The following is a 57,671-nucleotide window of genomic DNA, read 5'->3' as shown; positions in this document are numbered from 1 at the left end:
TCTTCCTGCCATCGTGCTGGGCACCATTCCGCTGGCGGTGATCGCCCGGATGACCCGCTCCTCGATGCTCGAAGTGCTGCGCGAAGACTACGTGCGTACCGCCCGCGCCAAAGGCCTGTCGCCTGCCCGCGTGGTGTTCGTCCACGGCCTGCGCAACGCGCTGATCCCTGTTCTGACCGTGTTCGGCCTGCAAGTGGGAACGCTGCTCGCCGGTGCGGTGCTGACCGAAACGATCTTCTCCTGGCCGGGTATCGGCAAATGGTTGATCGAAGCCATTGGCGCCCGTGACTACCCTGTCGTGCAGAACGGCATCCTGTTAATCGCCTGCCTGGTGATTCTGGTCAACTTCGTGGTGGACATCCTCTACGGCTTTGCCAACCCACGCATTCGTCACCAGCGCTGAGATCACTTTTTATGAGCACACCTACTCCCGTAGTAGCAGTCGATCAAAGCCTGCTCTACCCGTCCGTTTACAAAGAGTTCTGGCAGCATTTCTCGAAGAACAAAGGCGCCGTCGCGGGCCTGGCGTTCATGCTGCTGATCGTTTTCTGCGCCCTGTTCGCGCCGTGGGTCGCCCCTCACGATCCGAGCGAGCAATACCGTGACTTCCTGCTGACCCCACCGGTCTGGCTCGAAGGCGGTCAATGGCGGTTCCTGCTGGGCACCGATGAGTTGGGTCGCGACCTGCTGTCGCGTCTGATTCAGGGTTCGCGCCTGTCGCTGCTGATCGGCCTTTCGTCGGTGGTGATGTCGCTGATTCCAGGGATTCTCATGGGCCTGCTGGCCGGTTTCTTCCCGAGAATCCTCGGCCCGACCATCATGCGCCTGATGGACATCATGCTGGCCCTGCCGTCGCTGCTGCTGGCTGTGGCGATCGTCGCGATCCTCGGCCCTGGCCTGATCAACACCGTGATCGCCATCGCCATCGTTTCGCTGCCGTCCTACGTGCGTCTGACCCGTGCTGCTGTCATGGGTGAGCTGAACCGCGACTACGTGACCGCTGCCCGTCTGGCGGGTGCGACCCTGCCGCGCCTGATGTTCATCACCGTGCTGCCGAACTGCATGGCACCGCTGATCGTTCAGGCGACCTTGAGTTTTTCCTCGGCGATTCTCGACGCTGCGGCGTTGGGCTTCCTCGGTCTGGGTGTACAACCGCCAACGCCTGAGTGGGGCACCATGCTCGCTTCGGCCCGCGACTACATCGAACGCGCTTGGTGGGTGGTGAGTCTTCCGGGTCTGACCATTTTGCTCAGCGTGCTGGCAATCAACCTGATGGGCGACGGTCTGCGCGATGCGCTGGACCCGAAACTCAAGAACGCCGCCTGAGGACGTCCGAATGCCACTTTTAGAAATCAAAAACCTCAACGTTCGCTTCGGCGATGCGACTGCGACCCCGGTCGTCGACGGCCTGGACCTGGCCGTGGACAAGGGCGAAGTGCTGGCCATCGTCGGCGAATCCGGCTCGGGCAAATCCGTGACCATGATGGCGCTGATGGGCCTGATCGATCACCCCGGCATCGTCACCGCCGATTCCCTGATTTTCGACGGCAAGGACATGCTCAAGTTGAGCCCGCGCCAGCGTCGGCAGATCGTCGGCAAAGACCTGTCGATGGTCTTCCAGGACCCGATGACGGCCCTGAACCCCAGCTACACCGTGGGCTTCCAGATCGAGGAAGTGCTGCGCGCCCACCTCGGCATGTCGGGCCGCGCTGCGCGCCAACGTGCGCTGGAGCTGCTGCAGAAGGTTGAAATCCCGGGCGCCGCACAGCGTCTGGAGGCTTACCCGCACCAACTCTCGGGCGGTATGAGCCAGCGTGTGGCGATTGCCATGGCGATTGCCGGAGAACCGAAACTGCTGATCGCCGACGAACCGACCACTGCGCTCGACGTGACCATTCAGGCTCAGATCATGGACCTGTTGCTGGCCCTGCAAAAAGAGCAGGACATGGGCCTGGTGCTCATTACTCACGACCTCGCCGTCGTGGCCGAAACCGCCCAGCGTGTGTGCGTGATGTATGCGGGGCAAGCGGTGGAAGTCGGTCATGTGCCCGGTCTGTTCGACGTGCCTGCGCACCCGTACAGCGAAGCCCTGCTGGCCGCGATTCCCGAACACAGCATGGGCGCCGCGCGCCTCTCGACGCTGCCGGGTATCGTCCCTGGCCGTTACGACCGTCCGAGCGGCTGCCTGCTGTCGCCGCGCTGCCCGTACGTTCAAGAGACCTGCCGCCAACAGCGCCCTGCGCTGGACCCTAAAGCCAACAGCCTCGCCCGCTGCTTCTACCCGCTGAATCAGGAGGTGGCGTAATGAGCGAAATCGTATTGACCGCCCGTGACCTCACCCGTCACTACGATGTATCCCAGGGTTTCTTCAAACCTCACGCCACCGTGCGCGCCCTCAACGGAGTGTCGTTCGAACTGGAAGCCGGCAAGACGCTGGCGGTGGTCGGTGAATCCGGCTGCGGCAAGTCCACCCTCGCCCGCGCCCTGACGTTGATCGAAGAGCCTTCCTCGGGCTCGTTGAAAATCGCCGGGCAGGAAGTCAACGGCGCGACCAAGGAGCAACGCAAGCAACTGCGCAAGGACGTGCAGATGGTGTTTCAGAGCCCGTACGCCTCGCTGAACCCACGCCAGAAGATCGGTGATCAACTGGGCGAGCCGCTGCTGATCAACACCAAGCTGTCGGCGGCCGAACGCCGCGAGAAAGTGCAGGCGATGATGAAGCAGGTCGGTCTGCGCCCCGAGCATTACCAGCGCTACCCGCACATGTTCTCGGGCGGTCAACGTCAGCGTATCGCCCTGGCGCGCGCGATGATGCTGCAACCGAAAGTGCTGGTGGCAGACGAACCGACGTCGGCGCTGGACGTGTCGATTCAGGCACAGGTGCTGAACCTGTTCATGGATTTGCAGCAGGAATTCAACACCGGTTACGTCTTCATTTCCCACAACCTCGCGGTGGTGCGGCATGTGGCGGACACGGTGCTGGTGATGTACCTGGGGCGTCCTGCCGAAATGGGGCCGAAGGAGGAGATTTATAACCGCCCTCTGCACCCGTACACCCAGGCGCTGCTGTCGGCGACCCCGACGATTCACCCGGACCCGCTGAAGCCGAAGATCAAGATCGTCGGCGAACTGCCCAACCCGCTCAACCCGCCATCAGGCTGCGCCTTCCACAAGCGCTGCCCGTACGCGACCGAACGTTGCAGCGCCGAAATTCCGGAACTGCGCACCGTGGATAACCGTCAGGTGGCTTGCCACTATGCGGAACAGTTCGTGGCGTGATCGACGCCTGAACAGCAAAAGCCCCGCTTCGGCGGGGCTTTTTTATGGCTGCTTGGCACTCATCCGTGACACGTACACCGGGCCCACAGGAGATTCAGCTGAGCCCCCATTTTCTCGTCAGCGCCACTGTCCCTGTGGGAGCGAATTTATTCGCGAAAGATGCTTTGAACGCTAGAGATGTGTCGGATGTACTCGCCCCTCGTCGGATGCTGCCCAGAATGAATTCGCTCCCACAGGAGATTCAAGGCGCACGGAAAATCTCTGTACGCCATCCACCCTCTGAAAACCGCTACCCCCCTCAGTAAACGTCCCGGCGATAGCGCCCCTGTTCGATCAGCGCCTGAACCGCCTGCTCTCCCAACAACGCCTTCAACGTCTCATCAACGCCCGTCGCCATGCCTTCCAGACTGCCGCAAATGTAAATCGCGGCCCCCTCGGCCAGCCAGACACGCAGCTCGTCAGCAGCTTCCCGCAGGCGATCCTGCACATAGACTTTCTGCGCCTGATCACGGGAGAACGCCAGGTCCAGCCGCGCCAGCTCCCCGGACGCCAGCCAGCCGTTCAGCTCATCGCCACAATGGAAGTCGTGAGCCAGATGACGCTCGCCAAACAGCAGCCAGTTGCGTGGTTCGCCTTGGGCAATGCGGGCCTTGAGCAAACTGCGCAGCCCCGCCAGTCCTGTTCCGTTGCCGATCAGAATCATAGGGACCGACTCGGCCGGCAAGTGGAAACCACTGTTGCGACGTACCCGCAGACTGATCGCGTCTCCCACGGCCGCGTGCTCGGTGAGCCATCCAGAACCCAAGCCAAGGCTGCCGTCAGGATGAATCTCTTGACGAACGATCAGTTGCAGCGAGCCCTCTTCGGGAATCGACGCAATCGAGTATTCGCGCATGGCCAACGGCACCAGCGCGTCGACCAGCGCCTGCGCGTGCAGTCCGACCAGATGGCTGCGATTGGCAGGCAACTGGCGAGTGCTCAACGCCTGACCCAGCGTTTCATTCAAGCCATCGACCGTGACCGGAGTGTCCGCTGCAATGCCCAACCCGGCCAGGAATCGCTCGACCGCCAAGGGTGCGTTGCGTGGCAACACTTCGATCAGATCACCGGCCTGCCACTGCGTGTCGGAAGCTGAAATCAGACCGAGCAAAAACACCTTCGAACCAACGCTGCCAGGGTTCAGCCAATCCCGTTGCGCCAGCACCCAGTTTTCGTACTCCGGCGCTGTCCACGCGTTGGCCGGTGTCGAGCCAGTCAGCTCTCCCAACTGTTGCTGCCAATGTTTCAAGGCAGCACTGTCGCCGCTGTCCACTTCAACCGGGGCAAACAGCGTGTTGCCGCCACGTTCGGTCAACCAGTCGTGCAGGCGCTGAGCGAACCCGCAGAACTGTTGATATTGACGATCCCCCAACCCCAGGACTGCGTAATTGAGGTTTTCCAGGTCCAGCGGGCGACCCAACAACTTGCGCTCGAAACCCCGTGCGCTGTCAGGCGCCTCGCCGTCGCCAAACGTGCTGACCACGAACAAGGCGTTGCGGCTTTGATTCAGGTCCTGCTCCGTCACGTCTGCCAGCCGTTGCACGCGCACCGGCAAACCCGCCGACTGCAACTGCCCCGCCGTCTGCCACGCCAGTTGCTCGGCGAAACCGCTCTGGCTGGCGAAGCCAATCAGCCACGCCGGGCCTTGACTGCCATAAGCGCCAGGTGTCGAACCAGCGACCTCGCCCCGAGCATTGCGGATGTCACGCTTCTTGCGACGTCGGTCCAGATACAACAGCCAGCCGGTGATGAAAAACAGCGGCATCATCAGCGCAGCAAGAGTAATGACGAGACGCCCGGTCAGGCCCCAGTAACTGCCCGTGTGCAGCGCGTAGTTACTCACCAGCAGCTGCGCGCCGTAGCCCTTGTCGGTGTAGCGCGTGTTGGCTTTCAGTTGGCCGTTTACCGGGTCGAGGGTGATCTGGTTCAGAGCACGCGGGTGCGGCGCTGTTTTGAGAAGGTAGAAGACCGTTGCCATCTGACCTGGCGCCTGAGGCATGCGCAGGTTGTAAGTCTTCAGGTCCGGGCCAGCGGCTTTCTGGATCGTGGCCCAAATGGCGGCGTAGTCCGGCGCCGGAGCATCGACAGGTGTCGCGTCTTTCGGGCCCGGCCCAGGTCGCGGCCCTCCCCCGCCACGGCGCTGTTCGCCCGCCACGGGAGGGTCGCCGATGAGTGTGTTCAGGCCATTGCTGACCCAGTCGTAGGACCAGTTGAGGCCCGTGATCGCCAGCAGCAGGTAAACGATCAGGCACCAGGTGCCGAACACCGAGTGCAGGTCCCAGTTGAAGCTGCGCCCCTTCTTCGCCCAGTCCAGCGTCAGCCAGACGCGCCAGTTCAACGCTTGGCGAGGCCAACGCAGGTACAAACCGGACAGGCAGAAGAACAGCAGGATCAGCGTGCATGCGGCGGTGACTTGCTTGCCGTATTCACCGGCGGCCAGGAAGCGGTGCAGATTGAGGATGAAACCGAAGAAATCCTGACCGACCGCGTCTTCCTTGAACGCGCCGGTGAAAGGGTCGAAATTGTGCATCACACCCCGACGTTCGCCGGGTGCGGGTTTGAACCAGACCTGAGCGACCCGGTTGCCCTCGGTTTCGATACGAAACATCGAGACCGTGTCATGGCCCTGTGCTTCGACCTTGCTGACCATCTCGGCCAGCGACAGACGATGTTCGCCCGGCTGCACGAACAGCGTGTCGGGATTGAGCGCATCAATGATTTCCTCTTGAAAGGAATACAGCGCCCCGGTAATGCCCATCAGCGCCAACACCAGACCCGCCGTGATCCCGAAGAACCAATGCACTTGAAACAGGACCTTCTTCAACACCCTCGATCACCTCGATAACCCGCTGCAGCGCGCATTATGCGCACAAACGGAATGCATTCTCATGCGTGGCTGATTCTTTATTCGGTCACAACCCAGCACAGATCGCATCTAGCCTCGACTGCCGCCTTAGCCCCCATCTGTAGGAGTGAGCTTGCTCGCGATGGGAGTCTGCATGACACATAGGACATAACTGACACACCGCCATCGCGAGCAAGCTCACTCCTACAAGACTGTGGATTGCAAAGGGCGGTGTCGCACAAATACCCCACCCGCCAAAGGCAGGTGGGGCTTCAAGGTTCCGCTTCTTGATCAGAAGTGGAAGTTGGTGGTCAGCAGAGCGGTACGACCGGCTGCCTGGTTGGCGAAGTGCGTCGAGAAAGCTTTGTCGTAGTAGGTCTTGTCGGTCAGATTCTGCACGTTCAGTTGCAGGTCGACGTTCTTGGTCAGCTTGTAAGAAGCCATGGCGTCGTAGCGGGTGTAGGACGGTACGTAGACCGTATTGCCCGTATCACCCCAGACTTGGCCTACGTAGAACGCGCCGCCGCCAATCGTCAGCTTCGGCGTAACGTCATACGTGGTCCACAGACTGGCGCTGTGCTTGGCCGTGTTCGGCATTTCGTTGCCATCCTGCGAAGCGGCGCCCGCCGTCACAGCACCGTTACGGCCGACCAGACCGGAAGACACCAGTTCGCTGTCCAGATAGCTATAGCCTGCGAACACTTGCCATTGGTCGGTGAGCTTGCCGCTGGCGGACAGTTCCACACCGTCAACGCGGGATTTACCGGCGTTCTCGTACGTGTTGCTGCTCACCAATACCCGAGTGTTCTCCTTCTCGGTACGGAACACCGCCGCCGTCAGCGACAGACGCTCGTGAAGGAAGTCCCACTTGGTGCCCACTTCATAGTTCTTGGTGGTTTCCGGTTCCAGGTCGCTGGTCAGGACGCCGCCGCTGGCGACCAGCCCGTTGCCGTCGGTCCCTTCGTTGAGCATGCCGCCCGGCGGGGTCGCCGACGTCGCGAACGAGGTGTAGATGCTGCCGTTCTCGACGGGCTTGTAGACGATACCCGCCTGCCAGTTCCAGAAATTGCTGTTGTTCTTGCTGCGAGTGGTCGCGGCGGTGAGGCTGTCAGCCTTGGCCGAGGTATCGAAATTGTCGAAACGCGTGCCCAAGTTGACCTGCCATTGCGGGCTCAGCTCGATGGTATCGAAGGCATACAGCGAACGGGTGAAGCCGATGGTGTTGGTGCCTTTGTAGTTACGGGCAATGGTGCCACCGTAAGCGTCATCCGGATTCGGATTGCTCAGCGACGTACAAGTGCCACCGTAGACTTCACCCACCTGGCAACCGACGCCACCCGGAGAGGCTGCCGTCGGGTTGGTGTTCGCCGGGTTGGCAAAGGTATAACCGCTCACCTTGCTGACTTCGCGGGTCAGTTCGATACCGGTGGAGTAGCTGTTCTTGAACCCCAACAGCTGGAACTGGCCGAACAGGTCGGTCTGGTTGGTCGTGGTTTCAGTGGTGCTGACCCGGGCATTGGCACGGCGCCAGACGGTGCCACGGGTGTTGACGTTGTGCTGGCTGTCGTCCGGCTGAGTCAGTATGTAGTCCTGCCCCACGTTGCCATGACGGAAGGTGTTCTTCAGCGTCATGTCTTCATTGAAGTCATGCTCGAAGCTGATGGTCGAGATGTCGCTGCGTGTCTTGCGGAAGTCCCGATCTTTCAGACCATAGAAGTTGTTGCTGTTGCCCCCGTCGTTGGGCTTGTCGTGCACATGCGCAGCCGTTGGGGAGTTCGAGCCGTAGCCATACGGAATGCCCGAATCCGGCAGGTCGTTACCTTCAACGTGGTAGTAGCTCAGGTTCAGGCGGTTTTCGGTGCCCAGGCCGAAGGTCACCGACGGCGCCACGCCCCAACGGTCGTAATTGATCGCGTCGCGGCCGGCAACGTTTTGCTCGTGGCTCATCAGGTTCAGGCGAAACGCTGCGGTGTCGAGGAACTTGCGGTTCACGTCCAGGGTGTAACGGCGCGTCTGATCGGTACCGTAGGTGAATGCGCCATTGGTGAAGTCGTTGGCTTTTGGCAGCTTGCTGATCAGGTTGATGCTGCCGCCCGCCGAACCGCGACCGCCCATGGCCGAGTTCGGGCCCTTGCTCACTTCGATCGATTCGATGTCGAAGATTTCACGGCTCTGCGCACCGGTGTCACGCACGCCGTCGATGTAAGTGTCGCCTTGCGCGTCGAACCCCCGAATGAACGGACGATCGCCCTGGGGGTTGCCCCCCTCACCGGCACCAAAGGTGATGCCCGGCACGGTGCGCAGCGCGTCTTGCAGCGAGGTGGCCGCGGTGTCTTTAAGCACTTGCTGTGGAATGACGGTGACCGAACGCGGCGTGTCCTTCAGTGGCGCGGTGTATTTCTGCGAAGCGCTTTTTTCGGTCTTGTAGTCGGTGGAGTCTTGAGCCTCACCGGTAATGCTGGTCGCGCCCAGCGAAATGGCACCGCTGTTGGCTTTCTCTGACTCCTCGGCTGCATGGGCCATCTGCGAGGCCGACATGGCAGTCACGGCCATGCCGATAGCCGAGACGAGTAGTCGTGGTGAGCTGACAGACGGTTGTAATGAGAGGCGCGACATAAATGATTTCCTTCCCCAAGGAATGTTGAGGTCGCGGAATATAGTTGGGAATCATTTGTATTCGCATAAAACTTACAATCTTTACAATTTAGCTTTACGGATTTTCGTCGCTCATTCGTCTACAAGGGCCCGCAGGGTTTTACACGGCCAATAAGAATCACTACCATTCGTTACCTTTTTGCACCTGAGCGCTTTGGCCATGCTTCTACACATTCCCGCCCTGTTCACCCGCGAGGAAGTGCTGCGCATCCGCGAAGCCCTGGAGCAGACCGAATGGGCGGACGGCAAGATCACCGCCGGGCACCAGTCGGCCAAGGCCAAGCACAATCTGCAATTGCCTGAAGGTCATCCGCTGGGCAAGGAAATCGGCGCCGCGATGCTTGAGCGGCTGTGGCAGAACCCGCTGTTCATGTCCGCCGCCCTGCCCCATAAGGTGTTTCCCCCATTGGTGAACTGCTACACCGGCGGCGGCAGTTTTGATTTCCACATCGACAATTCCGTGCGTCAGGCCAAGGGCAGCATCGAGCGCGTGCGCACTGATCTGTCGTCGACGCTGTTCTTCAGCGACCCCGACGACTATGACGGCGGCGAACTGGTGATTCAGGACACGTTCGGCACCCGCTCGGTCAAACTGCCTGCGGGCGACATGCTGCTCTACCCCGCCACCAGCCTGCACAAAGTCAACGCCGTGACACGGGGCGCTCGCTACGCATCGTTTTTCTGGACGCAAAGCCTGGTGCGCGACGACGGTCATCGCACGCTGCTGTTCGAAATGGACACGGCGATTCAACAGCTCAGTCGTGACGTGCCCGATCACCCGTCATTGATTCAACTCACAGGCACTTACCACAACCTGCTGCGCCAATGGGTCGAGGTCTGATTCATGAGCTGGACACTGCGACGGGAAGACGTGCTGAACGGCCAACAACTGCGTGACATGCTTCAGGAGAATCCTGCGAGCGCGGCGCGGGCGATCCTGATTGCGGCGCAGGAGAACATGGTCGACGCTCAGGCGTTGCTGGGTCAGATTTTGCTGGACGGCACCGGCATCGAACAGGACGCGGCGCTGGCCCTGATCTGGTTTCAGATCGCCTCGCGCAACGGTCATGCGATGGCCACCAACATGGCTGGGCGTTGCCACGAGCACGGGTGGGGCTGCGAACCCGATGCCACCAAGGCTGCCGAGTATTACCGGCAAGCCGCAGAAGTCGAACTGGATTGGGGCTTTTATAACTACGGCAATCTGCTGGCGACCGGGCGCGGCGTCAACAAGGATCAGGCCCGCGCCCTGGCGTGTTATCGCAAGGCTGCGCACATGGGTCACGCCAAATCAATGAACCTGCTGGGCCGCTATCTCGAAGAAGGCGTGAGTTGTGAACAGGACGTGCAGGCCGCGCACGACTGGTATCGCCGCTCGGCAGAGGCTGGTGATTTTCGTGGGCAGTTCAGCCATGCCGCCGTGCTCGCCGATCATGGGCGAATCGAAGAAGCGGTCGTTTGGCTAAAAACAGCCCTTCAAATAGGCAACCTCAACTACTTGCGCGTGAGCCGCAAGACGCTGTTGCAAGCGAGGCACCCGCAGGTTCGCGCCTTGGCACTGGATTACCATCAACGTGCGGCAGAGATGGGCAATCAGGAAGACGCGGCGGAATATCGTGCACTTTTAAACGATTGAGGGGCGAAATATGTAACTCGGTTTGCCTGAATGAAATTTCAAAACACCTGCAATCACATCTTCCCCCCCTGATTTAATTGAGCGAACTCGACTCTCTCTTTCACAATCCTGAATTGTCCTACAGGCACAGACTATTTTTCCGCTTTGACCTCTTCAAAAGCACAACTTAATCTCCTTCTCGTGCAGACACATTAAACACTCTGCATCTGAAGCATTTATTAACTTCAGAAAAGTAACGCGACATCATTAAAGGACTAATGATATGTCTCAATTTGCAGAAAACCTTGCGACCGACGCAGCAATCGATCCTGCGAGACTGTTTGGCTCATCGGTAGCGACCCCGCAAGACGATGCCCGAGACACCGGGCTGATCCTGACCAAAGAGCAGGTCAAAAACCTCAAGAAATACGAGATTGCCGGCTTGGCACTCCCCACCGTTCTGAAAGACGTCATTGCCTATCTGGGTTACGAAAGGGGCGCGGGCCGTGGCCTGGAGGCTGCTGACTTTCAGCAGACGTTCAAACTCATCAACGGCCACGCCCGACTGTGGAATCCTCTGCGCACAGACCTGCTGACCGTTAACACCAAACTCGTGGTGTTCGCCGGCTCCATCCAGGTCTATGGCGCAAGCATGCAAGAGGTCTTCGACGACATAAAGACACTGGGTCTGATCGAAAAATACAACATCAAGACACTTGAAGACCTGCGCAAAGTCGAACTTCAGCTGGGCAAAAAATTCCCGGGCATTGAGGCCGAAGATCGCAATGACCTGGGTTATTACCTGGACCAGATTCTCAATAAAGTGAAGGAGCAGGAAACTGAAGCCCTTCGTATCAAACAGCGTCTTGACGCGTTTGGCAGACAATTGTCTGAACAAGTAGGCCCGGCCATCAAGTTCAAGCTGTCACTCATTGACAACAACAAGCTCGGTAGCGAAATCAAAGCACTGCAAGTAAAAATCGATAACCGCGCACTGGCCATCGAAGAGAAAAACAAGGAATACAAAGAACTGGTCAAGCAGGCGATTGGTGCCGTCGCGGGCAATCTGGTCATGATGATTTACTCCAGTGTTCAAGCCGAAAAGATCCGAAAAGAACGCAATAAGTTGACCGAAGAGCAGGAAAAGGACATCGCGCTGATGGCGCAAAAGAACCGGATCCTGGCGTCGCTTGGCCGGGTTCGGATGGACTTTCAGAACCTTGACCTCATCGTGATTGACGCTGACATCGCCACCAAGAACCTGATCAGTGTCTGGAACTCGCTGGGCACATTCATCGCCAGTTCCGCAGCTGAAGTCAAAGGCATCAACGATGCGCTGTCCATGCGCCGGTTCAAAAATCAATTCAACCTGGTGGTTAAACCGTGGGAAACCATCGAGGTGGACGCCAAAAAATTAGAACGCGTGTTTGCTGAAGCTGACCGCGAATTCAGAGAAGATTACGGAGTTTAAACCATGAGCACTATTTCCCGATTCCCGACCCGCGTCGATTACCCCGAATTGGACATCCACGCGCTGCAACAGGCGAAGACCCAAGCATCGAACGCCACCATCGAGGTGAAGCGGCTTTTCATTCAGACGCAGTACTTGCCCTCATTGCATGGACGAATCTCTGATCTGGATCGTTCGCTACGTAACGCACATTCCAAGCTTCGCGACATCGCCCAATCGATGGATATCCTGTTAGGCATCAACGTTGGCACACTCCGCGAACTTCATGAGGAGTTCCAGAGCGCCCCCGAGTCCGATAAGGAAGAAATCATCGAGGACATCGTTCATCGAGTTGAAACCATCCTGGGTATCGTCGGCAAGAAAGAGATGACGCTCAGCAATCTGATGACCGCCCTGGCAAGTCCCATTGACCGCGCCGCCACCCAGTCGTACATCAAGCAACTCGAAGACGATCAAGCGCGTTTGCCGTCGGAAGTGCTGGAAATCAAGGAACGCCAGACTGCGCTGGAAGAAAAGCGAAAAGCGCTGACAGACGCAATGGCGGTGATCGAAGCCAAGGGTTTCAGCGCACTGGCGAAAGACACAGCGTTGACCGCGCAGGAGCTGGTGAAACTGGGCATGACGCCACCTCAGTTGATCGCGGTGGAAGGCGCCATTGAACTGGTGCAACAGATCCTGGAAAAAGCCGAAGGCCTGATCAACTACCTTGGCATGGTCGAAGCCCGCAACACCCTGCGCAAGCAGATCGATGCGCTGATCGCCAGCACTCAGGAAAAGGCCCATGAACTGCGTCTGGTCACGTCCAAAAAACAGCTGATCGTCGCATGCCATGATTTCGACGATCACCGCGCGCAGTACATCGCCGAGTTCGAAAAAATCGTTGCAGCCAAGCGCTCTTTCCTGAGCACGCACAGCGCTGTCAATGCTGAGAATCAGGACACTATCGCTCAACTCATCGTAGACGCGCTGGCACTGGCGAAACATCTGAAAGTGATCCCCTGACATTCATCTTCAGCGCTGAACAGCGCCGGCCGGGAAGAGCGAAGCCTGTTCGTCCCGGCTTCTTACCTGAGGCCGCTGGACTCACACCAGCCCTGCCTCTCTCGCACTTCCTCTCATGACAGGATCAACATGATGAACCCTTCCAATGGACTGGATGACGCCCCCCTTCGCACTGAGAAACTTGATCAGGCGCAGCGCCTGCCTGGCACATTGATCGCTGCGGCGGCGGGCACGGATAAAGAAGCCGTTCGCGCGCCCGGCCTCATTCTGACGAAAGAACAATTGATCAATTTGAAGCGCTATGAAACCTATGGCCTCGCGCTGCCGACGACGCTTAAAGAGGTTGTCGGGTATCTCGGTTACGAAAAAGGTGCGGGCCCTAATCTCGAAGCCAAGGATTTTCAGGCAAGTTTCAGCCGCATTCATCGTCATGCATCACAATGGAATCCGCTTCGCACCGACCTCATGAACGTCGGCAGTGAGTTGTGGGTATTCGCCGATCAGATGCAGGTGTATGGAAAAGCTGCCCAGCAGCTTTACGACGAAATCAAGGCCAAGTCTTCCGAAGCATTGGCTCCGGAAGATCACGCGGATTTCCTGCACTACGTTCAAGAGGTGGCTACCCTCGTCCTGCGCCGCCAGGATGCGACAGTGGCGCTCAAACGTCGCCTCGATACTTTCTCCGATCAATTGTCGGCAGACGTGATGCGTGATTTGACGGGCAAGTTAAAAAGCATCGACACCCACTCTATGCCTCAGGACATTCGGGACCTGAACAACGCCATCAATCGGCGGGCCACGGACATCGAGGAGAAGCAGCGGGAATACCAGACTTTGGTCAAGAAATCGGTTGGCGCAAGTTTTGCGCTGGTTGGCCTGGGCATCTACTACGGCATCGATGCCGACAAGGTGCGCAAACAGATCGATGCGCTGCGCCTGCAACAAGAGAAAAGCATCGATCTGTTGTCGCAGAAAAACACTATCCACGCCTCATTGCAGCGGGTACGCAATGATTTGCAGGACCTTAATCTGGTCATTGTCGACGCCTACACTGCGACCACGAACATGGCGGTCGTGTGGGTGGCCCTGGACACCTATCTGAAACATTCGGTTCAAGAGGCAGGCAAGATCGATAGCACGCTGGCTCTTCGTCGTTTGCTGAACGCTTTCAAACAGGTCGCCAAGCCCTGGGAGCAAATCAAAACCCAGGCGGACCTGTTGCTCAAGGTGTTCAAAGACGCCGACCGTGAGTTCCGCAGAGATTACGGGCATCAATGACCATCTGTAACGCCAAGGAGGGCGCACTATGACAACGCATCTCATTGAATCCGAAGACGTCGCTTATCTTGGATTCAACATCGGCTATCTCGATAAGCTTCCTCAGTACATCGAAGCCTTCAAGATCAAACTCGACCTGGTGCCACAGGCCGAGTACGGCAAATACAAAGAGCCCGCGATGGATCAGACCGTTGCGACGGCGCGGCAGGGCGCTCCGCTCTGGCGCACCAGTGCGACGCAGATTCGCGCGATCCACCAAGACACCAAGAAGACACTGAGCGAGGTGATTTCCCTGTTGGACAGCAACCCGTTCGACAGCCGGATCAGGCAAATCACGCAGGACCTGTCACGTCACGAAGAGGCATTCAGACGACAACAGGCAGAATGCGAGCGCATCATCGTTTGCGCCAAACAGACCATCCCCCGGTTCATGGACTTCATGAACATGAGGACGTACGAATACGCGAAACGAAAAGGGCTGCTGATCAAAGGAGCCTCCAGAACACTTCCCGAGACACTCAACAGCGCGCTAAGAGATGAGAGCCGTCTGGCCTCGGCAAGAAGCAGCCTTGAATGGCATCGACGCGCCTACAACACGACGATTCTCTCGGCAGGCAATATGGGCGCTTATTGCTCACGCCTGTCTGGCCTTCTGAACGCCACGGTTCGGGAAGTCCGGGGTTTGAAGGCAAATCAGTCACCTCGGCGTATGAAGGTGTCCTGTCAATCAGCTGCCAGTTCTGCCCGTGAGGCGCAACGTCTGGTGGACTACACGTTCGCCCATATCCTGCGATTCAGTTTTTGAAATGCAAAAAAAACGGCATCTCAATGGATGCCGTTTTCTTATGAGCGCTGACGCTTAGATGTAGAACGATTTCAGCGGCGGGAAGCCGTTGAATTCAACAGCGCTGTAGCTAGTGGTGTACGCACCCGTGGACAGCCAGTACAAGCGGTCGCCGATGGCCAGGTTCAGTGGCAAGCCGTACTTGTAGTTCTCGTACATGATGTCGGCGCTGTCGCACGTTGGACCGGCGATCACGACTTCTTCGACTTCGCCTTTCTTCTCGGTCCAGATCGGGAACTTGATGGCTTCGTCCATGGTTTCGATCAGGCCGGAGAACTTGCCCACGTCGGTGTAGACCCAACGCTCGACGGCGGTGCGCGACTTGCGTGCAACCAGTACGACTTCGCTGACCAGGATACCGGCGTTGGCGATCAACGAACGGCCCGGTTCCAGAATGATTTCCGGCAGGTCATCACCGAAATCTTCCTTCAGGAAGCGAATGATTTCTTCAGCGTAGGTTTCCAGGCTGTTGGTGCGGGTAATGTAGTTGGCCGGGAAGCCGCCACCCATGTTGATCAGCTTGAGTTCGATGCCGTCTTCTTCTTTCAGGCGCTCGAAGATCACCTTCACTTTGGCAATCGCGGCGTCCCACACGGAGATGTCGCGCTGTTGCGAACCCACGTGGAAGGAGATGCCGTAAGGCACCAGACCCAGGTCACGGGCCAGGATCAGCAGGTCCATGGCCATGTCGGTCTGGCAGCCGAATTTGCGCGACAGAGGCCAGTCAGCGGTGGTCGAGCCTTCGGTCAGAATGCGCACATAGACTTTCGAACCCGGAGCGGCCTTGGCGATGTTGCGCAGGTCGGCTTCGGAGTCGGTCGCGTACAGGCGCACGCCCTTCTCGTAGAAGTAGCGAATGTCCTTGGATTTCTTGATGGTGTTGCCGTAGCTGATGCGATCCGGGCCAACGCCGCGGTCCATCACTTTATCCAGCTCGTAGATCGAGGCGATGTCGAAGCTCGAACCTTTCTCTTTGAGCAGGTCGATGATTTCGACGGCCGGGTTGGCCTTGACCGCGTAGTAAACCTTGGCGAATTCGAAACCGGCACGCAGGTCATCGTAGGCCTGACTGATCATGGCGGTATCGATGAGCACGAACGGGGTTTCTTGCTTGTCGGCGAACGCCTTCATTTTGGCGAAGGTGCTTTTCTCGAAATAGTCTTCGACCTGGATCGACATGCGGGGGACTCCTGTTGGCAAACGGTAAAAAACAATGGGTGCAAATGAACGTCCTCCGTATCCCCACTTTGGTTCGCCTACTTCCCAAGGCCGTTGACCGAAAGCAAAAAGGCCATCCGGTCATGCATCCCCGGTTGGCCTTGCTGTCTCGTCGTCAGTACTTGAGCCGGATGGATCGTTTCCAGCATGGACGTTCGGCGCGAACTTTAGGACCTGAAGGGCTGGAGATCAACAAAAAATGTCGCGTTTCTGCCCGTTTTTGCCAGACGGGCCAGTACGCTCGTTCAATCACCCTGTAGTAACCGACCGATGTGACAGGCTGATGTTCCCGCTGATCGAATAGGCAGACGAACGCACTGCAGCGGCACGACTTGCCAGCGGCTGTGATTTCGATGGCGCTGCCTTGGGAAGCCGTGCGGCGAGAGAGATGGGTCTCAGGCGAGAGAAGCGTTATCGGTGCCATCCCATCGCGAATGAATTCGCTCCCACAGGTCGATTGCATTTCGACCGTCAGAGGGTGGCAAGTGGTGCTGCTATAAAGGCTGAACGCGCGCTGACTGTGGGAGCGAATTCATTCGCGAAGCTGTGGGATCAGGCGCTGGGGGTTGCGCCTGATCCCGTTACCTTAAACCGACGCCGCCTGCTCCGCCGCTTCTGCTGGCGAAACGATATTGGTCTTCTTACCCCGCGACTGCCCCGAACTCAGGTACGCCGCGATCGACTCTTGCGTCACTTCGCCCAGGAACACGTTCTCGGCGTCCAGCACCGGCAGCCACGCGCGGTTGAACTCGTACATGCGCGACAGCAGGATGCGCAGGTGTTCGTCGTAGGCGGCGGTGGCGTTGAACGGGCGCAGGTATTGCTCGCAGGTGCCGGTCTGGCGGTGCAGGTCGCGGCGACGTACGTAGCCCATGGCCTTGTTCGCGGCGTCGGTGACGACCACGTAGCGGCGGTCATTTTCGTCCATCGCTTCCAACGCATCGGCCACCGGCGTTTCCGGGCTGACGCTCGGCGCGTTGTCGGCGGCGTCTTCGGCTTTCACCAACAACAGGCGCTTGAGGGTGCTGTCCTGCCCGACGAAGTTGCTGACGAAATCGTCTGCAGGGTGCGCCAGCAGCGTGTCCGGGTGATCGATCTGCAGCAGTTTTCCCGCACGGAAAATCGCGATCTTGTCACCCAGCTTGATGGCTTCGTCGATGTCATGGCTAACCATGATCACGGTCTTGTTCAGCGCACGCTGCATCTCGAAGAACTCGTTCTGGATCATCTCGCGGTTGATCGGGTCCACCGCACCGAACGGCTCGTCCATCAGCAGCAACGGCGCATCGGCCGCCAGTGCGCGAATCACGCCGATCCGCTGTTGCTGGCCACCCGACAATTCGCGCGGATAGCGATGCAAATACTGCTTCGGCTCCAGCTTTATCATGCTCATCAGCTCGCGGGCGCGGTCGTGGCATTTCTGCTTGTCCCAGCCCAGCAGCTTCGGCACGACCACAATATTTTCTTCGATGGTCATGTTGGGGAACAGGCCGATCTGTTGAATCACGTAGCCGATGTTGCGGCGCAGGGTCACTTCGTCGAGCTGAGTGGTGTCTTCGCCATTGATCAACACCTTGCCGGAGGTCGGCATGATCAGGCGGTTGATCATTTTCAGCGTCGTACTTTTGCCGCAACCCGACGGGCCGAGGAACACGCAGATTTCGCCTTCATTGACCGTCAGGCTCACGGAATCGACGGCCTTCACTTCCTTGCCGTTGCTCTGGAACGTCTTGGTGAGGTCTTGCAGTTCGATCATGGTCTTGGCAGTCATTTGAGCAATCCTTTTGGAGTCAGCGAGCGTTGCAGCCATTGCAGAAGCAGGTCAGCGAAGATGGCCAGAATGCTGACCAGAACGGCGCCGACGATGAGCATCGACATGTCGCTGCGGCTGATGGAAGCGAGGATGAGGACGCCGAGGCCACCGGCACCGATGGTGGCGGCGATGGTCATGACGCCGATGTTCATGACCACGGCGGTGCGTACACCGGCGAGGATCACCGGCACGGCGATGGGCAGTTCGACCATGCGCAGACGCTGGCCGAAGGTCATGCCGATGCCGCGGGCGGCTTCGCGAATGCCGGGTTCGACGCCGGTCAGCGCCAGGTAGGTATTGCGCATGATCGGCAGCAGCGAATAAAGGAACACCGCCGTGATCGCAGGCAATGGCCCAAGGCCCTGGCCGAACTTGGAGTAGAACGGCAGCAACAACCCGAACAGGGCGATCGACGGCACGGTCAGCAGCACCGTCGCGCTGGCTTGCAGGGGGCCGGCCAGCGCCGGGAAGCGCGTCATGACCACGCCCAACGGCACGCCCACCAGAATCGCCAGGGTCACTGCGATGCCGACGAGGGTGATGTGTTGCAGGGTCAGGTGAAACACCTGATTCCAGTCCAGATGAGAAAAAGCGCTGAAGAAGCTCATAGTTTCTTCTCCTGTTGCTCTACCGGCGTCTGTTTGATCGGCACGCTGTCAGCGGAAGGATTGATCGGATGGCTGCGCAGGAAATCGGCCGCCACGACGGTAGGACTTTCGTGATTGACGTCGATGCGCGCGTTCAGGTCGATCATGGTCTGGTTATCCAGCAGCGCAGCCAGCGGCTTGAGCTGTTCGGCCAGTTGCGGGTGCTTGTCCAGGTACTCTTTGCGAATCACCGGCGCGGCGGTGTAGTCCGGGAAATAGTGCTTGTCATCGTCCAGCACCTTGAGCTTGAAAGCATTCAAGCGACCATCGGTGGTGTAGACCAGACCGGCGAACACTTGCCCGTTCTTCAACGCGGTGTACACCAGACCGGCGTCCATCTGGCGCGTGTTCTCGCGGCCCAAGTTCATATCGTAGTGCTTGACCAGCCCCACCAGACCGTCGGAACGGTTAGCAAATTCGGTGTCGAGCGCGACGATATGACCCTGTTTGGCTTCGTCTTTAAGCACAGCCGTCAGGCCTGAAACATTGGTGATCTGCGGGTATTGCTGCGCGACCTTGTCCGGCAGCGCCAGCGCATAGGTGTTGTTGAACTTGGACGGCGACAGCCACACCAGGCCCTTCTTCGCGTCCAGTTCCTTGACCCGTTGATAGGTCTGCTCACTGTTGAGCTTTTCGTCGATGTGGTTGTACGAAACCAGCGACACCCCGGTGTATTCCCAGAGCATGTCGAGCTGACCGGATTCCTGCGCACTGCGCGCCAGGTTGCTACCCAGGCCGCCGGTGATCTGAACCTGATAGCCTTTGTCGCGCAGGTATTGCGCGGTCAGTTCGGCGAGGATCGTCTGTTCGGTGAAGACTCGCGCGCCGATGCGCAACACCGGCATCTCGGCCGCCTGGGCGAACCCGGACAGCAGCAGGACCGCGCCCACTATTAATGTGCATAACTTCTTCATGCGAATTCCTTTCTCTGCGCGGCCCGTTATCGAGCCAGGCCACGTTCCAGCCAAAGACGACTCGCCAGGGTCACGGCGCCATCGAGCAACAGGGCCAGCAGCGCGGTACACGCGGCGCCCAGCACGAGTTGCGGCTGATTGTTCAGGGCGATGCCGGGGAAGATCAGGCTGCCAAGGCTGTTGGCGCCGATCAGGAACGCCAGTGGCGCGGTCCCGACGTTGATCGCCAGCGCGACCCGCACGCCGCCGATGATGATCGGCACGGCATTGGGCAGCTCGACGCGCCACAACACCTGACGCGGTGTCATGCCGATGCCGGTGGCGGCTTCTTTAAGCGAACCCTGAACGTTTTTAAGGCCTTCGTAGGTGTTGCGCACGATGGGCAACAGTGAGGCGAGGAACAGCGCGAAGATCGCAGGTCCGCTGCCAATACCCAGGACGCCCAGGGCGATGGCCAGCACTGCAAGAGGGGGAACGGTGTTACCGATGTTGAAGATCTGCATGAAACGTTCGGCGCGGCCAACCATGTTCGGTCGGCTAAGCACAATGCCGGTCGGGATTCCGACCACCAGTGCCGCCAGCATGGACGCCAGCACCAACATGACGTGGGCTTGCAGGTAGAACAGCAGATCATCCTGATACTGCTTGAGTGTATCGATGCCGATCCAGTGGATCAGCAGGGCCAGGAGTACGACAGCGGTCGCACCTCCCATCAGCCCCTTGCCATAGCGATTAGCCACGGGCGGACTCCTTATTTCAGTCGGCGAACGCCTCGCGTGAACGGCCATTTCTGACCATCTGCGAACGTTCGCGAAGAGCAGCGGGTGGGTCGCCGGAAAGGGTTGAACCTCGGCGAAAACACGAGCCATGAGCGCAGCTTCGTCAAGCTAACTTGCTGATTTTGCGTCCCTTGGCGGTTTGCATTGCCAGGGAGTGGACGTCTCCGGAACCGCAAAGGTTCCCAGGCGAGATGCTATTTGGCCACCCTTGATTGACTGAACGGTTCGGATATTGCTTTCGTTTGGGCTATAATCGCCGCCCTTTTTTGAATCACCTCTCGGGCGATTTCCCATGACCAGACAGGCCGCCGAAGTCGCGAAACGCCGCACTTTCGCCATTATTTCTCACCCCGACGCCGGTAAGACCACCATCACTGAAAAGCTTTTGCTGATGGGCAAGGCGATTGCCGTCGCCGGTACGGTGAAATCCCGCAAATCCGACCGCCATGCCACGTCCGACTGGATGGAGATGGAAAAGCAGCGGGGTATTTCCATTACCACGTCGGTCATGCAGTTCCCGTATCGCGAACACATGATCAACCTGCTCGACACCCCGGGCCACGAAGACTTCTCGGAAGACACCTATCGCACCCTGACCGCAGTGGACTCGGCGCTGATGGTGCTCGACGGCGGTAAGGGTGTAGAGCCGCGGACCATCGCCCTGATGGACGTCTGCCGTCTGCGCGACACGCCAATCGTCAGCTTCATCAACAAGCTCGACCGCGACATCCGCGACCCTATCGAACTGCTGGACGAAATCGAAGCGGTCCTGAAGATCAAGGCCGCGCCGATCACCTGGCCGATTGGCTGCTACCGTGACTTCAAGGGTGTTTATCACCTGGCCGACGACTACATCATTGTCTACACCCCCGGTCATGGTCATGAGCGCACCGAAACCAAGATCATCGAGAAGCTGGACTCCGACGAAGCCCGCGCCCACTTGGGCGACGAGTACGAGCGCTTCATCGAGCAACTGGAACTGGTGCAGGGCGCCTGCCACAGCTTCGATCAACAGGAATTCCTCGACGGCCAGTTGACCCCGGTGTTCTTCGGGACCGCACTGGGCAACTTCGGTGTCGATCACGTGCTCGACGCCGTCGTGGACTGGGCGCCGAAGCCGTTGGCACGGGTGGCCAATGAGCGCACCGTCGAGCCGGTGGAAGAGAAGTTCTCGGGCTTCGTGTTCAAGATTCAGGCGAACATGGACCCTAAACACCGCGACCGCATCGCGTTCATGCGCATCTGCTCGGGCAAGTACGACAAGGGCATGAAAATGCGCCATGTGCGGACTGGCAAGGACGTGCGCATCGGCGACGCGCTGACGTTCTTCTCCAGCGAGCGTGAACAGTTGGAAGAAGCCTACGCGGGCGACATCATCGGTCTGCACAACCACGGCACGATCCAGATCGGCGACACCTTCACTGAAGGCGAAGGCCTGGGCTTTACCGGTATTCCGCACTTCGCACCGGAACTGTTCCGCCGCGTTCGTCTACGTGATCCGCTGAAATCCAAGCAACTGCGTCAGGGTCTGCAGCAACTGGCCGAAGAAGGCGCCACCCAGGTGTTCTTCCCGCAGCGCAGCAACGACATCATTCTCGGCGCGGTCGGTGTACTGCAGTTCGACGTGGTCGCGAGCCGCTTGAAGGAAGAATACAAGGTGGAATGCTCCTACGAGCCGATCACCGTGTGGTCAGCTCGCTGGATCGATTCGAGCGACAAGAAGAAGCTCGAAGAATTCGAGAACAAGGCCGTGGAAAACCTGGCACTGGACGGCGGCGGTCACCTGACCTACCTCGCGCCAACGCGGGTCAACCTGAGCCTGATGGAAGAGCGCTGGCCAGACGTGAAATTCCGTGCGACCCGTGAGCATCACTAAGCAACTGAGCTGAAGGCCTGATGGTTTTCACACTGTGGGAGCGAATTCATTCGCAAGACTCACGCTCAGACGATAATTTTCTGTCGTCTGTACCGGCGTCTCGCGGATGAATCCGCTCCCACAGTGGTTTGTGGTGCTGACTGGCTCTGCTCAAAGCACAAAACCTTAAGACCGCGCTGATCCTGCCCTACTTCACAACCTTCCCTACACCTCGCCCTCTCGGGTCCGACGCAGTTTCGACTTTCGTGCCGTCGATCTTGATCGCCTGAATGTTGCCCATCGACCAGCCCTGATCTTTCAGCGTGTAGCCCATCGCCTTCAACTCATCTGCAACCTGCTCGTTCAGCGGCGCAAATTTCTCGGTGTAGATCGTGTCCTTCGGCAGCAATTGATGGTGAACCCGCTGCGCGGCGACGGCGTCTTTAAGGGGCATGTGGAAGTCATACAGGTTATTCAGCACCTGAAACACGGTGGTGAAAATCCGTGAGCCGCCCGGTGTGCCCAACACCAGTGTCACGGCGCCGTCCCGCGTGACCAGGCTCGGGCTCATGGACGACAACATTCGCTTGCCCGGTTCGATGGCATTGGCGTCACCACCGACTACGCCGAACGCATTCGCCACACCCGGTTTGGAACTGAAATCGTCCATCTCATCGTTCATCAAAAAGCCCGCGCCCTTGACCACCACGCCGCTGCCGTAATCCCAATTCAGCGTGTAGGTATTGCTGACGGCGTTGCCCTTGGCATCGACGATGGAAAAGTGGGTGGTCTGGTGAGACTCGAGCCCGGCCTTTACGTTCTCGGTGGGTGAAATGGCGGTCGGGTTGATCTCGCGAGCGCGATCGGCCAGGTACACGTGATCAATCAGCTCGTTGACCGGCGCCTTTGAAAAGTCCGGATCGCCCAGATAATTCGCACGATCGGCGAACACACGTTTTTCAATTTCAGCGAGCAAGTGAATGTAACGCGCCGAGTTCAATGGCACGCCCTTGAAGTCATCGGCCAACTGCTCTTTTATGCCGATCAACTGCGCCAGCGCCACGCCGCCGGAACTCGGCAGCGGCGCGGTGTAAAGGGTGTTGCCATTGAAATTGACATGCAGCGGCTTGCGCCACACGGCTTTGTAATCGGCCAGGTCCTGTTTGGTGATCAGGCCATTGTCAGCTTGCATTTGTGCAACGAGCAGGTCGGCGGTCTGGCCTTTGTAGAACTCATCCGCCCCCTTGTCGGCAATACGTTCCAGGGTCTTGGCGAGTTCGGGCTGGCGGAAAATTTCGCCTTTTTTCATGCTGCCGAAATAGTCGCCGAAGTTGGTCTTGCCGTTGAGCTGCTTGATCGCCTCGGCGCCGTACATGTTCTGTTTCTCGGCGACGGTGAAGCCGTTCTTCGCGTAGCCGATGGCGGGGGTCAGCAGTTCAGACCACGGCAACTTGCCGAATTTCTGGTGTGCCTCCCACAACCCCATGACCGTGCCCGGCACGCCGGAAGCACGGGCGCCGATCAGGCTCATGCCGGGAATCACGTTGCCCTTGTCGTCAAGGTACATGTCGCGGCTGGCGGCCTTGGGCGCGGTTTCGCGGTAGTCGATGAAGTACGGTTTGCCATTCATGAAGAGGGTCATGAAGCCCCCGCCACCGATGTTGCCCGCTTCCGGGTAGGTGACGGCCAGGGTGAAGGCTGTCGCGACGGCGGCATCGACCGCGTTACCGCCTTTTTTCAGGATTTGCGCGGCGACTTCAGCGCCGTACTGGTCGGGGGAAGCAACAGCACCGCCCTCCAGCGTGATGGCGGCATACACAGGGGAACTGACGGCGAAGATCACCGACAAGGCGAGGGTCTTGAGGGTCACGACTCGCATAAGGGGTCCTTTATGAGCGGCTACTACAGTTTGTACGCTGATAAAGCATAGAAGCAGGCTAATCACACAATATCAAGAGAACTTTCTTACAAACATCATTGATACTTCTCAAGGACGGCAACCACTTAACGCACGCTAATCGATAATAAATACTACAGGCTAAAGTAATATAATTTTCAGACCTGAAAAAGTTGAAAATAAAAATCACTCTCAAGTAGACTTTGCTCGCAACATCATTCGTCCTAATTAGCTTTTACGGTGAGTTTATGAAATCCAAACTAGGTTTGACCGCAGTACTCCTCAGTCTCTCTGCGCTTACACATGCCAACAATGCATCGAATGAGACTGTAGATCCTAGCAAAGCACTAACTACCCAACCGCTTAGCGATAAATCTATACCAACGACTATTGCCGCAATGGGTCCGAACTGGGAAGCTTGCATGAACGGTCGTATAGGACGTTTTTCGCCACGCTGTAACTAAAGAAAAGATAGGGAGCGGTTTATCACACCGCTCTCTTTCGGCTTCATTCATAAAAAGAAAGAATACATGACACTTCACGCGCAACAATTCGCACTGACAGATGACCATGGCAATCCCATTGGTATAGTCGCGCCCTCCACCTTTTACTCGATGACTGATGAAGCAATGCTATTTAATGGTCCGAACGGAATTTCACGCGTTGTTGGGACTTCCCTCCAGGCTCTCACGGATGCTCTGGAAAAATCGGGTTCTTTAATAAAAGGTTCTATCGAAGAAATAACGCAGGTGAGCGCACTTCTAGAAAATCCCGAGACGAGTCGGACGGCCAGTTTTTTTCTCTGCAAGGCAAAGAACTGCGGCGACGTAGTAAAGGACTTTAAATCACTCAAACATGCGAATGTCCTAATTGTCGGATGCGGTGGGATAGGCAGCAGTGCCGCACTATTACTCGCGGGAAGCGGAGTAAGAAAATTTACGCTAGCGGACCCTGACGTTATTGAAAAAAGCAATCTCAACCGACAGCTATTTTGGAGGAGGATTGACATTGGAAAGCTGAAGACCGAAGCATTGAAAGGGGCAATAGAGGATCGGTTCGACAACGTAGAAGCATCCACGATCAATACCGAGCTCAATTTAGAGAGCATTGTTATCATGGCCAAGCAAGGCAACTATTCTGCCATCATCATTAGCGCCGACAACCCGGAAACTTTAGTTCCCAAATCTGAAGAAATAGCAAACCTCTCAGGAACGCCAGTGATGAGCGGCGGTTATCTTCACGGTGCTTGTATCGCAAATTGTTTTTCTGGGAAAGGGGATTTGCCTCCATACATCGCTGGCTTTCACGACTCAATACAATGGAAGCGCCTGCCTGAAAGTATCATGCCAAGTTTCGGACCAACAAATTTCAACATTGCCGCTCTGTTAGCATCAGGAGCGATTATGTTTATAGCATCTTCAACGTTTGAGACCAAAGGCTCTGGAATTGTAGAGTGGAATGCGTGCCAGTTCCCTTTACGGTTCCATACAGACAATCACGATCACTGTTACCAGACCTAAAATGACTTGTATTTTTTGTGATATAGCCCTGCGCCGTTCGCCTGCCCACATCATTTGGGAAGATCAACGGCACTTAGCATTTCTCTCCATTTTCCCAAATACTCTAGGTTTTTCCGTCGTCATCCCCAAACTGCACTGCACAAGCTACGCTTTTGTGCAGAATGACAAAGTAATTTGCGACCTCATCATAGCTTCGAAGAGGACAGCATTGCTGCTAGACAGATCACTAGCTGGAGTTGCACGAACCGGCTTGATTCTTGAGGGATACGGCGTGGATCACTTGCATACTAAACTCTTTCCCATGCATGGGACCGGTAGCGACAGCGCATTTAAGCCTATCAGTTCAAATATCGATAAATTTTTCAATCGCTACGAAGGATATATCTCCTCCCATGATGCAGGCCGCGCTGACGATAGCGCGTTGGCAAAATTAGCTGCGCGAATACGTTCATTCGATACCTAACACATCACAAATGCAGAGCGGTTCTTTTTCAAGAAAAACCGCTCTGGGAGTTGTTACATTGTTTAGTTGATCATGTCGCCCTTGATCCACTCGATCACCGACGTGGTTTTCGGCACCCAGCCCAGCAGCTCACGCGCGTGTTTGCCACGGACCCGGCTGTTGGAACCCAGACCGTAATTGGCCATTTCATAACCCCACTCGGCCTCGGCGTCTTTCAGCGGCCAGTCCTGCGCTTTGCCCAGCCCCATGGCGTCGGCAATGGCGTTGCTCATGTCGAGGAAGGACGCTTCGCCACTTTCGACAAAGTAGAAAGTCCCGGCCGGGTTCTTCTCCAGCGCCAGTGCGTACAGCTCAACCACGTCGTTGATGTGCACGTTGGACCAAATGTTGCCGCCGGTGCCGACGTGACGTACGACGCCGCTCTTGCGTGCTTGTTTAACCAATCGTGGCAGCTGCACGCTGTCGCGCTTCACACCCAGGCTGTGGCCGTAGATCAGCGTGTTGCAGAGGACCGCCGAACGCACGCCGTCTTTCGCAGCGGCGAGCACCAGGTCGTCGATGGCCACGCGGGCGGCCTTGTCCGGTGTCGCGGCAGGCAACTGGTCTTCGTAGTAAATCTTGTCGGTGCCTTTGCCGCCCGATGCGTCGCCGACGATGCTCGATCCGCTGGTATGCAAGAAAGGTTTGTTCGAACCTTTCAGGCCTTCGATCAACGCTTCGACGGCACCGCGATGATCGCTGCTGGCCGCGTTGATGACGCCGTCCGCCTGGCGGGCTTGCTCGGTGAGCAGGGCGTTATCGTCAAGTGTGCCAATGACCGGGACGATGCCCAGCGCCTTGAGTTCTTCTGCCTGTTCCGCGCTGCGCACCAGACCGGTGACCTGATGGCCCTTACGAGCCAGGCCCGTTGCAATGGAGCCACCGATAAAACCTGCGGCGCCGGTAATGAATATGTTCATGAGGTGACTCCCTTTCGTGGTAAGCGATAGCGGTCAGTATCGGCCTTGGATTCGTTACGAAAAAGGCAGGGCATACCAAATGCCTTTTGACCTGTGCGCACGAATCATCGCGATAAGCACGGCGCGTTTGATTTCGAATCGATCAGTTGGCGGCAGGTTGACGTGGCTAAGGTAAAGAGACGCATGGCTGCGAATACCGTTGCACGGAGCATTGTTCATGAAAGTGATTTCGACCCTGATGGCGATCCTGGTGATCACCCTCGCCGCGCTTTTCCTCAGGAACCTGGAAGGTCAGCCCTTCCTCGGGGCAGCACCTGATCCCGTTCAGGCTGACGTTGCCTTTCAAAAAGCCTTGAAGACGATCAAGGCATTCCCCGCCACACAAAGCGTGCAGGAAGTCAGCGTCGATCCCCACGCCATCACCCTGAATCAGAAAACCCTCAACCTCACGTTGATCGACCACCCGATCACCGCCACCAAAGTCCGCACTGAAGAGGTGACGAACCCCGATGGCTCACAAAGTATCCTGTGGTTCGGCAATCTCGAGCCTCACGCCAGCGTTCAGCCCGACATCCCGCAATGGCAGGACCCTCAAAATTCCATCACTCTGGTGAAGTCTGGAGAAACGATCACGGGGATGATCAGGCAAGGCTCGCAGCTGTTTGAAATCCGTCCGGTCGGAGCGGATCGCCATGTGGTGGTCGTCCTGGACGGCACGAAAATGCCTCCTGAACGGGAAGAGCCGTTGCTTGCGAAACCTCCCTCGGGCAAGAAGACGACCGCGTCTTCGAGGTCGCTCGTGCCCTCCGCTGATCCCACGCTCACCCACATCGAGGTGATGACGGTCGTGCCGCAGAACACAGTGGCTGAGTATCAGGGCGACATGGTGGCCTTGATGCAACTGGCCGTGGCCCTCGCCAATCAGAGCTACATCAACAGCATGGTTGGCATCAGACTGCGACTGGTCGCCTATCAGGTGACCGACGACATGCCGAAAGCAAGGCGTCCCGGTGCAGAACCCACGCGCCCGCAGAACTTCAAGGATGAGCAGATGGACGACTTGATCGCACTGCGCAACAAAAGCAGCGCAGATGTCGTCGTGTACATCTTTCGGGCGTCCCCGACCGGGGACGGAGCGCTCAGCTGTGGTCAGACGCTGCGAAACGGCTCAGCCGCCGACACGGCCTTCGCGATGGTGAATTACAAGTGCATCGCCAATTTCGCCTTCACGCGCGGGATCGGGCGTTTGCAGTCGCTCCGCTAGCAAAGGATGGTTGGCCACAGGACCTCACGCCGCATAATTCGCCAGCTTCTCCTGAATGAAATCCAGAAAGCACTGAATCCTCAGCGCCAGTTGCGAGTTGCGGTAATAGACCGCGTGAATCGGCTGGCGATATCCGCTGTTGGCCTGTGACAGGACCACTTTCAGGCGACCAAGGCGGATGTCTTCGTGGGTCATGAAGTGCGACAGGCAGACGATGCCCTCCCCCGCCAAGGCCAGCTGACGCAAGGTCTCGCCACTGGATGCGGAGACGGTCGGCTGAATGAACAGCCGGTCACCCTCGCTGTGCCGCAAGGGCCAGTGATTCAGGGTTTCGGTCTGCGTGAAGCCCAACAACGAATGCCCGCTCAACGCTTCGACCGTCTTCGGCGTGCCGTGCTTTTTCAGGTAATCGGGGCTGGCGAGGATGTTCAGCGGGCTGGAACCGAGTGATCGCGCATGCAGCGTCGAATCGGCCAATGCGCCGATGCGGATAGCGACATCGGTGCTCTGCTCCAACAGGTCGATGATCAGGTCGTTGCTGTTCAATTCCAGCTGGATATCCGGGTAGAGCGTCCGGAATTCGGCCACGTAAGGCACGATGGAATGCAGCATGAACGGCGAGGCGGCGTTGATTCGCAGGCGTCCGGACGGTGTCTGTTGGCGCAGCGACATGCGCTCTTCCAGCTCTTCCATTTGCCCGAGGATCTGCTTGGCGCGTTCGAGGAAAAACTTGCCCTCTTCGGTCAGGTCCATGCGCCGCGTGGTGCGGTTGATCAGCGTGGTGCCGAGCTTGGCTTCGAGCCGTGACAAGGTGCGGCTGATGGCCGACGGCGTCTGACCGATCTGTTCCGCGGCGGCGGATATCGAGCCGCTTTCGATCACTGAAACGAAGACCTGCAGCTCATCGGACCGGGCCTTCATGGCAGCAGACCCGCCGCGCGGTAGGCCAGGATGGTGGTGTCGAACACGCCGATGTCGCCCCTTCCACGCGCCACCAATTGCGCGCCTTCCACTGCCGCGTAAATCGCCATCGCCTGCTGCTGCGCTTCGTCTTCGGACAGCTGCGGACGACAGGTGGCCAGCACTTCGCTCAGCCACTTCACATTGACGTCGGTGAAGCGATCAACCTCGACCCGCACCTCCGGCGGCAGGTCGTCGTATTCGGCGGCCATGATCCCGCACAGGCACATGCGGTTGTCGTTGACCAACGCCGCACGAAAGATTCCGGTGTAACCCTGTATCCACGTCTCCAGGTCGTCGGAATTGGCGCGCAAATCGCTCAGATAGGCGAAACCGTCTTCGGTGTAGCGCTTGGCCAAGGCACTGCCAAGATCGCCCTTGGTGGGGAAGTGGTAGTGAATGCTCGCGCTCTTGATGCCGACTTCCTTGGCCAGTTCACGAAAGCTCAAGCCGTTGTAACCGCGGGTTTGCACCATTTTGCGGGCGACCGTCATGATCGTTTCTCGGGTGTCCATGTTCATGTTCTGTTACCCCCTTGGCGGGCGACGCCCAACTCACGCCCGGCAAAAAAATTCTGCCTATCGATAGATAGGCATTGACAGCAAAATTCATCTGCGCGCATTGTATACCTACCGATAGATAGACAGCTATGGAGCTCGCATGAAAGTTTTCGACATTCCCGGTTTCCCCAATCCCCTGCGCATCCGCATCGTGCTGGCCGAAAAAGGCCTGGCCTCCAATGTGGAGTTCGTAAAGATCGACCTGCCCGCAGCGGAACACAAGCAACCGGCGTTTCTGGCCATCAACCCGACGGGCACGGTACCTGTTTTGCAGCTGGATGATGGCACCTATATTTCCGAATGCACCGCCATCACTGAATACCTCGACAACCTCGACGGCAACCCGACCCTGACCGGCAAGACGCCGAAGGAAAAGGCCGTCATCCACATGATGCAGAAACGCGCCGAATCCGAACTGGCCGACCCGGTGGGCTTTTACTTCCACCACGCCACTCCCGGTCTGGGCGCAGGCTTGCAGCCGTACAAGAGCCCGGAATGGGAAGGTCGCGTGGACTGGGGCAATCGTCAACGGGACAAAGCCGTCGCCGGCATGAAGTATTTCAACCAGGTGCTGAGCAGCCAGCCGTATGTGGCGGGTGACGCGTTCTCCATGGCTGACATCACGGTCCTCGCGGGTCTGGTGTTCGCGGGTTTTGCCAGCATCGACATCCCTGAAGAATGCACGGCGCTGAAGTCCTGGCAAGCCAACGTGCAGCAACGCGCCAGCGTCAGAAGCCCGGCCTGACCACGTGTGCGCCCCGGCCTGCAAAGGGTCGGGGCGTTCCCATAATCCACTGATCTTTCAGCTCTTTTCGAGTACACCCACATGACCGTTTTCAACACCCATTGGGCGTTGCGCCAGACCCTGGCCATCGCTGCGCTGAGCGCTGCCTGTTCGTTTTTGCCCGCTCACGCAAGTACCGCCCCGGCAGGCCATCAAGCCGCGCACAGCTACACCCATCAAACCGCGCCGACTAAATTCGTCGACGTCGACGGCGCGCACCTCGCCTACCGCCGCTTCGGCAAAACCGGCGGCGTACCGCTGGTGTTTCTTCAGCACTTCGTGGGCAACCTCGACAGCTGGGACCCGAAGGTCATCGACGGTTTTGCCAAGGACCGCGAGGTCATTCTTTTCGATAACGCAGGCGTCGCCAGCTCGAGCGGTGAAGTGCCGAACAACATCCAGGACATGGCCAAGTACGCTGCCGGTCTGCTCCAAGCGCTGGGTGTGAAGAAGGCTGACTTGTTGGGGTTCTCGATGGGCAGCCTGATTGCTCAGCAAGTGGCACTCGACCATCCAGACGTGGTGCGTCGCCTGATTCTGGTGGGCTCATCGCCACAGGGCGGTGTGGGCATGGCGTCGCTGACACCTGAATTCCAAGGCTATCTGGCGAAGAAACGCGACGTGCCGGACGAGTTGCTGCTGGACGTGTTCTTCACCCAGAGCGCTGAAAGCCAGGCTTCCGGTCGCGAGTTCCTGACCCGCCTGCGTGCCCGCAAGGTCAACCGGGATAGGGACGTCAACGGCAAGACGGCCCCCGCGCAAGCCGCCGCCATCGCGGGTTGGGGTGCGCCGTCGGACCACGCCAACGACTACCTGAAAAACATCAAGCAGCCGACGCTGGTGGTCGCGGGCAGTCACGACATCGTGTTCTACACCGCCAACGACGTGACCCTGCAACAGAACCTGCCGAACGCCCAACTGGAAATTTATCCCGACTCAAACCACGGGGCGATCTATCAATATCCAGATCTGTTCGTCAAACACGCCACGCTGTTTCTCAACGGCGTGAAGTGATCCCCGAACGCTGCGTCGTTATCCGACACGCAGCGTTTTTCAGACGCCGAACACCGACGCCAGATGCACTTCGTAGCGTTTCACGTCGGCCTCGATGTTCGGCACTTTCATCACGTCCACCGCCAGGAAGGTTGGCAGGCCTGTCATACCGAGGAACTGATTGGCCTTGTGGAACGGGAAGTACACCGCGTCCACGCCCTTGCCTTCGAAGAAGTCGGTCGGGTCGTCGAATGCTTGCTGCGGCGCGTTCCAGGTCGCCGAAATCATGTACTGCTTGCCCTGCAACAGACCACCGCTGCCGTATTTCTGCGAAGCGTCGGAGCGCGTGCGGCCGTCGTTGGCGTACAGGCTGCCGTAGCCTTCGGTGAAGACTTCGTCGATGTACTTTTTCACGGTCCAGGGCGCGCCCATCCACCAGCCCGGCATCTGCCAGACGATCACGTCAGCCCAAAGGAATTTCTGCACTTCTTCAGCGACATCGTAGCCGCCGTCGATGAACGTCTGCTGCACGTCAAAACCGGCGCGGTCCATGAAGGCCAGCGCAGCGTCGTGCAGGGTGGCATTGTAGCGGCCGTCGGAGTGCGCAAATTGCTTGCCGCCGTTAATGAACAGAACCTTCTTCATTGAAAACCTCGTCGTGACTCAATGTCGGGCCGCTTGCGAAAAAACGCCGCTGTCGACCATTCATAAATGGGATGGAGTACTGGAATAGAGCGTTGGAATGGACGGCAGAGTACCGATCCAACAGCCATAGACCAAGCCATGCCGAGGCAAAACGCTTTTGCCTTAGACGCACAAGTGAACTGCTTATTGTTGACTTAGAATGCCGCCACTTTCATTCAGGGGGCGTTATGAGCGACATGCACGGTTTCATTCTCCATGCCCAGACCAAGCCGGAAAAAGCGGCAGAATTCGAAGCGCTATTCAGCGGTTATGTCGCGGCGAGCCGCAGCGAAGACGGCTGCATCGAGTACCACATGCTGCGCGATCAGCAGGACCCAACGCTGTTCATTTTCTATGAGATCTGGCAATCGAAGGCGCACCTGGACGTACACTCAGCGCTGCCACACATGGCCGAGTTTTTCGAGAAACGCATGGAGTATCTGGAGCGAGATTTCGACATTCGCCGCGTGGACATGCTCAGCCCATCGTCTGCGGTTCGCTGAGTTCACGCTCTCAACCGGCGATCATCAGGTGCAGCCCGAGCAGCGCCATGCCGATGAAGAATACGCGCTTGAAGGTCACGGCACTGATGCGCTGCCGCAGCCATTGGCCGATCATCATGCCCAACAGCGCCGGAATGACCGCCAGAAACGAGGCGCTCATTTCAGCGCTGCCCAGAGCACCGTTCCAGAACAGACCCGCGCCCAGCGCGAGGCTCGACACGGTGAACGACAACCCCAGCGCCTGCACCAGTTGATTGCGATCCAGCCCGAGGCCTTGAAGATAAGGCACGGCCGGAATCACGAACACGCCGGTGGCTGAGGTGATCAGGCCGGTGATGAGCCCACATAGAGGCCCCAGCCAGACTTCCGCGCGGGGCGGCACCTTGAGCGTCGGCAGAAACAGCCCGTACAGTGCGTAGACGAACAGCGCGCCGCCCAACGCCCGACCCATGCTGTGCGCGCTGCCCATTCCCAATACGTACGAACCCAACCCCGTGCCGACGACAATCATCGCCAACAGTGGCCACAGCCGTTTGCAGATATCGCGCAGATGCCCGCCCACCGCCAGTTGCCAAACGTTGGTGAAGGTCGAGGGAATCAGCAACAGCGCCGCAGCCTGCGTCGGCAACATAGCCACGCCCAATAACCCCATGGCGACCGTCGGCAGCCCCATGCCGATCACCCCCTTGACGGTGCCTGCCAGCAGGAAGGCGAACAGCACGAGAGCGGTCAGGCTCCAGCCGATGTTTTGATAGAGCGAAAAGAAAGTATTCATGGGCGGATGATGAGCCGATCGGGCAGGGTTTAGAATCTGCGATATATTGAATCAGCTTTTGTCTGAAACAGAGCCTTGTGCGAACCGGTTGTCATGCTGGCGGCGGTCATCTGTGGGAGCGAATTCATTCGCGAAAGAGGGTTCAGGCAACAGAGGTGTATCGCTTGTACGTCTGCATCGCGAATGAATTCGCTCCTACAGAGGGTTGCGTGTCAGGCAAGAGAATTCCGTTCGATTCGCCTCATCACACAGGATGCTCATGCACTTCGACCTGATCGACCTGAAGCTTTTTCTCCACGTGACCGAAGCCGGCAATATCACCGCCGGGGCCGCTCGCAGTCATTTGTCGCTGCCATCGGCCAGTGCGCGGATTCGTGGGTTGGAGTCGTCGCTGGGCGTCGCGCTGCTGGAACGCGGGCGACGGGGGGTTACACCGACGGCAGCTGGCAAAGCCTTGGCGCAGCATGCGCGGCTGATTCTGCAACAGGTCGAGCGCTTGCAAGCCGACCTCACCGATTACGCCCACGGCTTCAAAGGCCAGATCCGCCTGTTGTGCAATACCTCGGCGCTCAGTGAATACCTCCCGGAAAAGCTGGCTGATTTTCTCGCCCGCCACCCGAACATCGACATCAGCCTCGAAGAACATCCCAGCCTGCGCATCCTTCACGCCGTGCGCCACGGCGCAGCGGACATCGGCATCATCTCCAATGCCGTCGATGCCAGTGATCTGCAGACCCTGCCGTTTTGCGCCGACCCGCTGACTCTGATCATGCCGATGGACCATCCCCTCACCGTGCAAATCGATGATTCGCTTGAAGGCCTGCGATTCAGCCAGACATTGGCCTACGAGTTCGTCGGGCTGGGGGTCAACAGCGCCATGGCGATTTACCTTGAAGAACAGGCGTTGCATTTGGGCCGACGCATCAAGACCCGCGTGCGCGCCGAGAGCTTCGATGGCGTGTTGCGCATGGTCTTGCGCGGTGCGGGTCTCGGAGTCGTGCCCCAAGCGGCGGTCGAACGCTTTCAACAGGCGGGCCAGCTGAAAAGCGTACCGCTGATCGACCCGTGGGCAGACCGCAAACTGCTGCTGTGCGCGCCTGACTTTGCCGTGCTGCCGACATACGCCAAGGCGCTGGTGCGTCATTTGGCCGGAGAAACTGCGTTTCTGGACACCTCGATGTCGAGCCCAGACAACTGACGCGCCTCAGACACCCCTAAGGTGGGTGAGCGCAATTCCCGCCACCCCTTTCTGGAGCTGTCATGAGCGACTCGATCATCCTTCTTCGCGACACCACCCCACTGCCCGTCGTCGACGCCTGCAAATGGGAGCGCATCGGCGGCGACCCACACACCGTCAACCTGAACGCCTACACCAGCGCCGACGGCGAAAAGATCATGGGCACCTGGATCTGCACGCCGGGCAAATGGTACGTCGAGTACACGAAGTGGGAATACTGCGACTTCCAGGAAGGCTATTGCATCATCACCCCTGAAGGCAAAGAGCCGATCCACCTGAAAGCCGGCGACAAATTCATCATCGAGCCGGGCATGAAAGGCACGTGGGAAGTGGTCGAAACCGTGCGCAAGTATTTCGTGTTTGCGTGATAGCTGACGCCGCCAACGACCAAAGGAGCTGCCCATCGCAGCTCCTTTTTTTTGCAAAAACGGTAGGCAACGGGCAGTAGATGCCACGAGTGATTCAGACGATCTATCGACCCCATAGCGTGAATTTGCGCGGACATTTCCAGAAACAGGAATAGTATTGCGTCCGTCATGAATGGTCCTGCCAAGCATCGAGCCATTCGAATATTCCTCCAGGGCTGCCACACAAGGCCCGACCACGGAGTTCATTGTCATGTCCGAAGTCACCCTCTACACGACCAACAGCTGCCCCTACTGCGTCGCCGCCAAGAATCTGCTCAAAGCGAAAGGCGTGGAATACAACGAGATCAACGTTCAGGCCTCCATGGAACAGCGCACCATCATGATGGAGCGCAGTGGCCGTCGCACCGTGCCGCAGATTTTCATCGGTGACATTCATGTCGGCGGCTTTGACGACATGGCGCTGCTGGAGCGCAAAGGCGAGTTGAACGCGCTGTTGGCGGGTTCGCCTGCCTGATTGATAACCGACCACGCCTTACTTTGTTTCGGTCCGGTCGTTACCCACTGTAGGGCGAATTTATTCTGGGCGGCATTCCGACGAAGAGGGTCCGGCGCTGGAGATGTGTCAGCAATACTGGCCTCTCGCGAATGAACTCGCGCCTACAGAGGCATTGCGGTTTTCATCGAGAATCCCGAGCTGACGATCCGGACAGCTTTCCATTTCTGCCAAGTCCACTTGCCATTTGTAACATTCCCCTGATCCCGGCTATTTCCTAGGATTCCTCGACGTCTGGCTTGCCAGCAATCAACGTACCCGAGGGAAAAGGCTTATGTCTGATGCTACCGAGCGCCTGTGGGGCGCGCGATTCAAATCCGGGCCCGCTGCGGCCATGGCCAACCTGTCGCGCTCGCCTGCCATCTACTTCCGCATGACGCCGTACGACATCGCCGGTTCCAAGGCCCATGCCCATGAGCTCGAACGTGCAGGCCTGCTGACCGCTGACGAAACCCGCGACATCATCGCCACCCTCGAAGCGATCAACGATGACTTCGCCGCCGGGCAGATCCAGCCCATCCCGGCCGACGAGGACGTGCACACCTTCATCGAGCGCCTGCTGACCGAGCGCCTCGGCGCACTGGGCGGCAAGCTGCGCGCCGGTCGCTCGCGCAACGACCAGACCGCCAACGACATGCGCCTGTTTCTGCGCGATCAGATTCGCCTGCTCACCCTGTCGATCCTCGACCTGCAGGATGCGCTCGTGGCTCAGGCCGAGCAGCACGTGGACACCATCGCGCCCGGCTTCACCCATTTGCAGCAGGCCCAGCCCATCGTCTTCGCTCATCATTTGATGGCCCACGCCCAAGCGATTCATCGCGACATCCTGCGGCTTCAGGATTGGGACAAGCGCTTCAACCTGTCGCCGCTGGGTGCCGCCGCCATGGCGGGTTCGGCAATTGCCCGCGACCTGCAAAGCTCCGCCGCAGAGCTGGGCTACGCAGGGCCCTGCGAGAACTCCATTGATGCCGTCGCCAGCCGCGATCACGTCGCCGAATTCCTGTTCTGCGCCAGCATGCTCGGCATCAACATTTCGCGCATGGCCGAAGAATTCTGCATCTGGACCTCGCGGCAGTTTCGCTGGGTGGAGCTCGATGATGCCTACGCCACTGGCAGCTCAATCATGCCGCAGAAGAAAAACCCGGACATCGCGGAACTGGCGCGGGGCAAATCGGGGCGCTTGATCGGTTCGCTGACGGCGATTCTGTCAGTCCTCAAGGCGCAGCCGCTGTCCTACAACCGCGATTTGAGCGAAGACAAACACGCGATTTTCGACGCCGTGGACACGCTTAACCTGGTGTTGCCTGCGTTTGCGGGGATGGTGCGAACGATGACCGTGCGCAAGGATGAATTGCTGCGTCAGGCGCCCTTGGGTTTCACCCTCGCCACCGAAGTCGCAGACTGGCTAGCCGTGCGTGGCGTGCCGTTCAAGGAGGCCCACGAAATCACCGGGCAACTTGTGCAACTGTGTGAAGCGCAGGAGATCGGGCTGGAAGAACTGACCCCGGCCATGCTCGCGCAAACCGATGCGCGGCTGACGCCGGATGTGCTGGAGGCTTTAACGCTCGACGCAGCCTTGGCGGCGCGCAGCGGCTGGGGCGGAACATCGCCGACGCGCGTGGCTGAGCAGATTGCGCGGTTCAAGCAGCACTTGGTCACGCAGGAGAAATGGGCGAAGGATTACAACGGGCCAAGGGGGTAACCCCTCACAAACCTGCCTCCCACCGTCAGTCGCTGAGTTGAAACCCAATCCCTGTAGGAGTGAGCTTGCTCGCGATGGCGTCAGATCAGACACCCCTAGTGCCCGATCCATCGCTATCGCGAGCAAGCTCACTCCTACAGTGAAAGGCGTGCATCAGACGCGATACAGCCATCAATCCTTCTTCAAATACCCCTCAACCACCGCCGAGAAGTCCTTCCCGCCATCGCCCCGCAAGCTCATCGCCTGATACAGCTGATGCGCCAGCGCGCCAAGGATCACCGGCTGACGCGCCACTTTCGCGGCTTCGGTCGCCAGCCCCAAATCCTTGAGCATCAAATCCGCACCGAATCCACCGGTGTAGCCACGAGAAGCAGGCGCGGTTTCGACGACGCCCGGCCACGGATTGTACATTTCCGAACTCCAGCAACGGCCTGTCGAACTGTTGATGATGTTGGCGAGCACGCCGGTGTCGATCCCCAACGTGTTGCCCAAGGCCATCGCCTCAGCCACGCCGATCATGGAAATCCCCAACAGCATGTTGTTGCAGATCTTGGCGATCTGGCCGGTGCCGACATCGCCGCAATGCACGATGTTGCGACCCATCTGCGCCAGGATCGGCTTGAGCACGTTGAAGTGCTCGACACTGGCGCCCACCATGAACGTCAACGTCCCGGCCTGAGCACCGCCCGTGCCCCCGGACACCGGCGCGTCACCCAGGGTCACGCCCTGCTTGGTGGCCGCTGCCGCCACGTCGCGGATGGTCTGCGGGTCGATGGTGCTGCAATCCACAGCAGGCACGCCCGCCCGGATACCGGCCAGCACGCCGTCTTCATTCAGGTAGACCGCACGCACGTGAGCGGCGGCCGGCAGCATGGTGATGACCAGCTCGGCTTCTTGCGCCGCGTGTTTGGGCGAGTCGCTGATGAGGCCGCCCTGTTCGGCGAGTTCGGCCAGCACTTGCTGGTTGAGGTCGAACAGGTGCAGCTGATGCCCGGCGCGAATCAGGTTGCGCGCCATCGGCGCCCCCATGTTGCCCAGACCGATGAATGCGATTTTCATTGTTGTTCTCCTTATAAGATTCAGATCCGAACGCCGCCTCCCCCTGTAGGAGTGAGCTTGCTCGCGATGAGGTGTTTTCAGTCAGAACATCTGCAACTGACAGATTGCTATCGCGAGCAAGCTCACTCCTACAAGGGTTGCGCTGCCCGCGATGGCGGCTCAACGCAAATTGATCGTCGTGTTCACCCCGTCATTCACGCTGTCGTCATCGAACCAGCGACTGGTGACGGTCTTGGTCTGAGTGTAGAACTGCACCACTTGTTTGCCGTACGGGCCAAGGTCGCCGAGCTTGGAGCCGCGCGAACCGGTGAAGCTGAAATACGGGACCGGCACCGGGATCGGGATGTTGATGCCGACTTGGCCGATGTCGATGGCGTTCTGGAATTTGCGCGCCGCCGCCCCGCTCTGGGTGAACAGGCCCACGCCGTTGCCGAACGGGTTGCTGTTGACCAGCTCGATGGCCTGATCCAGCGTGTCGACTTCCAGCACCACCAGCACCGGGCCGAAGATTTCCTGCGTGTAAATCTGCATCTGCGTGGTCACGCCGGTGAACAGGGTCGGGCCGACGAAGTTGCCTTCTTCATACCCCGGCACTGTCACGCCACGGCCGTCCAGCTCCAGCGTTGCCCCTTCTTTCACGCCGCTTTCGATCAGGTCCAGAATTCGCTGCTTGGCGCGCTTGGAGATGACCGGGCCGACATCGGTGCCCGCCTCGCTGCCCGCGTTGACTTTGAGCTTCTGCGCCAGCGCCTTCAAATCAGGCACCCACTGCTTCGCGGCACCGACCAACACCACCACCGACGTCGCCATGCAGCGTTGCCCGGCAGCACCAAAACCCGCGCCGACCAGGGCGTTGAGCGTCTGCTCACGGTTGGCATCCGGCAGCACCACGGCGTGGTTTTTCGCGCCCATCATCGATTGCACGCGCTTGCCGTGTTTGCCTGCCAGGTCGTACACGTGAGTGCCGACGGCGGTCGAACCGACGAAGGAAATGGCCTTGATGTCTTTGTGGGTGCAGATCGCGTCCACCACGTCCTTGCCGCCGTGCACGACGTTGAGCACGCCCGCTGGCACGCCCGCCTCCACTGCCAGCTCGACCAGCAACATCGTGGACATCGGGTCCTGCTCGGACGGTTTCAGAACGAACGTGTTGCCGCAGGCGATGGCCATCGGGAACATCCATAGCGGAATCATCGCCGGGAAGTTGAACGGCGTGATGCCCGCGCACACGCCGATCGGTTGGCGCAAGGTGTAGGTGTCAACGCCGCCTGCGACGTTCTCCGCGAACTCGCCCATTTGCAGCGTGCCGATGGAGCAGGCGTGCTCGACCACTTCCAGACCTCGGAAAATATCGCCTTCAGCGTCGGCAATGGTCTTGCCCTGTTCGGCGCTGAGGACAGTGGCGATGCGCTTCGAGTGTTCGCGAATCAGCGCTTGCAGCTTGAGCATGATGCGCAGACGGGCGCCAATCGGTGTGTCGCGCCACGTCTTGAACGCGGCCTGTGCAGCAGCGACGGCAGCGTCCACTTCAGCGGCAGTGGCCAGCGGTACTTTGGCCAGCACTTCCTGGGTCGCCGGGTTGACGACATCCAGCCACTCGCGGGTTTGCGAATCGACCCATTCTCCGTTAATCAGCAGTTTCACATGAGCGACAGCGGTGTTGTTTTTATTCAGTGACGCGTTCATTACAGGACTCTCCATTCAGGTGGCGGTCTTGCACGACCGCCGAAAAAGCAGGATTCAGGCGGGCTTACGACGCGACGGATCGCGCTTCATCAACGCCGTACACACCAGCGCGATCAACGCCATGCCGATCAGGTACACGATCACGTAATGCGGATTGCCGTCGCCCATGGCCAGCAGTTGCGTGGCGATCATCGGTGCGAAACCGCCCCCCAGCACACCGGCCAGCTGGACCGACACCGAGATGCCGCTGTAGCGGATTTCGGCGGGGAACTGCCGGGCGAACAGCAGCGATTCAGGGGCGTACAGAATCGGGAACACCACGCCTACCGCCAGCACCATCGCCCACCAGACCAGCACCGGATCGCGGGTGCCGAGCATGGCGAAGAACGGGTAGATGAAGGCGCAAAGCAACAGCAGGCCTGCAACGTAAAGACGCTTCTGGCCGACGAGGTCAGAGATATGCCCACACAGCGGCATCGTCACCAGCGACAGGGCCGCGCCTGCGGTGATGGCGCCCAACACATCGGCCCGAGGGATCTGCAACTGGTTGGCGGCGTAGGCCAGGGCGAACGTCACCGACATGTAGAACCAGGCGTTCTCCGCCGTGCGCGCACCGATGATGGTCAGTGTTTCGCGAGGATGATCACGAAACACCTTGAACAGCGGCACTTTGACGGCAATCTTTTCCTTTTTCAGCTTCTCGAAGTCAGGCGACTCGGGCACTTTCAGACGGATCAGCCAGCCCACGCCCAGCAACAGCACGCTCGCCAGGAACGGAATGCGCCAGCCCCAACTGAGCATGTCGGCTTCCGGCAATTTGGCGACGAGGGCCATCGCCAGCGACGCCAGCACCAGGCCCGCGCCGACGCCGGTTTGCGGCAGGCTGCCGTAGAAGCCTTTCCTGCCTTCAGGGGCGTGCTCGACGGCCATCAACACCGCGCCGCCCCACTCGCCACCGACCGCCATGCCCTGCAAAAAGCGCATGCCCACCAGAATGACCGCGGCCCAGTAGCCGATCTGTTGGTACGTGGGAATCAGGCCGATGATGATCGTCGGCACACCCATCAACATCAGGGTGACGAGCAGCATGGATTTGCGGCCGATTCTGTCACCGAAATGACCAAACACGATGCCGCCCAACGGACGCCCGAGAAAACCCACCGCGTAGGTGGCGAACGCCGCCAGCACGCCGATGATCGGGTCCAGTGCAGGGAAGAAGATTTTGTTGAAGATCAGTGCGGCAGCCGTGCCGTAGAGAAAAAAGTCGTACCACTCAATGGTCGTACCCGCCATGCTCGCCGCCCCGGCAAGCCGATAGGCCTTGGTCTTGGTCTTCGCAGCGCTGGCGTCAGGTACACCCGCGTCCGCTGTGAAAGCGTCCTTCATAAACTCCTCCGCTTATTATTGTTGTGCAGGGTGTTATGGCATGTGGGTGATGCAGTTGGTCTCGTTGTGATCGCGTACCTGTAGGAGTGAGCTTGGTCTGGGCCGCATTCGGACGATTGCGCTCTGTCATTTCACATAGAGGTGACTGAAATACCGCCATCGCGAGCAAGCTCACTCCTACAAAAGCGGATTCGCGATATCGGTTGCATTGGAGTATAGATGTGCAAACTTCTAATAAGAACGCACATAAAAGCAGGTCTATCATGCAAAAACACATCACCTCCCTGAGCGCATTGAACTGGGATGACCTGAAGTTTTTTCTCGAAGTGGCGCGCACGCGCAAGGCCAGTTCAGCGGCCAAACGGCTGGCAGTGGACTACACCACTGTGTCGCGGCGGATCAACTCGCTGGAGGCATCGCTCGGCACCTTGTTGTTCGAAAAGTCGCGCAACAACGGCTTTGTGCTGACGGCAGAAGGTCAGCGTTTGCTGAGTTCGGCGGAGTCTATCGAAAGCACCTTGCACATTGCCTGCGAACAAGTCTCAGGGTCCGGCGTCGCGTTATCGGGCCATGTGCGCATGGGCTGCACCGAAGGTTTCGGCAGTTTCTTCGTGACCCCGCAATTGAGCCACTTCACCGACACCTACCCCGCCATCTCGGTGGACATCCTGCCCCTGCCGCACTTCATCAGCCTGTCCAAACGCGAGGCCGACATCGTCATCGCCCTGGAGCGCCCGGAACATGGGCCTTATGTCGTCTGCAAACTGTGCGACTACAACCTGCGCCTGTACGCGACTCAGGAATACCTCGACCAACATCCGCCCATCCGCAAGACCGATGATCTGGTGGGCCATCCTTTCATCAGCTACGTCGACGACCTGGCCTTCAGCCCGGAATTGCTCTACCTCAACAATTTGCTCCCCGACGTCCACGCCCACCTGCGCAGCACCAGCGTGGTCGCCCAATACGTCGCGGCGTTGCAGGGTCGGGCACTGGCGATCCTCCCCTGCTTCCTTGCCGCTCAGGACCCGCGGCTGCTTCCGGTGTTGCCCGAAGAGGTGAACATCACGCGGCAGTTCTGGATGTATTGCCGCGAGGACTTGAGGAAACTCAAGCGGATCACCCTGTTGTGGGATTACATCCGCCAGACCACCGAGCAGAATCAGGCGTTTTTGTTGGGGGAGACGCGGGTAATGGGTTTTGTGGATTAGTCGAGGAACCTAATTCACCGCAACCCTGTAGGAGTGAGCTTGCTCGCGATGACTGTCCGCCAGGTATAGATGTGTTGATTGAGTGAACGCAATCGCGAGCAAGCTCACTCCTACAGAGAAACGTGCATCCACGTCTAAACCGCCCCTCGCCACCATAGTTTAGAAATCTCTGAACTATGCATTTGAGCTTTCCTATTCTTTCCGTTCATCGGCCGAACCTAAGATCGGCTCCAATAAAGGAGCCCGTCCAGTAGAGACCCGGCCCGAAGATTGCCTTTTCTGATGTGACTGCCGCTGTACCCCGTTTCGGCTCGCGCCGTGGCGGAGCCATGTCTGAGGTCACGTGTCAGTCGCAAGACGCAATCTTTGGGGACGTTCGATGAAACTGGAAATCTTCCGCACGATGTGGGGCTACGCTGCGAGCAAGGCTCAGGCGCTGGACGAGCTGCTTGAGGCCGGGTTCGACGGCATGGAAGCGCGCCTGCCGCTGACGCCGGTCGAGCGTGCCGAATTCGGTGCGTTTCTGCGGGCCAATCACCTGCCTTACATCGCCACGGTCTTCACCGCCTACGACGTCCTCCCTGAACAATCGGCGACCCTCGCCGAACACCTGACCGACCTCGAAAAGAAACTCGCCTGGTCCACCGAGTTGACGCCGCGCTTCGTCAACGTGCTGGCCGGGAACGACCGCTGGCAGCTGCCGCAACAAGTTGAGTTCTTCGGTCAGGCGCTGGAACTGGCGCGCAAGCATGGCCAGACCGTCACCTTCGAAACCCACCGCGCCCGCTCGCTGTTCAACCCGTGGGTGACGCTGGAGCTGATTCGTCAGTTGCCGGATCTGCGTTTCACCAGCGACATCAGCCACTGGATCGTCACCTGCGAGCGCCTGCTCAACGACCCGGAAGACGACCTCAGTGCTTTCGTCGAGCGCGTTCATCACGTTCAAGCCCGGGTCGGTTACGACCAAGGTCCGCAAGTCCCGCACCCCGCCGCGCCGGAGCGCGCCGTCGAACTGGCGTTCCATCAGCAGCACTGGGAAGCGGTCTGGACATCCCAACAGGCACGCGGCTACCAGGTCACCACGCTGACCCCGGAATTCGGTGCGGACGGTTACCTGCATCACCTGCCCTTCACCAACGTTCCGGTGGCCGATCTGTGGTCGCTGAACGTGTGCATGGCCCAGATCGAACGTGAACATTTCCAGCGCTTCACCCACACAACAAGCCGATAAGGAGCGTTTCGCCATGCCTGATCAGTCTCAAGCGGCCGCCGTCTCGACCGAGCCAAGAGTGGCCAACTTCAGCAGCATTCCGGTGGTGGACATCGCCGGTCTGTTCAGCGCCGACATCACCGACCGTCAGGCCGTGGCCGACGAGCTCGGCAAGGCTGCGCGTGAGGTGGGCTTTCTGTACGTCAAGAATCACGGCATCGAGCCCGCGCTGATCGCGGGTTTGCGCCAGGCGGCCAAGGATCTGTTTGCTCAGTCGCTCGACTACAAGATGCAACATTACATCGGCACGTCTCGCAGCCATAAAGGCTTCGTCCCGGAAGGTGAAGAGGTGTATGCCAAGGGCAAGCCCGATCACAAGGAAGCCTTCGACATCGGCTTCGAAGTGGGCGACGAAGACCCGCTGGTGATCGCTAAGACCCCACTGATCGGCGCCAACGAATGGCCGGACTTGCCCGGTTTCCGCCCCGCCGTCGAGGCCTATTACGCCGCCGTGTTCGCCTTGGGTCGTCGCCTGTTCGATGGTTTCGCGTTGGCGCTGGGCCTTGAGGAAGGCTACTTCGAGGCGATGGTCACGCGTCCGCCGTCCAAGCTGCGCCTGATCCACTACCCCTTCGACGGCGCCGCACAGGATGCGCCCGGTATTGGTGCGCACACCGACTACGAGTGCTTCACCATGCTGCTGGCCGACAAGCCGGGGCTTGAGGTGATGAACGATCTGGGCCAGTGGATCGACGCGCCGCCAGTGGAAGGCGCGTTCGTGGTGAACATCGGCGACATGCTGGAGGTGATGACCGCTGGTACGTTCGTTGCTACGGCTCATCGGGTACGCACGGTCAGCGAGGAGCGTTATTCCTTCCCGCTGTTCTTCGCCTGCGACTTCCACACCCAGATCAAACCGCTGCCTCAATTCGAGAAAGAGGGCACGGAGTACGAAGCGATCACCATCGGCGAACACATGTTCGGCCAAGCCTTGCAGACGTATCAGTACCTGCGTCGCAAGGTCGAGAACGGCGAACTCAAGCTGTACGAAAAGGCGCGCAAGCCTTCGAGCTTCGGCCATTTGAAGCATCAGGCACAAGACGCATCCTGATGCCCCACACCCCATCCCAACACACCGTGCCTTACCTTCCTGACGTGGAGTCACCGACGATGCGCAACACTTTGAACACTGCTGTTCGCTTGACCGTTCTTGCCACCGCCGTGCTCGGCAGCTCTTTGTTACAGGCTACGGTTGCCCACGCTGCCACCACTGTGACACCTGGCCAGTTCAAGGTCGGCATGGAGATTACCTACCCGCCGTTCGAATCCTACGACGAGAAGAAAAACGTCGTCGGCTCCGACCCTGACCTGTCGCGCCTGCTGGCCAAGCACATGGACCTGAAGGCCGAGTTCGTCGACACCAAGTTCTCCAGCCTGATCCTGAGCCTGAACGCCGGTCACTACGATGCGATCATCTCGGGCATGTACATCACCCCTGAGCGTCAGACCCAGGCCCAGACCATTGCCTACGCCAAGACCGGCGCGGCGATCATGGTGCTCAAAGACAGCACGATCAAACCCAAGGTGCCGGAAGACCTCTGCGGCCTGAAAGTCGGCCTGGAGAAAGGCACGACGTGGGTCGCCCAATTCAACAAGCTCTCCACCGATTACTGCGTGCCGAACAACAAAGGCGCGATCGCCGTGAGCGAGTTCCCGTCCGCACCGGAAGTGACCCAGGCGCTGCTGTCGGGCAACGTTCAGGCTCAGGTCGAAATCGACGGCGCGGCGGGCATGATCGCCGAACGCACCAAAGGCCGCGTGGTGGTGAGCACCGAGCACTCGATCTACCAGCAGACCCTCGGCATCTACGTGAAGAAAGGCAACGACGAGTTGTATCAGGCGTTGCTCAAGGCCTTCGACGAAACCAAGAAATCCGGTGAGTACGCGGCGCTGCTGAAGAAGTACAACCTGGAAGAGCCGAGTAATTAAAGGCTGATGCTCTACCCCTTGTAGGAGTGAGCTTGCTCGCGATGGCGTTGAATCAGTCAACATTGATATGTCTGACTAACCGCCATCGCGAGCAAGCTCACTCCTACAGAAATTGCGCTTGATAGAGATTTCCCCGCAGGGTCTGGCCCCGCTGAGGTGTGTATGCAATTCGAATGGTCCTACTTTTTTTCGCTGTTCTCGGTCTCGGACTTCTGGGAATCCTGCATCACGGTGATTGAACTCAGCGCCTTGGGCTGGTTCATCGGCATGCTCTTGGGGTTTCTACTGGCCTCGGCCAAGCTCTCGACCGCGCGCTGGATCAGCGTGCCTGCGTCGATTTATATCTGGTTCTTCCGTAGCGTCCCGCTGCTGGTGCTGGTGGTGTTCACCTACAACCTGCCGCAGATGTTTCCCATCACCCGTGAAGTGCTGTCCAATCCCTTCTACTCCGGCCTGTTGGCGCTGGTCGTCACCGAAGCGGCGTACATGGCCGAGATCCACCGGGGCGGCCTGATTTCCGTTGCAAAAGGACAGAAGGAAGCCGGTAGAGCATTGGGCGTAGGACTGATCGGCATGCAGCGTCTGATCGTGATCCCGCAGGCCTTCCGCATTTCCCTGCCGACGCTGATCAACGAATACATCACCGTGGTGAAACTGACCTCGCTGGTGTCAGTGATTTCCCTGACCGAGCTGCTCACTGTCGGCCAGCGTCTGTACGCGCAAAACTTCCTGGTGATGGAAACCCTGTCGGCGGTCGCGGTGTATTACGTGATGATCGTGACCGTGTTCGGCTGGCTGTTTCACTGGCTCGAACAGCACCTGGAACTGAACAACCGCAAGCCGCAAACCCTCGACGACAGCGCCCTCGCCCGTCTGCGCTCGACGCTGATCGCACAGCCCGCCAAGGCCCGCCAGTCCGACGCAGGTCCGGGTTCGGCCCCTGCCTTGCAACTGGTGAACATTCATAAGAGCTACGGCCATCACGAGGTGCTCAAGGGCATCAGTCTGGACGTGAATCCGGGGCAGGTGATCTCGATCATCGGGCCGTCCGGCTCGGGCAAGACCTCGTTGATCCGCACAGTGAACAGCCTGGAAAGCATCGACAAGGGCGAGATCATTCTCTTCGGTGAAGGCTTCATCCATGCCGGTGACAGCCCCAACGCGCCGCAGATTCGCCGTGGTGTGCAGCGCATCGGCATGGTGTTCCAGAACTTCAACCTGTTCCCCCATCGCACGATCCTGGACAACGTGACCCTCGCCCCGCGTTATCACGGCCGCGACAAGGCCATCAGCGAACAGCGCGCCTATGCCCTGCTCGACAAGGTCGGCTTGCTGGCCCACGCGCACAAATACCCGCACCAGCTTTCCGGCGGTCAGCAACAGCGTGTGGCGATTGCCCGCGCGCTGGCGATGGACCCGCAGATCATGCTGTTCGACGAACCGACGTCCGCGCTCGATCCTGAGCTGGTCAGCGAGGTGTTGAAAGTCATCGGCGACCTGGCGAAAGAAGGCATGACCATGCTCATCGTCACCCACGAAATGGACTTTGCGCTGTCGATTTCCGACCGTGTGATTTTCATGGAAAACGGTGTGGTGCAGGTCGATGCTTCGCCACAGACCATCCTCGCCGACCAGTGCGGCGAGCGGGTGCGCAAGTTCATGGGGCTGGACAGCCTGGCCACTCAACCGGAGCCCGTGCGCAAGGAAGCCTGAGCGGCTATCGTGTAGCGACATGATCCCCGCATCACGTCGCCCCGGAGCCTGAGATGGACCACTACACCCCGCTGAACTGTGATCTCTACGACTACCTGGAGATCGCCTGCATGCACGGTTATCGCTTGAAGGTCGAAATGATCGACGGCACAACCTTCGAAGGCCGGCCCGTCACCACCCGCACTGCGCCGAGCAAGGAAGAATTCCTGCAATTCGCCGACGGCCTCGATGAAGTGCGGATGGACCAGATGCTCGCCATCACCCCGCTGGACGACGGCGCCAGTTTTGGTCGGGTGGAGTTGGGCAATTCGTTTTGCGCGACGTGAGGGAATTCAGTCAGGAGGACGCCTCAATCCCTGTAGGAGCGAATTCATTCGCGAAGCGTTGGTACAGCCGACACACCCTCATCGCCTGATAACTCTTTCGCGAATGAATTCGCTCCCACAGGTTGATCCCTCGCGGCCCCCCCATAAAGCGAAGGCTATAACGCCAACATCAACCCACTCAACCGCTTCACCTTGCGCCGCAGCGCTTCTTCGAACACGCCCTGTCGCGGTTCGATGAGGCTGAACCAGTTTTTCGCCCGCGTGATGCCGGTGTAAATCAGCTCCTTCGTCAGCACCGGGTTCAGCGCTTCGGGCAGAATCAACGCCGTGTGCGCAAACTCCGAGCCCTGGGATTTGTGCACGGTCATGGCGTACACCGTTTCGACATCATTGAGCCGGCTCGGCAGCACGAAACGCACGCCGCCCTCGCCGTCGTTGCGCGGAAACGCCACGCGCAGCGCCGTGCGGTTTTCCTCGACCGGGCCTTCCGGCAAACGGAGCGCGATACCAATGTCGCCGTTCATCAAACCCAGTCCGTAATCGTTGCGGGTCATCAACACGGGGCGGCCTTCGTACCATTGCTGATCACTCTCGATCAGGTCGGCAGCGAAGAGCGTCTGAGTGATGCGCTGATTCAACCCCTCAACGCCCCACGGCCCTTTGCGCACGGCACACAACAGCTGGAACTCATCGAACGCGTTCAGCACCTTGCGCGCCCACTCGACGCAGCGCGGATCTTCGATAGACGTGAGCCCTTGTGGCCGCTCGCTGCGCATCAGGGTCAGATAATGCCGATACCCCTGAGGGCCGCCGCCGTGGCCGTCGAGCAACAGACGCGACCACGCCCGATCCTGCTCGCCCTTGAGCACCAATGAATACAAATCCGCATAACCGCCGTTGACCAACAGCGCTCGGGCGTCCTGGTCCTGCTGCTGATTGACCCGTTTCGCCAGTTGCCCAATGCCGCTGCCCGCCACGAAACGCCGCGAGTGACGCAACATCACCACCTGCTGCGCCAGAGCATGTTGCTGCGGGTCGCCCTGTTGCAGCCCGCTTTTGCTCAAGTCCTCGCCGCTGACCGATTCAAGCCACGCCTGCGTGTCCGCGCTGTACATCCCCGCTTCGGCATCCCGGCATAGATCACCCAGCACCGCACCGGCCTCCACCGACGCCAGTTGATCCTTGTCACCCAACAACACCATGCGCGCATGGGGCGGCAAAGCGTCGAGCAGATTGGCCATCATCTCCAGGTCGATCATCGACGCCTCGTCCACCACCAGCACGTCCAGCGGCAAAGGGTTGCCTGCGTGATGACGGAAGTGACGCGTGCCGGGCCGACTGCCGAGCAAACGGTGCACCGTGGTCACGTCGCTGGGGATTTTCTGCCGCACGTCTTCGGATACATCGAGGGTTTGCACCTGATGACTGATGGACTCGGTCAAGCGCGCCGCTGCCTTGCCCGTCGGCGCTGCGAGTCGAATGCGCAGCGGTTTGCCTCGCTCCACCGCAGGGGATTGCAGCAGCGCCAGAAGACGCACGACCGTGGTGGTTTTGCCCGTACCGGGACCGCCGGTGATGATGCTGAACGCACCGCGAGTGGCAATGGCACAGGCGAGTTTCTGCCAGTCGATCAGCGCATCCGGTGCAGTGCTTGCGTTCCCGAACAGAGCGTCCAGACGCTGGGCCAGGTCGCTCGACGTGGGTTCGGTTTGGCAGAGACGACGATGCAGGGCGGCGTCGATCCTGCGCTCATACGTCCAATACCGCCGCAGGTACAGGCGACGGTCTGACAACACCAACGGCTTCTGTGCTGCCGTCGTGCTGCTGTCGCCCGCCTTCGCGACAAGCGGGCTGTCCGCCAACGCCTGACACCAGGTCGCGCCGTCCAACGCCTTCAGCAGTGTGGAGGGCAGCAACATCGGCGTTTGCAGCACGTCACCTTCGGGCGGCAGCGACAGCGCGAAGTCTGGCTCTTTGAGGGTCTCAAAGAGGTCGAGGCAGACATGACCGTGACCGAGCTGATGGCTGGTCAACGCTGCCGCAAGCAGCACCAGCGAATCGGCCGCTGGATCGAGGTCTGCCAAAAAACCCACGAAGGCCTTGTCCAGCGCTCGCAACCAGCCACGCTCGACCCAGCGTTCCAGCAACAGCAGCAAGTCCTCAACCCGACTCAGTGGCTGGAGAGCGGCAAGGCTCTCGGCGTCCAGCGGCGTGGGCAGCAAATGCGCGAAGGTGCGGTTCATGCGAGGTCTCCTGACAGCGTTTCTTCCTCAACCAAGGCTCGCCCCTGAAACAGCAAATCGAGGCTTTCGATCAATTCACGTGGCGGCCGTGTGAACCATGCGCCCTGGCTGGCCGAACGACTGCCGCGCACGAACAGGTACACCGCGCCGCCCATGTGGCGGTCGTAGTCATAATCGGCCAGCCGCGCCTTGAGTTGGCGATGCAAGGCCAGCAGATAAAGCACGTATTGCAGGTCGTAGCGGTTGTCCAGAATCGCGTTTTCCATCGCCATTTCTGTGTAGGCATCGTCGTCGACGCCCAGCCAGTTGGATTTGTAATCGGCCACGTAATAGCGGCCCTGATGCTCAAACGTCAGGTCGATAAAGCCCTTGAACATGCCATTCAGCGAAACGGTTTCCGCCGCCGCACGGGGCGCGCCGCTGTGGGTGTAGCGACGCACCAATGCGTCCATTTGCGCCACGTCGACTTTCGAACAGGCGAACCAGAATTCCATCTCGACCCGGTACTGATTGGGTTGATCCAGCGCGCTCAAGGCGACCGGCGGCACGTCAGCGCCGAGACGCAACGGCAAGCTCAACAGGTGAGCCAGCCAGTCCGTCAGCGTGTTGATCCAGCCCTTCCAGTCGCGACGATTGCAGCGCTGGGCGACGACCTTTTCCAGTGCCACGGGATCGCTGGCGGCGACCGCGAAGCCCTTTTCCCCCGCCCACTCCAACAAGCCATGAAGGAAGGTGCCAGGGTTCGGGCCACGGGGAAACCGATGAATGTCGCCGCCGCTGACCAGGGTCTCGCGGGGCGCATCCGGGTCGAGGCGTTCGTCGTCGAACAGCTTCTGCGCCTGCGGGCTGTCCGGGGATTGGTCGCCGCTGTCGGTGATCGTGTCGCCGATGCGCAAGGCGCTGTAGGACGCAATCCACCAATTCTCCCGCGCGCTGCGGCGGGGTATGCGCGGCTTGCTCAACGCGACCTCGCTGCGCGGGGCGCTGAAGGTGTCTTCAGTCGGCGCAGGTACGGCTTCGACGTGCATGGTCGGCTGATCGCTGGCCAGCGCGTGAAGCCATTGAACGAGCTGCGTCGACTCTGCCAATACGTTGCCGCCACCGAGCAAGTAACCCAGCGCCGAGCGGTGCAGAATCGAGCCTTTGGTGTTACCGCGCTTGAGGTCGGCGACGCCCAGCCAGCAAGCGTGTTGCGCACGGGTCAGGGCGACGTACAGCAGGCGCAAGTCCTCGGCCAGACGCTCGTCATCCGCTTGTTCGATGAGCGCTGCCGTCGGTTTGAGGCTGATCTGCGCGTGCCCATCGGCGTCATGGAAATGCAACGGCAAACGGCTGCCATCGACCGGTTTGGTCGAGCAAATGAACGGCAGAAAGACCAACGGGTATTCCAACCCTTTGGACTTGTGAATCGTCACGACCTTGACCAGCTGCTCGTCGCTTTCCAGACGCAAAATCTGTTCTTCGCCAGCTTGGCCGGACAACGCCAGATGCTCGCTCAGATGACGAATCAACGCCTGCTCGCCATCGAGTTCAGCAGCGGCCTGTTGCATCAATTCAGAGAGGTGCAGCAGGTTGGTCAACACCCGCTCACCATCGCTGCGCTGGATCAACGTCTGCGGCAGTTTGAAGTCGTGCAAGAGGCGACGGAGCATCGGCAGCACGCCTTGGGTGCGCCAGATGCGACGGTAATCGCGGAACTGCATGACGCGGTTTTCCCACGCCAGTTCGTCCTGATTCAGACGTTCCAATTCAGCCAATGGCAGGTCGAGCGTGATGCAGGCCAAGGCGGCGCGCAGTGTGCGTTCTGCATCGGGTTCTGCACACGCCTTGAGCCAGGCCAACAGGTCGTGAGCCTCTTGCGCGGCGAACACCGAATCCTTGTCCGACAGATACACACTGCGCACGCCACGGACCGACAACTCGCCACGCACGGCTTGGGCTTCCTTGCCGTCGCGCACCAGAATCGCGATGTCCGACGGCATCACGCCTTTCAGCGCTTCGCCCGGTTTGGCGAAGCCCGCACGGCCTTGTTGACCGGCATTGAGTAAGCGCACGATTCCACTCGCGCAACTGGCGGCCAACTGCTGCCGATACAGCGTGCCGGACACCGGCTGATCACTTTCCAGTTGCCAGACATTCAGCGCTGGAATGGCCTGGCCGTCGAGCTGAAACACTTCTTTGCGGCCCTGTGAATTAACAGGCTGGAACGGCACAGGATTGTGATCGGCGCTGCGAAACAGAAACGCGCCGCGCCCAACGGGGTTGAGTTCGGCACGCACGAACACGTGGTTCACAGCCTCGACCATCCCGTGGCTGGAGCGGAAGTTGGTGCCCAATGTGTGCAGGCGTCCGGTGGTCGCCGTGCGCGCGCGCAGGTAGGTGTAGATGTCGGCGCCGCGGAAGGCGTAGATCGCCTGCTTGGGGTCGCCGATCAGGAACAGGCCGGTGCTTTCGTCATGGGCTTCGAGGCGATAAATGCTGTCGAAAATCCGGTACTGGACCGGGTCGGTGTCCTGGAATTCATCGATCAACGCAACTGGAAACTGCTCGCGAATCAGGGTCGCCAGGCGCTCACCGCCACTCCCTCGCAACGCTGCGTCCAGACGCAACAGCATGTCGTCAAAACCCATTTCGGCACGACGACGTTTCTCTTCTTCAAAACGCGCACCGACCCATTGCGCGGCGTGTTCGAGTACGGCCGCGTCAGGCGTTGGCAGCGTGTCGAGGGCGACTTTCAGCTCGACCATCGCCTCGAAGGCCGGGTGCGACGGCGGGTTGCTCTTCCAGGCTTCGGCGATGCCATCAGGGGTCAGGCGGGTGAAACCGGTGCCCAGATCGAGCTGTTCCTGTTCGTCATCGTTAGCCCAGGCGATCAGCTTGTCGAACCAGGGTCTGAAGTAGCGCTCCTGCATCTTGCGACCGTCGACAACCTTGCAGTTCACGCCGTCGATGCAGATCGCATGCAACTCGGCGGCCCAATTGGCCCACGGCGATTTGAGCGTCTTCAGGGTTTCGCGGCGTTCGGTGATCGAAGCTTCGATCAGTTGCGTCGGGGTTTGCGTGACCGGCGCGCGATCGCTGCCGAACATCGCACGAACACGTGGCAACAACGCCGCCGGGCCACCCCAGTGTTCACGCACCCAGTTGAGCGCGTCGCCGGTCATCGGATAGCAGAACTTGCGCCAGTAATCGCGCAGCACTTCGCCGAGCAAATCGCTGTGGTCGGTTTCCAGGCTTTGAGTGAACAGGCTGCCGCTGTCGAAGGCGTGCTCGCGCAACATGCGCTGACACCAACTGTGAATGGTCGAAACGGCCGCTTCGTCCATCCATTGCGCCGCGATGTCGAGACGACTCGCACAGCCCGCCCACTGATCCGGCGCGAAGTCGTTGCGCAGGTCGTCGATCAAAGCGTCAGGGGCTTCGATCTCTTGACGGAAGAAACGCGCCGCTTCGGCCAGGCGTGTACGGATGCGGTCGCGCAGCTCTTTGGTCGCGGCGTCGGTGAAGGTCACCACCAGAATCTGCGGCGGCAGCAACTCGCGACCGAAGCCTGAAACCTCGTCGCCGTGGCCAAGCACCAAACGCAGGTACAGCGCGGAAATGGTGAACGTCTTGCCAGTGCCCGCGCTGGCCTCGATCAGTTGGCTGCCCTTGAGCGGGAAGCGCAGGGCCAACGGTTTTTGAAGGTCCATCATGCTCCGGCCTCCACGCTGGACAGGGATTGCCAAGGCGCTTCGTAAATCGGTTTGTACAGCGACTCACACCAGCCAACGAACTCTTCGCTGTCGAGCAGCGTATCGAACGTGGGGAATTGTCGAGCGAGCGCTGTGCTTTCGGCGTGCTCGCCCGCGATGTTCTGGCCGTCGCCGTCGTAGGTTTTGCGGGCGGCGGCTTCGGCTTTGACGTCGTCCGCTTCACCGAGCCAGGCAAACGCAGTCTTCACGGCAACGGGTAACGGGCGCTGCATGCCGTGTTGCCAGGCGAGCAGCAGATCGTTGAGGGTGCTTGTGGCTTTTCCCTTATCCAACGGGGGCAAAAGCAGGGTTTCATCGCTAGCCACCAGTGCGGTGGTCAGCGGCAAATCGCAGGCGCACGCCACCAGATGATTGACCCACGGCTTGGTCAGGCGATGCCACTTCCGAGATTTCCTACCGCCGATGGCATTGGGAATGGCCGTCACAGCCAGCAACTCGCCTTGCGTATTTTGATAGAGGCCATCGAGCCAACCGTCGAGGGCGACGTTTTGATGTTCGTGGCTCACGGGCAACGCGCTGTGAACCCGCTCCGGCCATTTGAACAACAGGTCATGGTAGCGCTGAACCAGATCCGGTAGCGGCTCGATCAACTCGTCCTGTAGGAGCGCGCCGAATCCAGCCATCGGCAACAGCCCACTGGCCTGCAAGCGAACGGCTTGGGCCTTGAGGGATTGGTCAGCGCTTTCAGGGTCCAGGAGCGCCGCTTGCAGCAGGCTATCGCTCAATCCATAGCGCTCAAGAGCATCCAGCACAAACGGCTCCTCGTCGGCCAACGGCGCTTCGACTACTTCGAAGAAAATTTTCAGACGTTGACTGAAGAAGTGTTTGACCGGGTTACGCAAGAAATCTTGCAGCTGCATCAGGCTGAGCGGCTCTTCTTGCTCGTACTTTTCCAGTGCTTTGATTTCGCCCGACTGGACCGCTGCTTCATGCAAGACCTGCCATTCACGGGCAAAGCTGAAGTACTCCAGATTCTCCTGGAAGTATTTGGCGCTGAACGGTTGCAGCGGGTGTTCAAGGGTCAGCTTGTGCAGCAGTTGCTGACCTGGGTCGCGCTTCTTCGCGTCCTCGGGTTCGACAGCGTCTGCCAACCGCCAACCGCTGGCCAAATGATCACGTAGTTGGCCAATGAGCACTGACGCCGGACGTTCAGAGTTGTCACGAATGCTGCGTCCGACCCAACTGATGTAGAGCTGATCTCGGGCGGACAGAAGCGCTTCGAGTAGCAGATAGCGGTCGTCCTCGCGACGGGAACGGTCGCCGGGGCGGTAATCGCTGCCCATCAAGTCAAAGTCCAGCGGCGGTTGTGCGCGGGGGTAATCGCCGTCGTTCATGCCCAACAGGCAGACCACTTTGAACGGGATCGCACGCATCGGCATCAAGGTGCAGAAGTTGACGGAGCCTGCGAGGAAGCGCTGCGACAGTTTTCCTTGATCCAGCCCGGCAAGCCACGCTTCACGCACAACCGTCAGCGGCAATTCTTCCAGCAGGCCGACCGTTTCGCAGGTCTCCAGCCAAGTTTCACGCAGGGTTTCGAGTTGGCTGAGCTGATAGTCGTCGTGCTCGCTGTCCGCCGTGAAAAACAGCTGCATCAGCGCTTGTAGACGCGTGCCCCAGACCGGCGGGGTGGCAGGCTGCGACAGTTCGGCGTGGGCGACTTGAAGGGCGTCGATCAAGGCGACCAACGGGCCGATGAGCGCCGCGTCCAGGCCGCCGATTTCGTCATAGGGTTCGATGTCATCGTAGGCAATGCCTGCACCCACGGCGTACCCCAACAGCATGCGTCGCAGACCGAAATGCCAGCTGTTCTGTTCAAGGGCTTCAGGAAGGCCCAAACCCTCGCGTTGCTTGGCGTTCAGCCCCCAGCGCACGCCTGCGCCTTCGATCCAGCGATGCAGGGTTGGCAGGTCGCGTTCGTCGATGCCGAAACGTGCGCGCAGGGCGGGAACGTCCAGCAGGTCGAGGATCTCGCTGACCGGAAACCGACTGTCGGGGATCTTCAACAGGTGTTCGACGGCAATCAGTAAAGGGTCACGACCGCGCTGGCCCTGGTCTGCCAAAGTGAAGGGGATGAAGCGGCGATCATCACGGTCCAGTTGCCCAAACACGGCACGAATGTGCGGGGCGTAGCTGTCGATGTCCGGGACCATCACGATCACATCACGAGGGCGCAGATCAGGATTGGCGCTGAACCGCGCGAGCAACTGGTCGTGCAGCACTTCCACTTCGCGCTGGGCGCTGTGGGCCACGTGGAAGCGGATCGAGCGGTCTTTCTTGATGTCGACGGCGGGCCACAGCTCGTAGGTCTCGCTCAAGGGGCGCAGTTCGAGAATGTCGTCCTGTATCTGGCTGAGAATGGTTTGGGGGTCGCCGTCGCTGAACAGGTCGATACGCCCGTCGCGGAAGATCGAGCGGTAGCTGTTAGGGTCGTCGTGGCTGTCGAGCAGATTGATGTAGTCGCGGCCCTGCTTGCCCCATGCGGCGAGCAGTGGATGGGCGTGCTGGTGCAAAGCGTCCGGGTTGAGTACCACCGGCATCCCAGCCTTGCGCGATTGACGTTTGTACTCGTGCCGCAGCAAGTCTTTGTCAGCAACGATATCCGCCCAATGGTGACGGCAGGGGTTGTGCACGCAGAGCAGCACTTGGCTGAAACGTGACAGACCGGCGAGGGCTTCAAGCGCTTGGGCAGGCAGCGAGGAGATACCAAACACAATGACCCGGGCGGGCAAGCCTGCGGGGGCCTCGGTCAGGGTATTGATCCGCTCCATATAGCGCTGATGCACCCCGGCACGGCTCTGAGCCATCCCCTCGGCACCGACATCATGAAGCAGCGCTCGCCACAACTCGGCTTGCCAGCAGTTTTCAGGTTTGAGCGGTTTGGCCTCTCCCCTGACGTTCTTGAGTTGATGCCGTCCAGCGGCCCAGTCTTCAAGCCAGTCAGCGCGGTACACCTGGTATTGGTCGAACAGGTCGGCCAGTCGCTCGGACAACTGATAACGCTTGCGCAGATCAGTGTCGGCGGTGAGGAAGCGCTGTAAGGGCTCGAAGTGGGGTTGGTCGATTAATGCAGGCAGCAGTCGCATCAAACGCCAGGTGAGCGGGGCTTTATCGAGTAGCGAGGTTTCGGGAATTTCGTCCTTTCCCAAGACAGCGCGATATAGCTGCCACATGAAGCTGCCGGGGAGTTGAACGTCGATGGCGGCAGCAATGCCGCATCCCCCCTGGTCGTCGTCCTGTGCATCATCCGCGAGGGCAAGCTTCAGCCATTGGGCGATGCCGTTGCTCTGTACCAGCGCGACTTCGTTTTCCAGCGGGGTCAGCGGGTAACGCCGCATCCACGACACCACAAGGCTACGCAGTTCATCCAGGCGATTGCCATGAACCACCATGAACCCAGGGTTGAGGTTGGATGTCACCGGCATGGCTGCTTCCTTGGCGTTTGGAGAGGGAGAAGACTAACAGAGGGGGCACTTGACCTGTAGCCGTTCGACTTGCCGGCACTGCTGTAGGCAAGATCGCATCCCGAGGTGGAATGCGATCTTTTTCCGCGCGCAAAAACAAAACCCCATCTGCTTTCGCAAATGGGGTTCTGGAATTTAATCTTGACGATGACCTAC

General features: G+C 59.3%; 46 protein-coding genes (1 of these 46 running past the window's edge). 27 read left to right on the top strand and 19 right to left on the bottom strand.

All coding sequences use genetic code 11. From position 1 onward, the window contains the following. The 4 genes in view from ACWKWE_RS15095 to ACWKWE_RS15080 are tightly spaced (at most 11 nt apart) and all read left to right on the top strand, a layout consistent with a single transcriptional unit that may run on beyond the window. A protein-coding gene (locus ACWKWE_RS15095; protein WP_166593749.1) for an ABC transporter permease subunit crosses the window boundary here: on the top strand, positions 1-403 show its 3' end. It extends 608 nt beyond the left edge of the window; 403 of the gene's 1,011 nt are visible here — the last part of the coding sequence; its start codon lies beyond the left edge, outside the window; it ends in the stop codon at positions 401-403. 11 nt (positions 404-414) lie between these two features. Then, positions 415-1,326, top strand: coding sequence for an ABC transporter permease subunit (locus tag ACWKWE_RS15090; RefSeq protein ID WP_166593750.1), 912 nt, complete (start codon positions 415-417; stop codon positions 1,324-1,326). Positions 1,327-1,336: 10 nt separating this feature from the next. Further along, entirely contained in the window at positions 1,337-2,305 is a 969-nt protein-coding gene (locus ACWKWE_RS15085) for an ABC transporter ATP-binding protein (protein ID WP_166593751.1), read from the top strand. Beyond that, positions 2,305-3,279 (top strand): peptide ABC transporter ATP-binding protein, encoded by a 975-nt coding sequence (locus ACWKWE_RS15080; protein WP_483851004.1) that lies wholly within the window; start codon positions 2,305-2,307, stop codon positions 3,277-3,279. Before ACWKWE_RS15085 ends, ACWKWE_RS15080 begins: the two co-directional genes overlap by 1 nt. A gap of 298 nt (positions 3,280-3,577) precedes the next feature. Here the strand turns inward: ACWKWE_RS15080 and ACWKWE_RS15075 are convergent, their stop codons facing one another. Both ACWKWE_RS15075 and ACWKWE_RS15070 read right to left on the bottom strand, forming a co-directional pair. Beyond that, positions 3,578-6,142, bottom strand: coding sequence for a PepSY domain-containing protein (locus tag ACWKWE_RS15075; RefSeq protein WP_483851324.1), 2,565 nt, complete (start codon positions 6,140-6,142; stop codon positions 3,578-3,580). A gap of 312 nt (positions 6,143-6,454) precedes the next feature. Beyond that, the gene (locus ACWKWE_RS15070) at positions 6,455-8,779 is read right to left on the bottom strand and encodes a TonB-dependent receptor (protein ID WP_483851003.1); all 2,325 of its coding nucleotides are present in this window, start codon (positions 8,777-8,779) and stop codon (positions 6,455-6,457) included. Positions 8,780-8,978: 199 nt separating this feature from the next. Here ACWKWE_RS15070 and ACWKWE_RS15065 point away from each other — a divergent pair, with 199 nt between their 5' ends. From ACWKWE_RS15065 to ACWKWE_RS15040, 6 genes are all read left to right on the top strand, one after another. Then, positions 8,979-9,659: a Fe2+-dependent dioxygenase gene (locus tag ACWKWE_RS15065; RefSeq protein ID WP_483851002.1), complete on the top strand. Its 681-nt coding sequence runs from the start codon at positions 8,979-8,981 to the stop codon at positions 9,657-9,659. A 3-nt stretch (positions 9,660-9,662) separates the two neighbouring features. Further along, positions 9,663-10,454: a tetratricopeptide repeat protein gene (locus ACWKWE_RS15060; protein WP_483851001.1), complete on the top strand. Its 792-nt coding sequence runs from the start codon at positions 9,663-9,665 to the stop codon at positions 10,452-10,454. 262 nt (positions 10,455-10,716) lie between these two features. After that, the gene (locus ACWKWE_RS15055) at positions 10,717-11,904 is read left to right on the top strand and encodes an alpha-xenorhabdolysin family binary toxin subunit A (RefSeq protein ID WP_483851000.1); all 1,188 of its coding nucleotides are present in this window, start codon (positions 10,717-10,719) and stop codon (positions 11,902-11,904) included. Positions 11,905-11,907: 3 nt separating this feature from the next. Beyond that, positions 11,908-12,906 carry an alpha-xenorhabdolysin family binary toxin subunit B gene (locus ACWKWE_RS15050; protein WP_483850999.1) on the top strand — a complete coding sequence of 333 codons (999 nt, stop codon included), beginning with the start codon at positions 11,908-11,910 and terminating at the stop codon, positions 12,904-12,906. A 129-nt stretch (positions 12,907-13,035) separates the two neighbouring features. After that, positions 13,036-14,184 (top strand): alpha-xenorhabdolysin family binary toxin subunit A, encoded by a 1,149-nt coding sequence (locus ACWKWE_RS15045; RefSeq protein WP_483850998.1) that lies wholly within the window; start codon positions 13,036-13,038, stop codon positions 14,182-14,184. 28 nt (positions 14,185-14,212) lie between these two features. Continuing rightward, positions 14,213-14,989 carry a hypothetical protein gene (locus tag ACWKWE_RS15040; protein ID WP_483850997.1) on the top strand — a complete coding sequence of 259 codons (777 nt, stop codon included), beginning with the start codon at positions 14,213-14,215 and terminating at the stop codon, positions 14,987-14,989. Between the two features lie 54 nt (positions 14,990-15,043). Here ACWKWE_RS15040 and ACWKWE_RS15035 read toward each other — a convergent pair whose 3' ends face one another. The 5 genes from ACWKWE_RS15035 to ACWKWE_RS15015 all read right to left on the bottom strand — a co-directional run bounded on the left by ACWKWE_RS15035 (position 15,044) and on the right by ACWKWE_RS15015 (position 20,360). Then, positions 15,044-16,207 (bottom strand): type III PLP-dependent enzyme, encoded by a 1,164-nt coding sequence (locus tag ACWKWE_RS15035; protein WP_166593760.1) that lies wholly within the window; start codon positions 16,205-16,207, stop codon positions 15,044-15,046. 625 nt (positions 16,208-16,832) lie between these two features. Then, positions 16,833-18,002 (bottom strand): osmoprotectant ABC transporter ATP-binding protein OsmV, encoded by a 1,170-nt coding sequence (locus tag ACWKWE_RS15030; RefSeq protein ID WP_166593823.1) that lies wholly within the window; start codon positions 18,000-18,002, stop codon positions 16,833-16,835. An 11-nt stretch (positions 18,003-18,013) separates the two neighbouring features. Then, positions 18,014-18,667 (bottom strand): ABC transporter permease, encoded by a 654-nt coding sequence (locus ACWKWE_RS15025; protein ID WP_166593761.1) that lies wholly within the window; start codon positions 18,665-18,667, stop codon positions 18,014-18,016. Beyond that, entirely contained in the window at positions 18,664-19,620 is a 957-nt protein-coding gene (locus tag ACWKWE_RS15020) for a glycine betaine ABC transporter substrate-binding protein (RefSeq protein WP_483850996.1), read from the bottom strand. Before ACWKWE_RS15020 ends, ACWKWE_RS15025 begins: the two co-directional genes overlap by 4 nt. A 26-nt stretch (positions 19,621-19,646) precedes the next feature. Further along, the gene (locus ACWKWE_RS15015) at positions 19,647-20,360 is read right to left on the bottom strand and encodes an ABC transporter permease (protein WP_166593763.1); all 714 of its coding nucleotides are present in this window, start codon (positions 20,358-20,360) and stop codon (positions 19,647-19,649) included. Positions 20,361-20,691: 331 nt separating this feature from the next. Between ACWKWE_RS15015 and ACWKWE_RS15010 the strand changes: the two genes are divergently transcribed. Further along, positions 20,692-22,275, top strand: a complete 1,584-nt coding sequence (locus ACWKWE_RS15010; protein WP_483850995.1) for a peptide chain release factor 3 — start codon at positions 20,692-20,694, stop codon at positions 22,273-22,275. A gap of 187 nt (positions 22,276-22,462) precedes the next feature. Here the strand turns inward: ACWKWE_RS15010 and ggt are convergent, their stop codons facing one another. Continuing rightward, entirely contained in the window at positions 22,463-24,133 is a 1,671-nt protein-coding gene (ggt, locus tag ACWKWE_RS15005) for a gamma-glutamyltransferase (protein ID WP_483850994.1), read from the bottom strand. A 548-nt stretch (positions 24,134-24,681) separates the two neighbouring features. Here ggt and ACWKWE_RS15000 point away from each other — a divergent pair. Further along, a complete protein-coding gene (locus ACWKWE_RS15000; RefSeq protein WP_483850993.1) occupies positions 24,682-25,671 on the top strand; it encodes a ThiF family adenylyltransferase in 990 nt (329 codons plus the stop codon). Between the two features lies 1 nt (position 25,672). Beyond that, positions 25,673-26,134 (top strand): HIT family protein, encoded by a 462-nt coding sequence (locus ACWKWE_RS14995; RefSeq protein ID WP_483850992.1) that lies wholly within the window; start codon positions 25,673-25,675, stop codon positions 26,132-26,134. 62 nt (positions 26,135-26,196) lie between these two features. Here ACWKWE_RS14995 and ACWKWE_RS14990 read toward each other — a convergent pair whose 3' ends face one another. Continuing rightward, positions 26,197-27,093 carry an NAD-dependent epimerase/dehydratase family protein gene (locus tag ACWKWE_RS14990; RefSeq protein ID WP_483850991.1) on the bottom strand — a complete coding sequence of 299 codons (897 nt, stop codon included), beginning with the start codon at positions 27,091-27,093 and terminating at the stop codon, positions 26,197-26,199. A gap of 238 nt (positions 27,094-27,331) precedes the next feature. On the opposite strand from ACWKWE_RS14990, the gene ACWKWE_RS14985 reads away from it, so the two are divergent. Continuing rightward, complete coding sequence (locus ACWKWE_RS14985) at positions 27,332-28,357, top strand: hypothetical protein (RefSeq protein WP_483850990.1); 1,026 nt, start codon at positions 27,332-27,334, stop codon at positions 28,355-28,357. A 24-nt stretch (positions 28,358-28,381) separates the two neighbouring features. On the opposite strand, the gene ACWKWE_RS14980 is transcribed toward ACWKWE_RS14985, so the two are convergent. Both ACWKWE_RS14980 and ACWKWE_RS14975 read right to left on the bottom strand, forming a co-directional pair. Then, complete coding sequence (locus tag ACWKWE_RS14980; RefSeq protein WP_341959844.1) at positions 28,382-29,278, bottom strand: LysR substrate-binding domain-containing protein; 897 nt, start codon at positions 29,276-29,278, stop codon at positions 28,382-28,384. Further along, positions 29,275-29,832 (bottom strand): TetR/AcrR family transcriptional regulator, encoded by a 558-nt coding sequence (locus ACWKWE_RS14975; RefSeq protein ID WP_483850989.1) that lies wholly within the window; start codon positions 29,830-29,832, stop codon positions 29,275-29,277. Before ACWKWE_RS14975 ends, ACWKWE_RS14980 begins: the two co-directional genes overlap by 4 nt. Positions 29,833-29,977: 145 nt before the next feature. Here ACWKWE_RS14975 and ACWKWE_RS14970 point away from each other — a divergent pair, with 145 nt between their 5' ends. Together ACWKWE_RS14970 and ACWKWE_RS14965 are read left to right on the top strand one after the other, a co-directional pair. Further along, a complete protein-coding gene (locus ACWKWE_RS14970; RefSeq protein WP_483850988.1) occupies positions 29,978-30,622 on the top strand; it encodes a glutathione S-transferase family protein in 645 nt (214 codons plus the stop codon). A gap of 81 nt (positions 30,623-30,703) precedes the next feature. Continuing rightward, the gene (locus ACWKWE_RS14965) at positions 30,704-31,675 is read left to right on the top strand and encodes an alpha/beta fold hydrolase (RefSeq protein ID WP_483850987.1); all 972 of its coding nucleotides are present in this window, start codon (positions 30,704-30,706) and stop codon (positions 31,673-31,675) included. 39 nt (positions 31,676-31,714) lie between these two features. On the opposite strand, the gene mdaB is transcribed toward ACWKWE_RS14965, so the two are convergent. Beyond that, positions 31,715-32,299, bottom strand: a complete 585-nt coding sequence (gene mdaB / locus ACWKWE_RS14960; RefSeq protein ID WP_483850986.1) for an NADPH:quinone oxidoreductase MdaB — start codon at positions 32,297-32,299, stop codon at positions 31,715-31,717. Between the two features lie 227 nt (positions 32,300-32,526). Here mdaB and ACWKWE_RS14955 point away from each other — a divergent pair, with 227 nt between their 5' ends. Continuing rightward, positions 32,527-32,841, top strand: coding sequence for a putative quinol monooxygenase (locus ACWKWE_RS14955; protein ID WP_166593772.1), 315 nt, complete (start codon positions 32,527-32,529; stop codon positions 32,839-32,841). A 10-nt stretch (positions 32,842-32,851) separates the two neighbouring features. On the opposite strand, the gene ACWKWE_RS14950 is transcribed toward ACWKWE_RS14955, so the two are convergent. Next, a complete protein-coding gene (locus ACWKWE_RS14950; protein ID WP_483850985.1) occupies positions 32,852-33,616 on the bottom strand; it encodes a sulfite exporter TauE/SafE family protein in 765 nt (254 codons plus the stop codon). Between the two features lie 259 nt (positions 33,617-33,875). Between ACWKWE_RS14950 and ACWKWE_RS14945 the strand changes: the two genes are divergently transcribed. The 4 genes from ACWKWE_RS14945 to argH all read left to right on the top strand — a co-directional run bounded on the left by ACWKWE_RS14945 (position 33,876) and on the right by argH (position 37,476). After that, complete coding sequence (locus ACWKWE_RS14945) at positions 33,876-34,814, top strand: LysR family transcriptional regulator (RefSeq protein ID WP_483850984.1); 939 nt, start codon at positions 33,876-33,878, stop codon at positions 34,812-34,814. Positions 34,815-34,876: 62 nt separating this feature from the next. Continuing rightward, positions 34,877-35,221, top strand: coding sequence for a cupin domain-containing protein (locus ACWKWE_RS14940; RefSeq protein ID WP_166593775.1), 345 nt, complete (start codon positions 34,877-34,879; stop codon positions 35,219-35,221). Positions 35,222-35,471: 250 nt separating this feature from the next. Further along, positions 35,472-35,735 (top strand): glutaredoxin 3, encoded by a 264-nt coding sequence (gene grxC / locus ACWKWE_RS14935; RefSeq protein ID WP_166593776.1) that lies wholly within the window; start codon positions 35,472-35,474, stop codon positions 35,733-35,735. A gap of 313 nt (positions 35,736-36,048) precedes the next feature. Further along, positions 36,049-37,476, top strand: a complete 1,428-nt coding sequence (gene argH / locus ACWKWE_RS14930; RefSeq protein ID WP_483850983.1) for an argininosuccinate lyase — start codon at positions 36,049-36,051, stop codon at positions 37,474-37,476. A gap of 171 nt (positions 37,477-37,647) precedes the next feature. Here the strand turns inward: argH and mmsB are convergent, their stop codons facing one another. From mmsB to ACWKWE_RS14915, 3 genes are all read right to left on the bottom strand, one after another. Continuing rightward, on the bottom strand, positions 37,648-38,535 hold the full coding sequence (gene mmsB, locus ACWKWE_RS14925; protein WP_166593778.1) for a 3-hydroxyisobutyrate dehydrogenase: 888 nt from the start codon (positions 38,533-38,535) through the stop codon (positions 37,648-37,650). Between the two features lie 159 nt (positions 38,536-38,694). Then, positions 38,695-40,221, bottom strand: a complete 1,527-nt coding sequence (gene mmsA, locus ACWKWE_RS14920; RefSeq protein WP_483850982.1) for a CoA-acylating methylmalonate-semialdehyde dehydrogenase — start codon at positions 40,219-40,221, stop codon at positions 38,695-38,697. Between the two features lie 54 nt (positions 40,222-40,275). Beyond that, positions 40,276-41,607 carry an MFS transporter gene (locus ACWKWE_RS14915; RefSeq protein ID WP_483850981.1) on the bottom strand — a complete coding sequence of 444 codons (1,332 nt, stop codon included), beginning with the start codon at positions 41,605-41,607 and terminating at the stop codon, positions 40,276-40,278. 263 nt (positions 41,608-41,870) lie between these two features. Between ACWKWE_RS14915 and ACWKWE_RS14910 the strand changes: the two genes are divergently transcribed. From ACWKWE_RS14910 to ACWKWE_RS14885, 6 genes are all read left to right on the top strand, one after another. After that, complete coding sequence (locus ACWKWE_RS14910; protein ID WP_483850980.1) at positions 41,871-42,818, top strand: LysR family transcriptional regulator; 948 nt, start codon at positions 41,871-41,873, stop codon at positions 42,816-42,818. Between the two features lie 379 nt (positions 42,819-43,197). Beyond that, complete coding sequence (locus ACWKWE_RS14905) at positions 43,198-44,049, top strand: sugar phosphate isomerase/epimerase family protein (protein WP_166593782.1); 852 nt, start codon at positions 43,198-43,200, stop codon at positions 44,047-44,049. 13 nt (positions 44,050-44,062) lie between these two features. Beyond that, the gene (locus ACWKWE_RS14900) at positions 44,063-45,139 is read left to right on the top strand and encodes an isopenicillin N synthase family dioxygenase (protein WP_483850979.1); all 1,077 of its coding nucleotides are present in this window, start codon (positions 44,063-44,065) and stop codon (positions 45,137-45,139) included. Positions 45,140-45,198: 59 nt separating this feature from the next. After that, a complete protein-coding gene (locus ACWKWE_RS14895) occupies positions 45,199-46,017 on the top strand; it encodes an ABC transporter substrate-binding protein (RefSeq protein ID WP_401142347.1) in 819 nt (272 codons plus the stop codon). 162 nt (positions 46,018-46,179) lie between these two features. Continuing rightward, complete coding sequence (locus tag ACWKWE_RS14890; protein WP_166593785.1) at positions 46,180-47,730, top strand: amino acid ABC transporter permease/ATP-binding protein; 1,551 nt, start codon at positions 46,180-46,182, stop codon at positions 47,728-47,730. A 53-nt stretch (positions 47,731-47,783) separates the two neighbouring features. Beyond that, complete coding sequence (locus ACWKWE_RS14885; RefSeq protein ID WP_483850978.1) at positions 47,784-48,056, top strand: Rho-binding antiterminator; 273 nt, start codon at positions 47,784-47,786, stop codon at positions 48,054-48,056. 155 nt (positions 48,057-48,211) lie between these two features. Here ACWKWE_RS14885 and recD read toward each other — a convergent pair whose 3' ends face one another. The 3 genes from recD to recC are packed head-to-tail and all read right to left on the bottom strand — an operon-like array spanning position 48,212 to position 57,476. Further along, on the bottom strand, positions 48,212-50,299 hold the full coding sequence (gene recD, locus ACWKWE_RS14880) for an exodeoxyribonuclease V subunit alpha (RefSeq protein WP_483850977.1): 2,088 nt from the start codon (positions 50,297-50,299) through the stop codon (positions 48,212-48,214). Beyond that, positions 50,296-53,994, bottom strand: a complete 3,699-nt coding sequence (gene recB / locus ACWKWE_RS14875; RefSeq protein WP_483850976.1) for an exodeoxyribonuclease V subunit beta — start codon at positions 53,992-53,994, stop codon at positions 50,296-50,298. The genes recD and recB overlap by 4 nt, the downstream gene beginning before the upstream one ends. Beyond that, positions 53,991-57,476, bottom strand: a complete 3,486-nt coding sequence (gene recC / locus ACWKWE_RS14870; protein WP_483850975.1) for an exodeoxyribonuclease V subunit gamma — start codon at positions 57,474-57,476, stop codon at positions 53,991-53,993. The genes recB and recC overlap by 4 nt, the downstream gene beginning before the upstream one ends. Positions 57,477-57,671: the final 195 nt, after the last annotated feature.

This window comes from Pseudomonas salicis, assembly GCF_057128705.1.
The sequence above is the reverse complement of the archived record's forward strand: the minus strand, read 5'-3'. Positions and strand labels throughout refer to the sequence as shown.

Coding starts and splice junctions, on each gene's coding strand:
- ACWKWE_RS15090 (WP_166593750.1), top strand. CDS start 415: ATGAGCACACCTACTCCCGTAGTAGCAGTCGATCAAAGCCTGCTCTAC.
- ACWKWE_RS15085 (WP_166593751.1), top strand. CDS start 1,337: ATGCCACTTTTAGAAATCAAAAACCTCAACGTTCGCTTCGGCGATGCG.
- ACWKWE_RS15080 (WP_483851004.1), top strand. CDS start 2,305: ATGAGCGAAATCGTATTGACCGCCCGTGACCTCACCCGTCACTACGAT.
- ACWKWE_RS15070 (WP_483851003.1), bottom strand. CDS start 8,779: ATGTCGCGCCTCTCATTACAACCGTCTGTCAGCTCACCACGACTACTC.
- ACWKWE_RS15065 (WP_483851002.1), top strand. CDS start 8,979: ATGCTTCTACACATTCCCGCCCTGTTCACCCGCGAGGAAGTGCTGCGC.
- ACWKWE_RS15060 (WP_483851001.1), top strand. CDS start 9,663: ATGAGCTGGACACTGCGACGGGAAGACGTGCTGAACGGCCAACAACTG.
- ACWKWE_RS15055 (WP_483851000.1), top strand. CDS start 10,717: ATGTCTCAATTTGCAGAAAACCTTGCGACCGACGCAGCAATCGATCCT.
- ACWKWE_RS15050 (WP_483850999.1), top strand. CDS start 11,908: ATGAGCACTATTTCCCGATTCCCGACCCGCGTCGATTACCCCGAATTG.
- ACWKWE_RS15045 (WP_483850998.1), top strand. CDS start 13,036: ATGATGAACCCTTCCAATGGACTGGATGACGCCCCCCTTCGCACTGAG.
- ACWKWE_RS15040 (WP_483850997.1), top strand. CDS start 14,213: ATGACAACGCATCTCATTGAATCCGAAGACGTCGCTTATCTTGGATTC.
- ACWKWE_RS15035 (WP_166593760.1), bottom strand. CDS start 16,207: ATGTCGATCCAGGTCGAAGACTATTTCGAGAAAAGCACCTTCGCCAAA.
- ACWKWE_RS15030 (WP_166593823.1), bottom strand. CDS start 18,002: ATGATCGAACTGCAAGACCTCACCAAGACGTTCCAGAGCAACGGCAAG.
- ACWKWE_RS15025 (WP_166593761.1), bottom strand. CDS start 18,667: ATGAGCTTCTTCAGCGCTTTTTCTCATCTGGACTGGAATCAGGTGTTT.
- ACWKWE_RS15020 (WP_483850996.1), bottom strand. CDS start 19,620: ATGAAGAAGTTATGCACATTAATAGTGGGCGCGGTCCTGCTGCTGTCC.
- ACWKWE_RS15010 (WP_483850995.1), top strand. CDS start 20,692: ATGACCAGACAGGCCGCCGAAGTCGCGAAACGCCGCACTTTCGCCATT.
- ggt (WP_483850994.1), bottom strand. CDS start 24,133: ATGCGAGTCGTGACCCTCAAGACCCTCGCCTTGTCGGTGATCTTCGCC.
- ACWKWE_RS15000 (WP_483850993.1), top strand. CDS start 24,682: ATGACACTTCACGCGCAACAATTCGCACTGACAGATGACCATGGCAAT.
- ACWKWE_RS14995 (WP_483850992.1), top strand. CDS start 25,673: ATGACTTGTATTTTTTGTGATATAGCCCTGCGCCGTTCGCCTGCCCAC.
- ACWKWE_RS14990 (WP_483850991.1), bottom strand. CDS start 27,093: ATGAACATATTCATTACCGGCGCCGCAGGTTTTATCGGTGGCTCCATT.
- ACWKWE_RS14985 (WP_483850990.1), top strand. CDS start 27,332: ATGGCGATCCTGGTGATCACCCTCGCCGCGCTTTTCCTCAGGAACCTG.
- ACWKWE_RS14980 (WP_341959844.1), bottom strand. CDS start 29,278: ATGAAGGCCCGGTCCGATGAGCTGCAGGTCTTCGTTTCAGTGATCGAA.
- ACWKWE_RS14975 (WP_483850989.1), bottom strand. CDS start 29,832: ATGGACACCCGAGAAACGATCATGACGGTCGCCCGCAAAATGGTGCAA.
- ACWKWE_RS14970 (WP_483850988.1), top strand. CDS start 29,978: ATGAAAGTTTTCGACATTCCCGGTTTCCCCAATCCCCTGCGCATCCGC.
- ACWKWE_RS14965 (WP_483850987.1), top strand. CDS start 30,704: ATGACCGTTTTCAACACCCATTGGGCGTTGCGCCAGACCCTGGCCATC.
- mdaB (WP_483850986.1), bottom strand. CDS start 32,299: ATGAAGAAGGTTCTGTTCATTAACGGCGGCAAGCAATTTGCGCACTCC.
- ACWKWE_RS14955 (WP_166593772.1), top strand. CDS start 32,527: ATGAGCGACATGCACGGTTTCATTCTCCATGCCCAGACCAAGCCGGAA.
- ACWKWE_RS14950 (WP_483850985.1), bottom strand. CDS start 33,616: ATGAATACTTTCTTTTCGCTCTATCAAAACATCGGCTGGAGCCTGACC.
- ACWKWE_RS14945 (WP_483850984.1), top strand. CDS start 33,876: ATGCACTTCGACCTGATCGACCTGAAGCTTTTTCTCCACGTGACCGAA.
- ACWKWE_RS14940 (WP_166593775.1), top strand. CDS start 34,877: ATGAGCGACTCGATCATCCTTCTTCGCGACACCACCCCACTGCCCGTC.
- grxC (WP_166593776.1), top strand. CDS start 35,472: ATGTCCGAAGTCACCCTCTACACGACCAACAGCTGCCCCTACTGCGTC.
- argH (WP_483850983.1), top strand. CDS start 36,049: ATGTCTGATGCTACCGAGCGCCTGTGGGGCGCGCGATTCAAATCCGGG.
- mmsB (WP_166593778.1), bottom strand. CDS start 38,535: ATGAAAATCGCATTCATCGGTCTGGGCAACATGGGGGCGCCGATGGCG.
- mmsA (WP_483850982.1), bottom strand. CDS start 40,221: ATGAACGCGTCACTGAATAAAAACAACACCGCTGTCGCTCATGTGAAA.
- ACWKWE_RS14915 (WP_483850981.1), bottom strand. CDS start 41,607: ATGAAGGACGCTTTCACAGCGGACGCGGGTGTACCTGACGCCAGCGCT.
- ACWKWE_RS14910 (WP_483850980.1), top strand. CDS start 41,871: ATGCAAAAACACATCACCTCCCTGAGCGCATTGAACTGGGATGACCTG.
- ACWKWE_RS14905 (WP_166593782.1), top strand. CDS start 43,198: ATGAAACTGGAAATCTTCCGCACGATGTGGGGCTACGCTGCGAGCAAG.
- ACWKWE_RS14900 (WP_483850979.1), top strand. CDS start 44,063: ATGCCTGATCAGTCTCAAGCGGCCGCCGTCTCGACCGAGCCAAGAGTG.
- ACWKWE_RS14895 (WP_401142347.1), top strand. CDS start 45,199: ATGCGCAACACTTTGAACACTGCTGTTCGCTTGACCGTTCTTGCCACC.
- ACWKWE_RS14890 (WP_166593785.1), top strand. CDS start 46,180: ATGCAATTCGAATGGTCCTACTTTTTTTCGCTGTTCTCGGTCTCGGAC.
- ACWKWE_RS14885 (WP_483850978.1), top strand. CDS start 47,784: ATGGACCACTACACCCCGCTGAACTGTGATCTCTACGACTACCTGGAG.
- recD (WP_483850977.1), bottom strand. CDS start 50,299: ATGAACCGCACCTTCGCGCATTTGCTGCCCACGCCGCTGGACGCCGAG.
- recB (WP_483850976.1), bottom strand. CDS start 53,994: ATGATGGACCTTCAAAAACCGTTGGCCCTGCGCTTCCCGCTCAAGGGC.
- recC (WP_483850975.1), bottom strand. CDS start 57,476: ATGCCGGTGACATCCAACCTCAACCCTGGGTTCATGGTGGTTCATGGC.